64 protein-coding genes are annotated in these 54,182 nt (G+C 56.4%); 31 read left to right on the top strand and 33 right to left on the bottom strand.

The window, feature by feature from the left end; translation table 11 throughout:
* Window positions 1–60: 60 nt before the first annotated feature.
* Window positions 61–327 carry a hypothetical protein gene (locus HNP46_RS29845; protein WP_184596353.1) on the bottom strand — a complete coding sequence of 89 codons (267 nt, stop codon included), beginning with the start codon at window positions 325–327 and terminating at the stop codon, window positions 61–63.
* On the bottom strand, window positions 324–830 hold the full coding sequence (locus HNP46_RS29850) for a hypothetical protein (protein ID WP_184596355.1): 507 nt from the start codon (window positions 828–830) through the stop codon (window positions 324–326). Before HNP46_RS29850 ends, HNP46_RS29845 begins: the two co-directional genes overlap by 4 nt.
* Before the next feature lie 251 nt (window positions 831–1,081).
* On the opposite strand from HNP46_RS29850, the gene HNP46_RS29855 reads away from it, so the two are divergent.
* A complete protein-coding gene (locus HNP46_RS29855; protein WP_184596357.1) occupies window positions 1,082–2,509 on the top strand; it encodes a PhoH family protein in 1,428 nt (475 codons plus the stop codon).
* 130 nt (window positions 2,510–2,639) lie between these two features.
* Here the strand turns inward: HNP46_RS29855 and HNP46_RS29860 are convergent, their stop codons facing one another.
* Window positions 2,640–2,825, bottom strand: coding sequence for an antitoxin VbhA family protein (locus tag HNP46_RS29860; protein WP_184596358.1), 186 nt, complete (start codon window positions 2,823–2,825; stop codon window positions 2,640–2,642).
* A 182-nt stretch (window positions 2,826–3,007) separates the two neighbouring features.
* Between HNP46_RS29860 and HNP46_RS29865 the strand changes: the two genes are divergently transcribed.
* The gene (locus tag HNP46_RS29865) at window positions 3,008–4,063 is read left to right on the top strand and encodes a hypothetical protein (RefSeq protein WP_184596360.1); all 1,056 of its coding nucleotides are present in this window, start codon (window positions 3,008–3,010) and stop codon (window positions 4,061–4,063) included.
* 25 nt (window positions 4,064–4,088) lie between these two features.
* Here HNP46_RS29865 and HNP46_RS29870 read toward each other — a convergent pair whose 3' ends face one another.
* Window positions 4,089–4,493, bottom strand: a complete 405-nt coding sequence (locus HNP46_RS29870; RefSeq protein WP_184596362.1) for a hypothetical protein — start codon at window positions 4,491–4,493, stop codon at window positions 4,089–4,091.
* Window positions 4,494–4,548: 55 nt separating this feature from the next.
* Complete coding sequence (locus HNP46_RS29875; protein ID WP_184596364.1) at window positions 4,549–5,016, bottom strand: 3'-5' exoribonuclease; 468 nt, start codon at window positions 5,014–5,016, stop codon at window positions 4,549–4,551.
* 81 nt (window positions 5,017–5,097) lie between these two features.
* On the opposite strand from HNP46_RS29875, the gene HNP46_RS29880 reads away from it, so the two are divergent.
* On the top strand, window positions 5,098–5,577 hold the full coding sequence (locus HNP46_RS29880; RefSeq protein WP_184596365.1) for a hypothetical protein: 480 nt from the start codon (window positions 5,098–5,100) through the stop codon (window positions 5,575–5,577).
* Between the two features lie 122 nt (window positions 5,578–5,699).
* Window positions 5,700–6,713, top strand: a complete 1,014-nt coding sequence (locus HNP46_RS29885; RefSeq protein WP_184596367.1) for a hypothetical protein — start codon at window positions 5,700–5,702, stop codon at window positions 6,711–6,713.
* A 51-nt stretch (window positions 6,714–6,764) separates the two neighbouring features.
* Here the strand turns inward: HNP46_RS29885 and HNP46_RS29890 are convergent, their stop codons facing one another.
* Both HNP46_RS29890 and HNP46_RS29895 read right to left on the bottom strand, forming a co-directional pair.
* The gene (locus HNP46_RS29890) at window positions 6,765–8,066 is read right to left on the bottom strand and encodes a Y-family DNA polymerase (RefSeq protein WP_184596369.1); all 1,302 of its coding nucleotides are present in this window, start codon (window positions 8,064–8,066) and stop codon (window positions 6,765–6,767) included.
* Window positions 8,059–8,493: a S24 family peptidase gene (locus HNP46_RS29895; protein WP_184596371.1), complete on the bottom strand. Its 435-nt coding sequence runs from the start codon at window positions 8,491–8,493 to the stop codon at window positions 8,059–8,061. Before HNP46_RS29895 ends, HNP46_RS29890 begins: the two co-directional genes overlap by 8 nt.
* Window positions 8,494–8,899: 406 nt before the next feature.
* Here HNP46_RS29895 and HNP46_RS29900 point away from each other — a divergent pair, with 406 nt between their 5' ends.
* Window positions 8,900–9,547, top strand: a complete 648-nt coding sequence (locus HNP46_RS29900; protein WP_184596373.1) for a hypothetical protein — start codon at window positions 8,900–8,902, stop codon at window positions 9,545–9,547.
* 32 nt (window positions 9,548–9,579) lie between these two features.
* On the opposite strand, the gene HNP46_RS29905 is transcribed toward HNP46_RS29900, so the two are convergent.
* Entirely contained in the window at window positions 9,580–9,828 is a 249-nt protein-coding gene (locus tag HNP46_RS29905; RefSeq protein WP_184596375.1) for a hypothetical protein, read from the bottom strand.
* A 71-nt stretch (window positions 9,829–9,899) separates the two neighbouring features.
* On the opposite strand from HNP46_RS29905, the gene HNP46_RS29910 reads away from it, so the two are divergent.
* The 4 genes from HNP46_RS29910 (at window position 9,900) to HNP46_RS29925 (ending at window position 11,949) form a co-directional block, all read left to right on the top strand.
* The gene (locus HNP46_RS29910) at window positions 9,900–10,217 is read left to right on the top strand and encodes a hypothetical protein (protein WP_184596377.1); all 318 of its coding nucleotides are present in this window, start codon (window positions 9,900–9,902) and stop codon (window positions 10,215–10,217) included.
* 90 nt (window positions 10,218–10,307) lie between these two features.
* A complete protein-coding gene (locus tag HNP46_RS29915) occupies window positions 10,308–10,817 on the top strand; it encodes a helix-turn-helix domain-containing protein (RefSeq protein ID WP_184596379.1) in 510 nt (169 codons plus the stop codon).
* Window positions 10,814–11,446 carry an HAD family hydrolase gene (locus HNP46_RS29920; RefSeq protein WP_260403309.1) on the top strand — a complete coding sequence of 211 codons (633 nt, stop codon included), beginning with the start codon at window positions 10,814–10,816 and terminating at the stop codon, window positions 11,444–11,446. Before HNP46_RS29915 ends, HNP46_RS29920 begins: the two co-directional genes overlap by 4 nt.
* Entirely contained in the window at window positions 11,446–11,949 is a 504-nt protein-coding gene (locus tag HNP46_RS29925; RefSeq protein ID WP_184596381.1) for a hypothetical protein, read from the top strand. The genes HNP46_RS29920 and HNP46_RS29925 overlap by 1 nt, the downstream gene beginning before the upstream one ends.
* 81 nt (window positions 11,950–12,030) lie before the next feature.
* On the opposite strand, the gene HNP46_RS29930 is transcribed toward HNP46_RS29925, so the two are convergent.
* From HNP46_RS29930 to argS, 7 genes are all read right to left on the bottom strand, one after another.
* Window positions 12,031–12,702, bottom strand: a complete 672-nt coding sequence (locus HNP46_RS29930; RefSeq protein ID WP_184596383.1) for a hypothetical protein — start codon at window positions 12,700–12,702, stop codon at window positions 12,031–12,033.
* Between the two features lie 854 nt (window positions 12,703–13,556).
* Complete coding sequence (locus tag HNP46_RS29935; protein ID WP_184596385.1) at window positions 13,557–14,114, bottom strand: hypothetical protein; 558 nt, start codon at window positions 14,112–14,114, stop codon at window positions 13,557–13,559.
* A gap of 126 nt (window positions 14,115–14,240) precedes the next feature.
* On the bottom strand, window positions 14,241–16,289 hold the full coding sequence (locus HNP46_RS29940; RefSeq protein ID WP_184596387.1) for a hypothetical protein: 2,049 nt from the start codon (window positions 16,287–16,289) through the stop codon (window positions 14,241–14,243).
* Entirely contained in the window at window positions 16,286–20,284 is a 3,999-nt protein-coding gene (locus HNP46_RS29945; RefSeq protein WP_184596389.1) for a hypothetical protein, read from the bottom strand. Before HNP46_RS29945 ends, HNP46_RS29940 begins: the two co-directional genes overlap by 4 nt.
* 639 nt (window positions 20,285–20,923) lie before the next feature.
* A complete protein-coding gene (locus tag HNP46_RS29950; RefSeq protein WP_184596391.1) occupies window positions 20,924–21,568 on the bottom strand; it encodes a hypothetical protein in 645 nt (214 codons plus the stop codon).
* A 13-nt stretch (window positions 21,569–21,581) separates the two neighbouring features.
* Entirely contained in the window at window positions 21,582–22,316 is a 735-nt protein-coding gene (locus tag HNP46_RS29955; protein ID WP_221455169.1) for a hypothetical protein, read from the bottom strand.
* A gap of 90 nt (window positions 22,317–22,406) precedes the next feature.
* Window positions 22,407–24,143, bottom strand: a complete 1,737-nt coding sequence (gene argS / locus HNP46_RS29960; RefSeq protein ID WP_184596395.1) for an arginine--tRNA ligase — start codon at window positions 24,141–24,143, stop codon at window positions 22,407–22,409.
* 146 nt (window positions 24,144–24,289) lie between these two features.
* Here argS and HNP46_RS29965 point away from each other — a divergent pair, with 146 nt between their 5' ends.
* Genes HNP46_RS29965 through HNP46_RS29990 form a run of 6 tightly spaced genes read left to right on the top strand, consistent with a single transcriptional unit; the run spans window position 24,290 to window position 26,286 of the window.
* Window positions 24,290–24,490, top strand: a complete 201-nt coding sequence (locus HNP46_RS29965) for a hypothetical protein (protein ID WP_184596397.1) — start codon at window positions 24,290–24,292, stop codon at window positions 24,488–24,490.
* 14 nt (window positions 24,491–24,504) lie between these two features.
* On the top strand, window positions 24,505–24,729 hold the full coding sequence (locus HNP46_RS29970) for a hypothetical protein (protein WP_184596399.1): 225 nt from the start codon (window positions 24,505–24,507) through the stop codon (window positions 24,727–24,729).
* A 55-nt stretch (window positions 24,730–24,784) separates the two neighbouring features.
* A complete protein-coding gene (locus tag HNP46_RS29975) occupies window positions 24,785–25,180 on the top strand; it encodes an HAD domain-containing protein (protein WP_184596401.1) in 396 nt (131 codons plus the stop codon).
* A 49-nt stretch (window positions 25,181–25,229) separates the two neighbouring features.
* The gene (locus tag HNP46_RS29980) at window positions 25,230–25,433 is read left to right on the top strand and encodes a hypothetical protein (protein ID WP_184596403.1); all 204 of its coding nucleotides are present in this window, start codon (window positions 25,230–25,232) and stop codon (window positions 25,431–25,433) included.
* Window positions 25,434–25,445: 12 nt separating this feature from the next.
* Window positions 25,446–25,901 carry a YrhA family protein gene (locus HNP46_RS29985; RefSeq protein WP_184596405.1) on the top strand — a complete coding sequence of 152 codons (456 nt, stop codon included), beginning with the start codon at window positions 25,446–25,448 and terminating at the stop codon, window positions 25,899–25,901.
* 25 nt (window positions 25,902–25,926) lie between these two features.
* The gene (locus HNP46_RS29990) at window positions 25,927–26,286 is read left to right on the top strand and encodes a hypothetical protein (RefSeq protein WP_184596407.1); all 360 of its coding nucleotides are present in this window, start codon (window positions 25,927–25,929) and stop codon (window positions 26,284–26,286) included.
* Window positions 26,287–26,336: 50 nt separating this feature from the next.
* On the opposite strand, the gene HNP46_RS29995 is transcribed toward HNP46_RS29990, so the two are convergent.
* Window positions 26,337–26,894: a hypothetical protein gene (locus HNP46_RS29995; RefSeq protein ID WP_184596409.1), complete on the bottom strand. Its 558-nt coding sequence runs from the start codon at window positions 26,892–26,894 to the stop codon at window positions 26,337–26,339.
* A gap of 245 nt (window positions 26,895–27,139) precedes the next feature.
* On the opposite strand from HNP46_RS29995, the gene HNP46_RS30000 reads away from it, so the two are divergent.
* Both HNP46_RS30000 and HNP46_RS30005 read left to right on the top strand, forming a co-directional pair.
* Complete coding sequence (locus HNP46_RS30000) at window positions 27,140–27,664, top strand: hypothetical protein (protein ID WP_184596411.1); 525 nt, start codon at window positions 27,140–27,142, stop codon at window positions 27,662–27,664.
* Window positions 27,665–27,708: 44 nt separating this feature from the next.
* Entirely contained in the window at window positions 27,709–29,184 is a 1,476-nt protein-coding gene (locus HNP46_RS30005; protein ID WP_184596413.1) for a flotillin family protein, read from the top strand.
* Between the two features lie 42 nt (window positions 29,185–29,226).
* Here HNP46_RS30005 and HNP46_RS30010 read toward each other — a convergent pair whose 3' ends face one another.
* Together HNP46_RS30010 and HNP46_RS30015 are read right to left on the bottom strand one after the other, a co-directional pair.
* Window positions 29,227–29,985, bottom strand: coding sequence for a hypothetical protein (locus HNP46_RS30010; RefSeq protein WP_184596415.1), 759 nt, complete (start codon window positions 29,983–29,985; stop codon window positions 29,227–29,229).
* A gap of 114 nt (window positions 29,986–30,099) precedes the next feature.
* On the bottom strand, window positions 30,100–31,554 hold the full coding sequence (locus HNP46_RS30015) for an SEL1-like repeat protein (RefSeq protein WP_184596417.1): 1,455 nt from the start codon (window positions 31,552–31,554) through the stop codon (window positions 30,100–30,102).
* Between the two features lie 115 nt (window positions 31,555–31,669).
* Here HNP46_RS30015 and HNP46_RS30020 point away from each other — a divergent pair, with 115 nt between their 5' ends.
* Window positions 31,670–33,379, top strand: a complete 1,710-nt coding sequence (locus HNP46_RS30020; RefSeq protein WP_184596419.1) for a hypothetical protein — start codon at window positions 31,670–31,672, stop codon at window positions 33,377–33,379.
* Window positions 33,380–33,390: 11 nt separating this feature from the next.
* Window positions 33,391–34,008 (top strand): histidine phosphatase family protein, encoded by a 618-nt coding sequence (locus HNP46_RS30025; RefSeq protein ID WP_184596421.1) that lies wholly within the window; start codon window positions 33,391–33,393, stop codon window positions 34,006–34,008.
* 30 nt (window positions 34,009–34,038) lie between these two features.
* Here the strand turns inward: HNP46_RS30025 and HNP46_RS30030 are convergent, their stop codons facing one another.
* The 4 genes from HNP46_RS30030 to HNP46_RS30045 form a co-directional block, all read right to left on the bottom strand.
* Window positions 34,039–34,488 carry a hypothetical protein gene (locus HNP46_RS30030; protein ID WP_184596423.1) on the bottom strand — a complete coding sequence of 150 codons (450 nt, stop codon included), beginning with the start codon at window positions 34,486–34,488 and terminating at the stop codon, window positions 34,039–34,041.
* A 126-nt stretch (window positions 34,489–34,614) separates the two neighbouring features.
* Window positions 34,615–35,244, bottom strand: a complete 630-nt coding sequence (locus HNP46_RS30035) for an SOS response-associated peptidase (protein WP_184596425.1) — start codon at window positions 35,242–35,244, stop codon at window positions 34,615–34,617.
* Window positions 35,245–35,308: 64 nt separating this feature from the next.
* Entirely contained in the window at window positions 35,309–35,878 is a 570-nt protein-coding gene (locus HNP46_RS30040) for a hypothetical protein (RefSeq protein WP_184596427.1), read from the bottom strand.
* 16 nt (window positions 35,879–35,894) lie between these two features.
* The gene (locus HNP46_RS30045; protein ID WP_184596429.1) at window positions 35,895–36,458 is read right to left on the bottom strand and encodes a hypothetical protein; all 564 of its coding nucleotides are present in this window, start codon (window positions 36,456–36,458) and stop codon (window positions 35,895–35,897) included.
* A gap of 110 nt (window positions 36,459–36,568) precedes the next feature.
* Here HNP46_RS30045 and HNP46_RS30050 point away from each other — a divergent pair, with 110 nt between their 5' ends.
* Window positions 36,569–37,267 (top strand): hypothetical protein, encoded by a 699-nt coding sequence (locus tag HNP46_RS30050; RefSeq protein WP_184596430.1) that lies wholly within the window; start codon window positions 36,569–36,571, stop codon window positions 37,265–37,267.
* Here HNP46_RS30050 and HNP46_RS30055 read toward each other — a convergent pair.
* Window positions 37,264–38,376, bottom strand: coding sequence for a hypothetical protein (locus HNP46_RS30055; RefSeq protein WP_184596432.1), 1,113 nt, complete (start codon window positions 38,374–38,376; stop codon window positions 37,264–37,266). The two genes, HNP46_RS30050 and HNP46_RS30055, sit on opposite strands and share 4 nt — an antisense overlap.
* A 152-nt stretch (window positions 38,377–38,528) precedes the next feature.
* On the opposite strand from HNP46_RS30055, the gene HNP46_RS30060 reads away from it, so the two are divergent.
* The 4 genes from HNP46_RS30060 (at window position 38,529) to HNP46_RS30075 (ending at window position 41,415) form a co-directional block, all read left to right on the top strand.
* Window positions 38,529–38,966 (top strand): hypothetical protein, encoded by a 438-nt coding sequence (locus HNP46_RS30060; protein ID WP_184596434.1) that lies wholly within the window; start codon window positions 38,529–38,531, stop codon window positions 38,964–38,966.
* Between the two features lie 132 nt (window positions 38,967–39,098).
* Window positions 39,099–39,425: a helix-turn-helix transcriptional regulator gene (locus HNP46_RS30065; RefSeq protein WP_184596436.1), complete on the top strand. Its 327-nt coding sequence runs from the start codon at window positions 39,099–39,101 to the stop codon at window positions 39,423–39,425.
* On the top strand, window positions 39,415–40,725 hold the full coding sequence (locus tag HNP46_RS30070) for a type II toxin-antitoxin system HipA family toxin (protein WP_184596438.1): 1,311 nt from the start codon (window positions 39,415–39,417) through the stop codon (window positions 40,723–40,725). Before HNP46_RS30065 ends, HNP46_RS30070 begins: the two co-directional genes overlap by 11 nt.
* Before the next feature lie 144 nt (window positions 40,726–40,869).
* The gene (locus HNP46_RS30075) at window positions 40,870–41,415 is read left to right on the top strand and encodes a hypothetical protein (protein WP_184596440.1); all 546 of its coding nucleotides are present in this window, start codon (window positions 40,870–40,872) and stop codon (window positions 41,413–41,415) included.
* A 41-nt stretch (window positions 41,416–41,456) separates the two neighbouring features.
* Here HNP46_RS30075 and HNP46_RS30080 read toward each other — a convergent pair whose 3' ends face one another.
* The 5 genes from HNP46_RS30080 to HNP46_RS30100 all read right to left on the bottom strand — a co-directional run bounded on the left by HNP46_RS30080 (window position 41,457) and on the right by HNP46_RS30100 (window position 44,707).
* Window positions 41,457–42,080 carry a hypothetical protein gene (locus tag HNP46_RS30080; protein ID WP_184596442.1) on the bottom strand — a complete coding sequence of 208 codons (624 nt, stop codon included), beginning with the start codon at window positions 42,078–42,080 and terminating at the stop codon, window positions 41,457–41,459.
* 45 nt (window positions 42,081–42,125) lie between these two features.
* Window positions 42,126–42,731: a hypothetical protein gene (locus tag HNP46_RS30085; protein ID WP_184596444.1), complete on the bottom strand. Its 606-nt coding sequence runs from the start codon at window positions 42,729–42,731 to the stop codon at window positions 42,126–42,128.
* 204 nt (window positions 42,732–42,935) lie between these two features.
* The gene (locus tag HNP46_RS30090) at window positions 42,936–43,433 is read right to left on the bottom strand and encodes a hypothetical protein (protein ID WP_184596446.1); all 498 of its coding nucleotides are present in this window, start codon (window positions 43,431–43,433) and stop codon (window positions 42,936–42,938) included.
* A gap of 71 nt (window positions 43,434–43,504) precedes the next feature.
* Entirely contained in the window at window positions 43,505–43,999 is a 495-nt protein-coding gene (locus HNP46_RS30095) for a hypothetical protein (protein ID WP_184596448.1), read from the bottom strand.
* A 207-nt stretch (window positions 44,000–44,206) separates the two neighbouring features.
* Entirely contained in the window at window positions 44,207–44,707 is a 501-nt protein-coding gene (locus tag HNP46_RS30100; protein ID WP_184596450.1) for a hypothetical protein, read from the bottom strand.
* A gap of 186 nt (window positions 44,708–44,893) precedes the next feature.
* On the opposite strand from HNP46_RS30100, the gene HNP46_RS30105 reads away from it, so the two are divergent.
* The 3 genes from HNP46_RS30105 (at window position 44,894) to HNP46_RS30115 (ending at window position 48,338) form a co-directional block, all read left to right on the top strand.
* Window positions 44,894–45,262: a hypothetical protein gene (locus tag HNP46_RS30105; RefSeq protein ID WP_184596452.1), complete on the top strand. Its 369-nt coding sequence runs from the start codon at window positions 44,894–44,896 to the stop codon at window positions 45,260–45,262.
* Window positions 45,263–45,427: 165 nt separating this feature from the next.
* Window positions 45,428–46,894, top strand: a complete 1,467-nt coding sequence (locus HNP46_RS30110; RefSeq protein WP_184596454.1) for a hypothetical protein — start codon at window positions 45,428–45,430, stop codon at window positions 46,892–46,894.
* A gap of 118 nt (window positions 46,895–47,012) precedes the next feature.
* The gene (locus HNP46_RS30115; protein ID WP_184596456.1) at window positions 47,013–48,338 is read left to right on the top strand and encodes a hypothetical protein; all 1,326 of its coding nucleotides are present in this window, start codon (window positions 47,013–47,015) and stop codon (window positions 48,336–48,338) included.
* Window positions 48,339–48,433: 95 nt separating this feature from the next.
* Here HNP46_RS30115 and HNP46_RS30120 read toward each other — a convergent pair whose 3' ends face one another.
* Window positions 48,434–48,694 carry a helix-turn-helix transcriptional regulator gene (locus tag HNP46_RS30120; RefSeq protein WP_184596458.1) on the bottom strand — a complete coding sequence of 87 codons (261 nt, stop codon included), beginning with the start codon at window positions 48,692–48,694 and terminating at the stop codon, window positions 48,434–48,436.
* Window positions 48,695–48,903: 209 nt separating this feature from the next.
* On the opposite strand from HNP46_RS30120, the gene HNP46_RS30125 reads away from it, so the two are divergent.
* Window positions 48,904–49,191 carry a type II toxin-antitoxin system RelB/DinJ family antitoxin gene (locus tag HNP46_RS30125; protein WP_184596460.1) on the top strand — a complete coding sequence of 96 codons (288 nt, stop codon included), beginning with the start codon at window positions 48,904–48,906 and terminating at the stop codon, window positions 49,189–49,191.
* Window positions 49,192–49,531: 340 nt separating this feature from the next.
* Here HNP46_RS30125 and HNP46_RS30130 read toward each other — a convergent pair whose 3' ends face one another.
* Window positions 49,532–49,711, bottom strand: coding sequence for a hypothetical protein (locus tag HNP46_RS30130; RefSeq protein WP_184596462.1), 180 nt, complete (start codon window positions 49,709–49,711; stop codon window positions 49,532–49,534).
* Window positions 49,712–49,869: 158 nt separating this feature from the next.
* On the opposite strand from HNP46_RS30130, the gene HNP46_RS30135 reads away from it, so the two are divergent.
* The 3 genes from HNP46_RS30135 to HNP46_RS30145 all read left to right on the top strand — a co-directional run bounded on the left by HNP46_RS30135 (window position 49,870) and on the right by HNP46_RS30145 (window position 51,552).
* Window positions 49,870–50,112 (top strand): hypothetical protein, encoded by a 243-nt coding sequence (locus tag HNP46_RS30135; RefSeq protein WP_184596464.1) that lies wholly within the window; start codon window positions 49,870–49,872, stop codon window positions 50,110–50,112.
* Between the two features lie 265 nt (window positions 50,113–50,377).
* Complete coding sequence (locus HNP46_RS30140; RefSeq protein ID WP_184596466.1) at window positions 50,378–50,914, top strand: hypothetical protein; 537 nt, start codon at window positions 50,378–50,380, stop codon at window positions 50,912–50,914.
* Window positions 50,911–51,552: a hypothetical protein gene (locus HNP46_RS30145; protein ID WP_184596467.1), complete on the top strand. Its 642-nt coding sequence runs from the start codon at window positions 50,911–50,913 to the stop codon at window positions 51,550–51,552. Before HNP46_RS30140 ends, HNP46_RS30145 begins: the two co-directional genes overlap by 4 nt.
* 59 nt (window positions 51,553–51,611) lie before the next feature.
* Here HNP46_RS30145 and HNP46_RS30150 read toward each other — a convergent pair whose 3' ends face one another.
* The 3 genes from HNP46_RS30150 to HNP46_RS30160 form a co-directional block, all read right to left on the bottom strand.
* Window positions 51,612–52,289: a hypothetical protein gene (locus tag HNP46_RS30150; protein ID WP_184596469.1), complete on the bottom strand. Its 678-nt coding sequence runs from the start codon at window positions 52,287–52,289 to the stop codon at window positions 51,612–51,614.
* 277 nt (window positions 52,290–52,566) lie between these two features.
* Entirely contained in the window at window positions 52,567–53,103 is a 537-nt protein-coding gene (locus tag HNP46_RS30155) for a hypothetical protein (RefSeq protein ID WP_184596471.1), read from the bottom strand.
* Window positions 53,104–53,310: 207 nt separating this feature from the next.
* Window positions 53,311–53,961, bottom strand: coding sequence for a Ref family recombination enhancement nuclease (locus tag HNP46_RS30160; protein ID WP_311771853.1), 651 nt, complete (start codon window positions 53,959–53,961; stop codon window positions 53,311–53,313).
* Between the last annotated feature and the right edge of the window lie 221 nt (window positions 53,962–54,182).

Genomic DNA, 54,182 nt, shown 5'->3' on the forward strand with positions numbered 1-54,182 from the left:
TCGGTGGTCATGCTTGCGTCCGCAAGAAAAGTTGCGGACGCAATAGTCTCAACTGCGGGGTCAGGCACCCAGGACGCCGATTTTCACGCGCTTACAATTGAGCAGCCTCAGGCCGAACGGGGTGGTGCACTTACCCCGCAAGGTTTCTACGTAGGCAGAGCCTTGAGCGGGTAGGGTGGTGTACTCCTGCAGGCGGAAGTACACCATGGCGCCCGCAGCCCAGATCCCTACGACTGCGTAGCCCGGCTCACCGATGGTGTACATCCAGACGCCGTAGCCGGCGGTCATGCAGATGTTCAGGATTTTGAGGATGAATTCCGTATTCATTGGTCAGATCCTGGTTGGTTTCGTGCCCAGCGTTCATTGATGCTCTTTGTGATCGAGACTGTTATCCAGTGCGTGGCCAGAGTGCCCGCGACCGACATGAAGAAGACGATCCAGTAGGGCATCATCAGGTAGCGGATGCCTCTGCCCTTGTTGAGGTCGAAGTACTCGACCAGACAGGCGAAGATCAGCACGGGTATGGTCATGAACGCGGTCAGAACCACCCACTGCAGATAAAGGTTCCAGGTGGTCACCGCCAACGACTGCAAGCGTGCCCATTCCCCAGTGTGCTTTACAGCCCACTTAAACTGGAGGTTGGCCAACCTGTATTGGAAGCCTGCCTTCCAGAGGAAGCGCTGGAACGCTACCACCATGAGCGAGGTTGTCAGCATCCAGTAGCCGCTTTCCATGTAGATCGAAAGGCCGACGCCAATCACGATGGAGGCCGGGACGTAGGCAGCTAGCGCGACAGTGCACGCGAGCTCGAAGAATGCATAGGGCTTCATGCGGGACATTCCTAGGTGGATGCGGAATTATCAGGATATTGCCAAGGCAGGGGAAGAGCCGGGCGTGAAAACGGGGCCGATTACTCCGTCTAGTATTTGCTTGCAATGAGCCGGCTTACTGCGTGCTGGCAGCTTCAGGGTTGTCTTCACATTTCCCCAATAAAGGAGCACCATGGTTTTGAGGCCAGGCCTCTTGCAGGAAGCTTACGCCCTGGTCAGTGACAGTAGTCGCCCCTTGTCTGGAGTAGTGCATGTCGAAAGCCGTAAGCCAGCCCAAAAACGACAGCAAAATCAAATGCTTCGTTGTCGATACCAACGTCCTGATCCACGACCCGAATTCCATCCTGAGCTTCCAGGAGCACCTGGTGGCCATCCCGATGGTGGTACTGGAGGAACTCGACAAGCTCAAGACCAGTAAGCAGGCTATCTCGGCCGAATGCCGGCAGGCGATCCGCCTGATCGAATCGATCATCGAAGATGCTCCCGTGGAGCAGGTGAGCAAGGGCGTACCGATCCCCCGTGAGATCGGCGGCCACCTGGGCGAGTTGATGATCGTCACTCGCAGCAAGCACAAGGGCGACGACCTCTCCGAAGAGCTCTCGGACAGCCTGGTCAACGACAACAAGATCATCAACGACGCGCTGGGCCTGCGCAAAGCAGCTGATTCGCGCTTTGACGACCGCGTCGTCCTGGTGACAAAAGACATCAACATGCGCCTGAAGGCCAGGGCGGTGGGCATCGAGGCACAGGACTACCACACCGACCAGCTGGTCGATGACGTGGATCACCTGCCCAAGGGCTTCCACCACGTACCTGCGTTCTGGGATCTCGTGGAGTCCCAGGAAATCGTGAACACCAAGCCCAATAACCCGGCCGGCCCATCGCACCTGGTTACTCTGCGCGAGCCGATCCCCGGCCTGGCAGTAAACCAGTTCATACTGGATGACAACGGCTTCGTTGGGCTGGTACGCCAGATCAAAGACGACAGCATCCTCCTCACCGAGTACAGCCTCGACGGCCTGTTGGGCCTTGAAGCTTGGGGCCTGAGCCCCCGCGACATCTACCAGGCGTTGGCCCTGCTAGCGCTGCTCGATCCGGATATCCACCTGGTGAACCTCGCTGGCTCCGCCGGCTCCGGCAAGACCATCCTGGCCCTGGCCGCCGCCATCGAGCAGACGATGGTCTCGAAGCGCTACAACAAGATCATCGTCACCCGCAGCGTTCAGGGCCTGGACGAGGACATCGGCTTCCTGCCCGGTACCGAGGCTGAGAAGATGCTGCCCTGGTTGGGCGCAATCACCGACAACCTGGAAGCGCTGCACGACGAGGATGAGAGCACCTCCGGAAGCATCGACTACATCCTCCAAAAGGTGCCGCTGCAGTTCAAGTCGCTCAACTACATCCGTGGTCGCAGCTTCCAGAACGCACTGATCATCGTCGACGAGTGCCAGAACCTGACACCGCACCAGATGAAGACCATCATCACCCGTGCCGGCAAGGGCTCGAAGGTCATCTGCCTGGGCAACCTGGCTCAGATCGACACACCGTACCTGTCGGCGCCAAGCTCCGGTCTGACCTACCTCACTGAGCGCTTCAAGGGCTTCAAGCACAGCGTTACGATCACGCTGCAGGGCGTGCCGCGCTCTGTGCTGGCCGAGCACGCCGAAGCCGTGCTGTAAGGGTACGGAGCAAGGGGGCGCCGCGCTTATGCGCGGCGTTTCATTTGGTGGGGGCGTTTTCTAGGGAGTTTGTTTTCAAACAATAGGCCTGAGATCGGCTTCGCTTGGATCGTTGTCGAGATCAGGAAAATCAGTCATTAATGCCGTATCTGGCCTTTGCGGCCGCTACGAGCTCAGCAGAAGTGAGACGGCCTTTTTCGTAGTCGGCCATCTTTGATGCCATGTAGGGGCTCATGCGAGCGCCTTCAAGGTTATTGGTGGCCTGGACGTGGGCGACGTTGGAGCGGCGTTTCGCGGCTTCTTGTGCTTGCATCATCTGGATCACCAAGGGGCTATAGACTGACGTTTGATGTAGACACCTTACACAGTTAGGTCGCGTAAAATCAAAATGAACACGACCGATGACTGCTGTCGCTCGGCCTCTAGCCAGCTCTAATGCTAATTTGCGTCCACCTCTGCGCGGGTGTGAAGATAGAGCTACAACAAGAGGCTTTCATAATGCCCACGGTACTCCAACGCATTGCAGCATCCTTCCGCAACCTCATCGGAGTTCAGCAGCCTGTGGCTGAGCCAGAGGTCGTGATCTCCGTTCCTGAGCCTGCTGGCTTCGTGGAGGATCATCTGTCGGATGACGAATATGATCGTCTCTGGGATGAGCAGCATAAGCACCAGTGGCCGCCGGAGCCTGACGTCTACAACTCATTGACCCCCGAGGAGCGCCAGTCTCAACTTGAGTTGCGCCAGTGCGGGAGTGCGAAAGAAGCTCCTGCGGTTGCGGTGGACTTCTCGCAACTGACGGACGTGAAGTCGCTTGCCGGCGACCAGGCCTTCGAGAGGCTCTGTAGCCCCACTACGTGGGAAGAATACGACCAGCTCCCCGATGGCATCCGCTACATGGGGAAGTACTTCATGCCCTGGGATGAGTTCTCGTCCGGGTTTATCGTCGCCATCAGCCCGCGCCTTCCGGTGAATGGGGGGATTGTACGGGTAACAAAGGCTTGGGGTGACTCTGACCAGCCCTTCCAAGTGCGCTTCAAGTACGACGACACGGACAAGCCGGATGCCGTCATGGGTGAGTTCGCATCTGTTTGGGATGCGCTGGCACACGCGGTTGTCGTGCGCAAGGAGTGCCTGGAGGCTGTCGAGAAGACTTGCCGCGCCAGCAGAGGGGCCGTCGCAGGTCATCTCGTTGACTCTGTGTACTGGCTGGGCGTGGACGATGAGAATCTGCTCGGTACGCTCAAAGCATCGAGAGATCCCATTGCCGACGCCGGCTCAGACTTCACCGACTATGCGTCAGAGGCAAGGCCGCTTTCCCAGGAAACGCGTGATCGGATCATTGCCGAGATCGAGCTGAACATCGACATCAACTTCGGCTTCGTCAAGCTGCATGATGGGCCGTACAGCGATCTGCAGGCCCCGGACGTCAATGAGCTCCTGGAAGGCCCACTGACGGAAGATGAGCCGTTGGAGAATGACTACGAAGCTGAGCGCGCTGGCTCGCCCTCGAGGCAGAGCAAGCCAAGGGATGAAGACCCTGGCCTTGGCTTCTGAGAGAAGGCCCCTTCGGGGGCCTTTTTCATGGGTGCTCCTCGGCGCTGTCGCCGATCCAGGCCAAGTAGTCCATGCTCAAGGCATGAGCGGCCGCAGCACCCGTTTTAATGCCAGCTGCGGTATGGCGAGGAAGCTGGTCATCCAGCCACTGTAGCAGCGCAGCCCGACCGAGTGGGCACTCTCCCCAGCCGTCTTCAAGGGCGGTTGCTGCCTTATGCTTGAGTATCTCGTGGGGGACGCCGGGGCCTTCTGCCTTGGCCCCTGCGTCGGCATTCAGCTCCTGACGTTGAATACGTTCGCTTTCCAGGGCCAGGCTGATCTTTTCCCTTGCGCTCTCAATGTGGGCCAGTAGCTCAGGGTCAAAGCTCTCCGCTTGATCAAGTGCTTCGGAGATCTCAAGCAGTTCTTCCAGGGTGAAGTCCAGGTTCATCGTGGTCATCCTTGCCGGCGGAGTAGTAGTTGGGCTTGCCTGAGCGTAGCTGAGGCTATGTGGCCACCTGCTCCAGCTTCGGATGGGTCATGCAGTACTCAGCGATCATCCGGGCATCGAGCAGGGCATGGTGGGGCGTGTCTTCCACGCCATCCCACTCGTAGCGCTTGGGGACAATGTGCTTTCCGATGTCGATCTCGCCGGCCAATTTGATCAGCATCTTCCAATCCCACAGAGGCGCGTCGCTGATGATGTTCACGATTTCGAACTGGTTCAGCCACTCGTGAAGGGCTTCGCGGGCGTCTACCTCGGACTTTCCATGGGTGGCCAAGTCTAGCTGGGGAAGCACGACCTCCTGGGTGAAGTCGGAGCACTCTTCCTCTGTCCAGGTGTCGTTGATTTCGACGTAGAACTCCGGCCCGCCGTGTACGACCAGGGCCAGGCTGATCAGCTTGTTCTCGGTGATGTCGAGGGTGGTGAACTCGGTATCGAGGAACGCGGTGACAGATGGTTTGGCTGACATGGCGGCTCCGCTTAGGTGGATGAGCCATTATGCACTGCAGCCGGTTAAGATGGAGCCTTATGAACGCTAGTAGGGAAAGCTATGGACGGATACTTCGACAGCGATTTTTCCAGGGTCACGCGCGAGCACTACATCACCGGGATGCCGGCGCTGAACTGGCCCTGCTCAGGCACGTCCACTGGTGACTGGCACAGTCTTAACTTCTGGGGCGAAACCTTCCGGATAGCCCTGGCCGGCATCCAGTTCCCGGATACCCGCCAGTACCTCAATGAGATCGGTGTCTACAACGCGACCGAGGAGTTCAAGCGCCAGCGACTGGACATCCAGGGGAAAACTATCTGGATGGCCGATCATAGGCGCGCGGCCGCAGACTTGATGATTAAGCAGGCCGCTCTGGGCAAACATCACAACATGGTCAGCCTGGCGGACTGGTTTCCATCCGAGGATGCTTTCCAGGGTGCGATTGACGTGATCACCTTGGCTACCCCGATGCTTCCAACGGAACAGGGCGACCTGATCGACCGCTGGTTGGAGGAAGAGCGGGTCAACTTCCGGCGCTGACCCTCGTCAGTGGCGCGAAGAAGCTATAGCTATTCCTGATATGCCACTGAAGCAATTGCTCTGGCCTGAGCGCTATCAGTGGCTAGCGTTTAGCAGACGAGGTTGCGCCTGAGGCAAGTCCCATGAGGCTATTGTTGATCGCCGCCCTAATCGGAACGAGCACGCTCGCTCACGCCATGACGGTGAAGCTGCCGGATAACTGCTCTGTTGAGCTGGCTGCTACCGGCGAGACACCCAAATCTGCAACGTGGAGCGGTAAGTGCCGCGACGGAAAAGCCTACGGGAATGGAAAGCTTGTCGTTAAGTGGGAAGGCCTGCCTGCTCTGACCTACGAGGGTCACATCAGCAAGGGGAGTTTTGGCGGGCAAGGCGAATACACCTCACCGCGAGGAATGAAATACTCGGGCAACTTCAAGGACGGGTTACCCAACGGTCGAGGCGATCTGACGGACAAGTCCGGGCTCACCTATGAGGGAACCTTTGCTGCAGGAACCTTCGTTGAAGGCAACGTCATCAATAGCAAGGATGAGGTGATTGCAAAGGTCTATGAAGGAGTCAGAACGGAGAACTTTGAACGGTCAGCGTCATCCGCCCGGCCCGTGGCCAAGTCCCCTGCGAAAGGAAGTGAAACGAAGTCAGGCGCGGACAAGGTTGCCTCAAAGGAGCCCGCCGCGAACCATCATGACCTGATTTTCTACATGGCTAGAACCACAGACAACCGACCCTACAACACCTACGCCAAGAACGAAGTTGACGCGAAAGCCTACATCGAAGGGTTTTCAGGGCGCACAGTGAGCGAGGTCGTGCCATGCCAGGATGGTTGGTATGCGGTCTGGGTAGCGGAATACGACGGTGGTGTCTCCGAAGCATCCACATGCGAGCGAGCCGATTACAAGAGTGCGTTGCGTGCCGCCCGTGACGCGTGTCAGAAGTACGGCTCCAGTTGCACTGGTGCAGGGTCTAAGTATTGGCGTGTGTGGGTGTTTTCCGGGCATGCCTACTACGGAGAGGTAAGTGAAGGTGCCCCCTATGAATTGGGTGACTATAGGTGCGATGTGATGGGCGGGGTGACCGATGATAGGTGCACCATTCTGGATGAGCTAAGAGATCTTGGAGTATCGATTGACCCGCCGTAGTTACTGGCAGCGACCCTCCGCTTTAGCAGAGTGACCTGGTCGAGAAGCTTCTCAGCGTCCAGCTCTAACCTTCAGCAGCTGGTAGAAGCTGGTCGTGTAGCTCTGCGACATCAGCTCGCGTTTCATGGCCCAGTCCGGGGTCATAGGCATCCTGGCTGACCTCAGTGTCCCTGGCCCCCAGCGGCCGTTCACCTTGTCGAGAATGCCCATCAGCCTGTCGGCGCCGGCCGGCTGCGCGGGAGTGAACAGATCGCCCGTGAATTGGCCGCGCTTGCGCAGATCCATCAGCATGATCTCAGCCTTGCTGTAGCGGTATCCGTCGCGCCAGATCGCCGGCAGGGCGTCAACGGCCATCTTCGTCAGCAGGCGCACGTCGTCGGTCGGGTAGGGCGGTTGCAGGTTCACCGCCTGGGAGTACTTGGGCCCGTCGCCAAAGAAGCTGGTGCGAATGCCCACGCGTATCATCCCGGTCATCGAGTTCTGCCGACGCATTTTCTCAGTGGCTCGGTGCATGTAGCTGGCCAGGGCCTCGCGCATAGGGCCGAGCTCGGTGATGCGCTCGCCGAACATCCTGCTGGTGCAAATGACCTGCTTGTCGGGTTCGTTCTCTTGGATCTCGATGCAGGGTTCGCCCTGCAGCTCCCGGACGGTTCGTTCCAGTACGACGCTGTAGCGGCGCCTGATCGATTTCGCATCGCACTGCGCCAGCTGCCAGGCCGTCGTAATCCCCTCGGCGCCGAGCTGCTCAGTGAGGCGCCGGCCGACGCCCCAAACATCACCCACCGGCATGCGCTTCAGGAGCCACTCCACGGCGTGCGGAGCGCGAAGGTCGACAACCCCTCCGGTTTTCTCCCGATAGGCCTTGCTGGCGTGCTGAGCGGCCTTGGCGAGTGTCTTCGTATGGCCTATGCCGATCCCAACCGGCATCCCCGTCCATTTCAGTACGCGCGCCTGGATGGCCCTGGCGAAGTCGCGCAGGGGCTCCGGCATCCCGGTAAGCACCGCGAAAACTTCGTCAATGGAGTACACCTCCAGCTGGTCGACCATGCTCTCGATGGTCTGCTGTACGCGGGCGCTGACGTCGCCGTACAAGGCGTAGTTGCTGGAAAATACCGCGACGTCGTTCTCACGCAGGAAGTCCCTGATCTTGAAGAACGGATCGCCCATCTTGATGCCTAGGGCTTTCGCCTCAGGCGTCCTGGCGATTACGCAGCCATCGTTGTTCGACATGGTGACGACCGGCCGTCCCCGCAGATCCGGCCTGAAAAGCCGTTCACAGCTGCAATAGAACGAGTTGCAGTCGATCAATGCGTACACCGGCCGGTGAAGTGCCGGGAACGAGAGCTTAAACATGCTCCGTCAGACTCCAGGTGACCACGCCGAACATGTCGATGCTCTCGTACTGGTCAATCGGGATGGGCGGGTAGGCTGGATCATCGGACTCCAGGGCCCACTTGCCCTGGGAATATGCCAACCGCTTCACGAGCGGTTGATTGTCAACAAAGACCACCACGACGTTGCCGGCTACCGCATCGCGTGCCCGGTCAACGACCAGGCGGGAGCGGTTCATGATGCCGCATGGCGCCATTGATTCACCTTCGGTCTCCACCAGCCAGATGTGAGGCGCTCGAAGCTCCAGGAGCTCATCCAGGGAGATAGGCGGCTCATAGTGGTCTGCTGCGGGGCTGGGGAAGCCTCCGGCGGCTCGGGCTGAGAGCGCCGGCACCAGGAACGCCTCAGGATCGGAGGGCTGGAGTGGCCGGAAGGAGAGGATGGTCATGGCAGTGAACTGGATACTGTATGGATGTCCAGTATATTTCCTATCCCTGGAAAAAGAGAAGCTCCAGAGGACTGGAGGTTGTGGTTCACCTAGACCTGCGGCTGTCGCCCTTGATCAGTGATGGCTCATCGGGGAGCGCAGGCTTTTTGGAAGCTCGCACGGTTCGAGGCTGATATCCCGAGGGCAGCACCCTGACTCGCGAGGTAAGCCTTTGACTTGTAAGTTATTTACAGAAATAAACTTCCGTTAAAACGTGAGTTACATTCTTAGGGCGGCAGGATAGATGAAGCCTATCTCATCTGACTTTAGAAGTAAATATTGGCAATCTTAAAAATATACTTTCCAGGTGTTGTTATTGTCCTTTGATAGTGCTTATCTTCTTCGCAATGGTTCAAAGGATAGTCATATGAAAGATATTGAAATGATTGAAGGAAGGCTATTTAAGAGGTATTCAATTGTATCGTCTGCTCATGGTCTTACATCTAAACAGAGATCTCATTTCCTCAAGCTCAAGGCGTATCCGAAGTTTCGGGTTGATACCACCATTAAAGAATTCGAGATGTCCCTCTTTGGCCCTGGAGGGCGGCTTTCCTATGCCTTTGAGGAGTTCGACGAGGATGTGCCAGGCAGCAGGAAAATAGGTGCCTACCAGTTTTCTCCTGTGTACGCCGGCCGCATTGAACTTATGAAGAAGCTCATGACGACTAAGGCCAACATAAACAAAATGGAGATAGCAGATAGATTGACTGAGATGGCCGAGCAGTGTGCTCGGGATGTGGAGATGTCGCGGGCAAGTGGATACGAAACAGGCCTGAAAAGCGGTGTGCTTTCACAAGTTAGACAAGCCATTGAGAAAATGGCAGAGGAGTCCACGGGGGATCAGGAAAAATACGGGCCCCTCTTGATTAGTGATGTTGAGAAATGGCTTGAGAATGTAGAAACATCTTGGCCAGGGACTGAAGCCGTGGTTGAAGATCTGATTTTGTACGTAGTGGAAAATTTCACAAATCGAATGAGACGGTCGAGGCGGTTATTAGATACTTCGGTCGTCTAACTGGTGAGCCAAGAGGATGACCGCTGCAAGGTTCATTCGTCGGTAGGTCTGCTGTGCTTCTGCTCCTGGGGCCACTTCCAATCACCCTGATGCCAGTTCCCCATCTCGTTCCATGAGCGAATGGGGAGCTTGTTGCGCGCGACTGCCTGGTGGGCCTCATTGAGGTAGCGGTCTGCGACGTTCTGGCTGTGACGGGGTTTGCCCACAAACGAATCGATCAAGCTAGCCATGCCTGCGGCAATGGACGAAAGGCCGGCGGCGAGCGTGCGCATGAGGTTCATCGGGTCTCCTGTTATGGCGCTTGGGCGAAGATGTGCAATCATGCCGCCCACGAGATCATGAGGCCATCATTATGAGTAACCCCGAATTCGCCCTCAAGCAGTACGCACTGGATCATTTCTCCAGTCTATGCGTGCAGAAAATACAACTCGACCTCACGCATGTTTTCGAACTGAATAGTGAGCTCTATCGGTTTGCTTCAATGTGCTGCCAAGAAGACCCAGAAGGAGAGGGAATCCAGATTGCATATGGCCTGATAATCCAGGTCGCGTTGGCCTATGGGGCCGGGATGGAGAGGAAGACTCCAGATGAACTGAAGGCGGTCGTTTCCCACGGCCTGGATGTAGCCATGAGTGGTGTTCTAGAGTCGGACTCAGACCTAATTCACTAGCCATCAGGCTTCTGGGCTAGGAAAGCCTTGCCCGGTTGTGCGAGTTGGATGGGGGCGAGGCTGGCTCGGCCCATCGGAATGGAGACCCCGATGAAAAAACGGATGACTGATGAGCAAATCAATGCCCACCTGGCACTCTGGGATAGCCGTATCGAAGAGTTCATTCGAACGAACAGGGACGAAATCTACCCGCAGCTGCTCAGGTGGTTGTCCGACACAACGGTGCCGACAGGGCTGTACAACGTCCTCGTCGCTTACTGTGCTGAGCTGGTAGGCCCTGAGGAAGCCTTTAAGTTCTCGCTCCACTGGGTGGCCAAAGTGGCCTTAAGGGATCTGCGTGGGTACAGACAGAAGCCAACGCCAGAGCATTTCCCTATACGGCTCAAGCTGGTCATGGAAGAACGGAGGCTTCAGGAGATGCCGATGCCATCGAACCTTAAAGGCACGACACTGAACCGGTATCTTGAAGGAAAGACGACTCCGACCTTGACCAACCTGGCAGAGATAGCTGCCGACCTGGGCGTGTCGCCGGCATGGCTTGCATTCGGAATCGGCCTACCGGAGGATCACACCCCCAGTGGAAGAGGAGCGCGGGAATGAGTGCAAAGCCCAAGGTCGTGATTTTTGACCTGTACGGAACCCTGGTGGAGATCGATGAGCCCCGCAGCCCCTTTTCCCGCTTATTGAAGTTCGGTGTGGTGATGGGCCGGGCGATCAGACCGGATGACCGCCGTGAGATCATGACCAGCAACCTGGGCCTGTCCGGCGTGGCTGATCGATTTGGTATCCCCGTCAACGCCGATGAGCTGGACTCGCTTGAGCGCGACATCTACGCGGAGCTGGCATCCGTGAGGGTCTTCAGCGACGTCCATGCCACCCTCGAGCTATTGCGTCGGGAGGGGATCAAGACCGCGCTGTGCTCAAACCTTGCAGCGGCCTACGCGGTGCCGGCGAAGACAATGCTGCCAACTTTCGACTCCTATGCCTTCAGCTTCGAAGTCGGTGCCATCAAGCCGGAGGCAGCCATCTACGAGCACGTACTGCGCGAGATCGGCTGCAGCGCCAGCGAGGCGGTCATGATCGGTGACACCCAGAAAGCGGATGTCGAGGGGCCTGCAGAGCTTGGCATCAAGGCGTTTTTGCTGAAGCGAGAAGGTGAGGGGGTGTCACAGGAGCCGCTAACTGACCTGATTGAGCAGGTGTTGGCAATGCCTGAGGCTGGCCACTGATGCATGCCGAAGACGAGATCGACCTCGAGTGGTTGAGCGATTTGGCGTGGCGTTTTCACCAGGCACTGAAGGCGGCTCATTCAGAAGGAAATGATGGCCTGCTAGGGGCATCGGGTGGTGATTTCCCCGAAGGGCTTTGCGGACATGCTTCCCTCGCTTTCGGCCGCTACTTGATGGTTGAGTACGGTGTAGAGGCAATGCGGATTTCTGCGACACACCCTGAAAAAGGGACACATGAGTGGCTGGCCATTAAAGGGAGCTTCCTAGAGCTCAGGGATGCGGAAGACTGGGAGTATTGGGTGATGACAAACGGTGTGATTGTCGACCTCACCCATGGTCAGTTTGATAGGCAGAGCCGCCCGATGGTCTTCGTGGGAAGTCCAGACGGCTGGTTCGACCAATGGGTTATCGATCAGCCTCCCGATGCACCTGCTAAGGATCTGAGGATACCAGACGATCTGCTCAATGCCATTCTGAAGCATCTCAAAGCGTCGCGGGTTTAGGGTTTCGTTTGGTTGGTATGCAGTTTCTTTGAACTGGGATAGGCAACGAAATAGACCACCTTTCGGTGGTCTATCCAGAAATTACTTTTTTGGCCCGCAGAGGGTAGACGTCCAGCCACTTACACCTCTGATCTGCATGATCTCGAAGTTATCAAGGAGGTGCTTGTTTGTTGGCGACTCTGTTTCGATTGCATGATAAATAATTAGCGGTTCAGAATTCGACCACTTGAAGGCAATTCCTGGGTCGTTAACATCGAAGCCTTTCAAGGTTACATCAATCAGCTCGTCAATACTCTTAACGCCAGGCTTGAGAAGAAGCTCATGCCAAACTCCATCAGAGTAAAGCCGACCAAAGTATTGGAGGGTTCCACCCTTGTATTCTTTGAAGGTGGGTGACTTCCATAGGACGACCCCAACACCATAGCCATTACCTTCAATGTCATCAGATACGTCTTCGAGAATTCTGTTTGCCAAGTCGTCAGTGGAGTCCAACGGTGCTACAGAGATTTTGCCCAGGTAGCATGGGACACCATCTTCAGGTGCATATATTTTGGAGGCAAAGAAGAAAGATGGCTCTGCAAGTGTGTGATCTTCGATGAACGAATCTTCGATTAGGTCGAACCCAAGATTTCCCAGTAGATCGTAGTAGAGCCCAGGATCAATAGGATGGTACATCCGCATGCCATCCCGAATCTGCTCGCTTGTGAAGCCTTCGAGTTCTGCACTCAGCTCCTTAGGGAGGATCTTTTTCATGTGCTCGACGATGTCGTCATCGTCCAGGCCAAACGGGTTCAGGTCAATGGAGTCATCCGGACTTTCACCATATATACGATCAGTGTCTATGGAGAATTATACGGGACGCTTTGAGCTGGATGGGCTCATCTGGTCGACAATGTGATTGGCGTAGCTAGGATGTATCTGAAAATCTTCAACCAGTATTGCAGTGTACTCTTTCCGGCGCCTTACAAGTTCGGAGCTTGAGACTTTTTCATCGACAAGACTAGGGCGGATGCTGCCAACAGCAGTGCTCAATATGTCCCAAGAGTTAAATCCGCACATGCGGGAAAACATTGAGGCGGCTTCTGACTTCGGTATTGACAGGCTCTCTGAGCAAGCGTCGATCCAAGCCATAGGGCGATCAAGGCTTTCTGGTACGAATGTCATTCCAACCTCCTGGTTTCACTGACAAAGCTGCTTGGTTCGTTTAGGAGGGCAATGATCATTCAATTCATATATGAATGTCTATGATGAATAAACATAAAATATAACTTCCCGAAAACTTTTTCCTGACCTCCGACGGAAGGCAAGCTCGCGAGCATACAGACGGCGAAAAGCCCGCCAGGGGCGGGCTTTTCTAGGCCTCGATGGGCTTGGGGGCGTTGCAAAGGGCTCAAGGGCCAGTAGTCTTATGCGCCCACCCCTTGAGGGGGTGAGCTCAGCCAGGCGGATTGCCTGGGGCAGGTCGCAGTTTCCTCGAACTGGTCGAACTGGCTTGGCCAGCTGCGGAGCGCGACGTGAAGTCCCTGTAACCGCTCTACTGCAATGGTAAGCGAGCGAGTCCATGGAATCCAGAATTTGTAATCAAAATCTTGCCCCCAGATCCGTCCCTATCGAGGAGCCTTAGCGCGCTGCCTTATGGTGATGCGCTCGAGCTCCTGACTGGAGAACTCAGCCACCTCGGTACATCCAGTGCTCCAGGCCAGACTCAACTCTACTGATCCTGCGATCAGTGCCGGCGGCTTTTGTCCTCCGGAGTAGGCGCCCAGGTAGAACACAGCTCTCAGCAACTCGGCTTCTTGCTCAATCAGATCAGTCCCGACAGCACGACGCGCGAACCTCTCGATCTGGAGGTGTTCGTAGGCCACGCGCAATTCGATGTAGTGGCTAAGCGTCCACTCAACAGGTGCCGGGGGCTTCGGGAACTTTGGTGTGTTCCACGGCTCACCGCTGGACATGTGTTTGCTGAAAGATTTCGTCAGCCATAGAAATACAGGGCCGTTGTCGAGGGCGATCTGCTCGATCTCACCGAATAGCCTCTCCCCACGCCAGTAAACATCACTCGAATCGGAGAAGCACGAAAACCAGTCGAACTGGTCGAGCCTTTCGTAGAACGAGAGGGTGTCTGGAAAGGAGTGGGCAGGGACGTTGCAGGGTAAATGCTGCATGAGGAGGTCTCAGTAGGGCTTCGTTGGCCGCCTCCTGGCTCAGGACAATATACCCTTAAAAGAGGTTTGGATAACAGCGACGAGGGCTGCCGGCCCCTTACTTGGGCCGGCGCCGACTCTGGTAGGTCAGTTCTTGAGGCAGAGCTCCACGATTTTCTGCAGGATCGAGGTCTTGGCCGACTCCCGCAGCTTCACGATGTCGTAGGTGAAGGTGGAGAAGAACAGCTCACCCAGAGGGTGGCTGAGCACCGGCAGGCGAGTGCCAGCTTCGTCGGTGATCACCACGTTGTAGACCAGGCTCTGCTTCGCGATGGTGTTGTTTGCCGCCTTGTTGGAGGCGACAAAGTACCAGGCACCTTCTTCACCGTTGTCCTGGATGAAGATGCTGTGCCGCTGCTTCTGCTTGGTCGGGGTCAGGTAGTACGGTAGGGCGGATACCTGAATGCCGACTTCGCGGGAGGGGGAAGTGCCTTCATCCTGGCGAACCTGGTTGTCGAAGAGTGCATTGCCAATGATGTCGGGCACGCGTCCGCTGTTGAAGGCAGTCAACCATGCATTCGTTCCCTTGTCGTGGATCAGGAAGGTGTCGTTCCAGATCGTATCGAAGGGCTTCTCAGACGCCTTGCCGAGGACGGCACTTAGTTGGCGGAAGTCTTCGTTGAATTCGCCCTTCGAGAACTGGTCGTACCGCCGGGTACGCTCGATCTTGATCTGCTCGCCTTCGACCAGGACGTCGAGTACCTGGAAGTACGCGTTCTTGTCCGTGTCGCGACGGCAGGAGATGAGCACCAACGACGCGCGAGGAAGTTGGGCGCCAGCGACGGTCACTACGCCATGCTTGTAGATGGCTTCTTTGAGCGCCAGCTCCTGCAAGCATTTCTCCAACGCGGTCTTGCTGAGCGCCTTTCCTGGTTTGAGATCAAAGCCTTGGCATATCGTGGCCTTGCCACCGAGGAAACGATTGATCTTGGCGGCGGTGTAGAAGTCGAACTGGGCCTTTGGGTTCTTCTGCTGTGCAGCCATGGCTTGCCAGAACGTGGTGTAGGACACGTTCGAGCTTCGGTCTACGATGCTGCTTCCGGCCTCCGGGCTGGCCTCGCTGACAACCAGGTAGCTGACATCCCTCTCCAGAAGAGCTTCAGGGGCAGGTAAAGAGTCTGCATTGACCACCTTGGCCGCTCCGATGGTATTGGCCAGGCTTTCGACTGCAGCTTTGCGCTTGGGATCGGTAGTCGTATCGAGCACCCACAGGGGATTAGTGGTGTCCGGGATGCTCTCAAGGAACTTCCTGACCTGGTGGGTTGCCTGGAATTCAACGGGGCGCGACTCGACACCTGCCTGATCCAAAATCTTCAGCAGCCGGTTGAGGCAGTCCGTGACGTGGTAGTTGATGCTGTTTTCGTAGCGTTCGTAGGCCTCAGGGTTCTCGTTACTGGTGGCGAAAGCCATGAAGTTTCGGTCGCTCTTGGTCGCGCTGAGACGGCGCTTAAGCTGGAAACGCCTGCCGGCCCAGTCAAACATCAGAGTTCCACTCTCGGTCACCGGCCGGCTGATGTCTTTTGCGTCTGGTGCACACTCCATCATGACACGGTGCAAGGACAGGGCGATCTCTTGCTGACGAGAGAAGTAGACCTGGAAGCGCAGCGCGTCGAAAACGCCAGCCTCATCTTTTCTTGCGTAGCTGAACATCATGCCCAGGTAGAGCTCGGCGTTGAACTCGACCGGGGAGATGTCGTAGCGCTTCTCCACGTCGGTGATGAAAGACAACTTCAGGCGCAGATCAAGGAGGCTCTCGATCACCTTGTGGTGGTCGAGGGAGTGGTCGCTGATGACCTGGCGCACTTGGCCGGGAGTCGGGGCCTGGCCGCTCAGGAACAGGAAGCCAAACCGCCCTTGCCGAGCACTGAACTTGGTGTAATGCACCCCGGTGCCGGCGGGCAGGCTGAGTTTCTGCCGGATGTACTCCTTGATGGTCGCGTCAACCCGTTGGTAGTAGGTGTCCGTTCTCTCACCGGACGGCCGAGTGACCTCCACTACGCCCGCCTGGATGTGCCCGACGCCGGGAGTTGGTGCCGACAGCTGATCAATGATCGCTTCCAGGGCACCTGGGAGCGTGAGCATGTTTGTTCTGGCCCTGGCGGCGGCCTCATGTGCCAGGTTGGTGAAAAGGCTCATTCTGCGCTCCTTAGCAGGCTTACCAGGGTGGGGTTGATCATCAGGTGCTCGTCGACCCTGAAGATGCGACTCTTCTTCGCCGGCACGTACTCGGTGAGCTTTTTGAAGGCGTTGAGGAAGTGGATGGACTCTCCGGAGTCAAACTCACGCTCCGAGTTGAGTGCGTTGCTACCGTGCTGGGTGTTCACGTAGAGGAAGCGCGGGGTCAGGTTGAGCGCTCCGCACAGCTCATAGAGGTTCTGGCGCTTTTGCTTGGCGCGGTCGAGCGTCTTGAGCGACTGCTCCTCGTTGTTCAGCGACAGCGACCAGCGTTTCACGTCGATGCAGATCAGGACGTCATCCTGCAGGATGTAACAGTCATAGAGCTCACACACAGCTGGGCCGAGTAGGCTGATCATCTCGTCCAGGGTCAGGGCCATGATCCCCAGCTCCTTGAGAAGCTGCCCGAAGATGTACTCCCCGACGTTCCCCTTGAGCAACGGGATCATGGCCGGGTTAGGCAGGTGCGAGTCGATCCCGCCGGCACCCAGGTTAGATGCCAGGGTGATGATGCGAGGGCCGAAATCCCGGTCGACACCGTCACGGCGGATGTATTCGGGCACGATCATCTTGTCCGGCTGGTACAGGTTGTACCCATGGAGCAGATCACTGAGTTCGTAGTGATTGTCCCTGGTGGTGCAGACGGACACCCGGTCGGTGATTTCCTTCGGCATGTAGAAGGTCTTGATCACCCGCTGGTAGTAACCGGATTCCTTGACGATAGGGGAGTTCATGAGCTTTCGGACGTACATTGCCGGGTCTGTGATGCTCTCCGACGAGCGCAGGAGCTCGTTGAAGGCCATGGCCTCGCGATTGCCCTCCCGCGCGCTGACGAGGATTTTGCGGCGGAAAGCGCCCGTGAAGAAATCATCTATGTCGATAGCATCGGAGAGCACCATCGCGGTGAAGCTGGAACGTTCCTCCTCAGTGGAGAAGCAGCGAGCTTCAGCCTTCTCCAGGCAGAACTGCATCAGCCGGTGATTGAGAAGGGACAGGCTGTTGATGAGGATATCGTTCCCCTCCCGGCGCAGCCGGCTGTACTTCACCACCAGGTCGTCAATGACGTCGTCAGGCAGGAAAATCTCCGTGAGAAGGTGACTGTCCCGGCGTTCAACCCGGCCGACAGCCTGGATGATGATCTTCAGCACCGACAGATCATGCTCATCCATCAGGATGCGGTTGTTCCTGGGCTTCATTGGGTTGGCGTCGAACTCCGAGAGCCGTACCCCGGTGCCGACAGCAAGATGCTTCAGCAGGAGGATGTGGTTCTTCACGGTGTTCAACCCGGAGTCCCCCTCCTTGATGGCGCTGTAGAAAGGGGTGTTCACCAGTACCAGGCGGTCGAAGTCTTCGGTGAACTTGTCCTCGCGATGTTCGACGAACAGGTTCAGGCCGGTGCCGGCGCTCCCGTAAGCTGAAACGAGGCAGATTCGGGTGTCGTCGTCCACTTTCAGGTATTGGTCGACATCGACATCTCTGGCCAGCTCCGATGAGAAGAGGATGACCCTGATCTTGCATTTGTCGGCAAAAGGCTTCAGCTCGAAGATCTTGTCCTCGTGGAGCTGCCGGTAGCCCTTGAGCCGGCCGTTGACGTTCTGCTCGAACAGTTCCTTGAACCGCTGCGTGAAGTTGTTGTTGAGTGAGAGGATCAGCGAGTTCTTCCCATCCCATGCGGCCATCAGCATGGCCTCGACCTGGCGCCGAAGCGCTGCAAGTCGGTACTTGTTCCTCTCCGGGAAGCCAGGCGGGATCAGCCGGTCAGTCCAGATCTTGAGCTCTGCCTTGAATGCTTTGTCCTGGCGAAGGTCGCTGATCTCGTTGCCGGCGGTGTTGTGGTAGGGACGTATGTCGATGGTGCGAGCCTGGGCCCGTGCAGCACGCAAGTCGCTCATCGCCTGCTGGTCGACCTCCGAGCGCTCTACAACCTGCACCTGCAGGCTGTTGCCCTGTGCCTCGCCGAAGTTCTTCAGCATCGGCCGGGAGAAGTTGCCAGAGAAGGACTTCTTGAAGCCGGTGGTGGCGCTCAGGCACATCGCTGAGTTCTGGGTGCCATGCATGGCCCGGAGCAGGGTGACTTCGGGAAGCTCGAGGATCAGATCCAGATGGAAATCGACAAACACTCGGTTAGCGGCGACGTCGTCGCCGAAGGGGATTTCCCGAACTTTCTCCAGGGAAAAGACGATTTTGGGGACAAAGAATGCGAAGAACTCATCGATGAGCACCTCAGCGTCCTTGGCACGTTCAAACAGTGAGGCAACGTAGGGCCGGTGCAGTCTGGACGTGGAGATGAACCTGGAAAGCGGGCTGTTTTGACTGCCCGCCTGGCCGAGGTTAAGCAAGTTTTGCAGAGCTGAGTTCGGCTTTGCGATCTTCGAGCAGGCGTAGAAAGCGCAGAGCAAGGCCTGAAGGAAGTCGTGTAGGGAAGGGTCAGAGCACTCGCGGCCGTCATCGAAGGAGAGGCGCAACTCACTGCCACCAAACATCGAGCGCATGCGGATGCGCTTCAGGGCGTCTTCGTTGTAGAAGCGCCTGGGGGTGAGGCTGAAGATGTTTTTGGACAACGCGAGGATTTGTTCCACATCGCGGTTGTCGATGGTGATGTGGCCGACGTTGCCAGCACACATCTTGAGGATGCTTTCCAGGCTTACGCTGGCGTCGCAGTCCTCGTTGTAGTGTCGACGAAGGTCGTTGATGAGCTGGGCCGTCTCCTCGTGCGCCAGAGGAAGTTCACGCCCTGGGTTGTTATATGGGCTGATGGCTTCCATGAGGCGGTAGAGGCCGGCCAGGACGTGGGAAGGTTTGACCTGATCACTGATGAGCTTTTTGTGTGCGTGGCGGTGCATCCAGTCGTAGCTATCGTGCTCCTCATCCACCACGAGCGTGAAGGTGATCCCATGCTCCAGGAAGTAGTTCTTGTCATCCCGTAGGAAGAAAGATTCCTTCAGGTAGGTGATCTTCTCGTCGAAGGTGAGGTTGCAGACTGAACCAATGGACGGGATTTCAGCCTTCTCGGCAGCCGTGGTGTCGCGCTTGGCGCCAACGATGCTGTCGAACCTGGTCAATTTCAGGTTGGGTTTCTGATTCTGGTCGACGTAGACAGCATGCGTTTGAGCCATGAACTTGGCCGTGGTGGCCAGGATGATGGTTGGGCCTACCTTTGCCCGCTCAAAGGGCAGGATGTGATCCAGGATCTCGATGTAGGGGGCGCCCTTCGGGTCGGTCTCTGCGAAGCGGGCAGCCGTGGTGATGTAGGCACCGTGCTTTGGCTCGGTGATTACTGCCTTGGCCAGAGCCACAAGGGCCATGTTCAGGCGCCTACGGGCTTGCTTGAGTTTCTGCTCGAGCTCCTGCTTGCGGGCCAGGTCGAGGTCACCGCGCCGCTTCTGATCCTCGACGTCCGCCAGGGTCAGGGTCAGGTTGCTGATCGAGCTACTGAGTTCGTTCGTAGCGTCCTGGTAGTGGATCGTAGTGAGCTTTTGAATCCATCCGCGATAGAGCTTCTCGTTCTTAATCCCGGTGACCCAGCCAGTGAATTCCAGGTCAGCGATATCTGCGATGCTCAGGAAGCTCAGGAAGTGGATGCCACGGGCCTCGGCTTTGGCCTTGGTTGCCGGCGAAATGTCGATCTGCGACTTCATCGGTGTCATGAAGAACAGGTTGCGATGGCCGCCCTGGTCGTTGCGCTCCGAAGCGTGCTCGATGAACTGGTCGAACACGTTGTAGGACTTGCCGAAGCCGGTACCGTCGTTGGCGAAGCTCACCGATGGATTGGGCTTGGCGTTGCCGTTGAAAAACGGCGCCAGCCTGGCCCGGTGGGAGTTGATCTCCCGGCTCAGCTCATCGCTGAGCTTCCCCTTGCGGGCAGGGGAAGTCCCGGCGAACAGGTCGCCATGGCTTGACGGTGGGTTCTCGGGCGGGCGGTTTCCGCCCGTGGTATCCGTTGGCTTCTTCGGCATGATGGCCATCCAGTGCTGGTCGAGGCGGCCGAGATTAACCCCAGGAAAAATTCGATGGCAAGCGGATTTTTTTGGCCTCTCGCGGGTACGCGTAATAGCGCTAAGTGCCTGTAAATGGGGCTTCTAGCCGTATTACGAGCCTGTATTGATATGAAATACAGTCGAATACGATATGAAATACACAGGGGGCAAAAGGCCATTTTTGTGATGCCTCATTGCCATGCTGTTGTCGACTCAGGCATTTGAATGGAGTGATTCACGACTACGAGATGTGAGGCATGAGACATCTGTAGGAGGTGAGACAGGGCGTTCAGAGACTGTCATAAAGACCTTAGCGCTTCCTTTCTTTACTTAATGCAAAGCAGTGCCATGCGAACCCAACATGTGGGTCGTTAAGAAAGGATGAGAAGGGCTATGATCTGCCCTCCGTATAGAGTGAAGAAAGGGAGACAACTCGATGCCAAAAGAGACACAAGGTGAGACTCATAAGGAGAGCCACAGCGAGGCAACAGGAGCTGTGCCCGCCATGACAGAGGAGCAGTCGAGGGAGATATCTCGGCTACACCGAATGGCCTATAGGGACGCTCATGGAAAGCAAAAGCCGGCCAAATAGAGGCCGGCTTTATGGAAGGGAACTGGTTACCGGGAGGGCGTTTGGCCGTACCTGTTACTCGCGAGCAAGCCTTCCTGGTAACGCGCTCGGCGCTGTCTTTCACACTCGCCGGCAAGGTCTGGATAGGCATCTGAAATGGCGCCGTAGATGCGTGTTCGCAGCAGATTGATCGCGTCCATCTTGCCCACGCGTCCTGCTGTTTCTTCGATAGCTTGATCGTAATGTGTCAGCACATGGCGGATGTAGTTGACGGTGATCCGTTGTAGGAACTCGTCAAAGCCAGGTGAGCGTGTGTCGACTGGGTCGTTACGTCTCTCGTAATGTCTGATCGCTGCCTTATGGACACGTGCCATCGACTCCTGCTGCACAGAGATGTGCATGGCCTCGATCTGCGACATAAGGGAGTCGATCTGGGTGATGACTCCCTTGGTGGCCATCTCCTTACGCCTGGCCAATTCGGCCTGGTAGGAGGTAAAGATAGTGCTCTTCTCTGCCTCCTCGACGCGCTCAGGGTTGTAGAGATTGATGTACCCAGAATAGAGGGAGTTCTTCACCTTCAAGTCGGGGTTGGGGATCAGCTCATTGAGCAGCTTTTTGCTCCAGCCAGGGCGCTGAAGCACAGCCTTCTGTGTGAGCATCTGTACCTTGGCTTGGCCGTCTTGCGCAGACATAGAGGTTCCTTTCTCAGCGGCTGTAGTCGACTTCGGGAGCGAGGTCATTGAAGTAATCGTTGATTTTTACCTCCATCGCCTCCAGCTCTGGCTCATAGAGAGTCAACATCTCCTGGGCAGCCTTGACCGAGAGGGATTTCGCCTCCTGCATGTGTAGGAGGGAATGGATCACACACTCCCGAAGGGAGCGCATATCTTCTTTGGCCACCACGACAGTACCGTCGGCGAGGCTAGCCTCCCAGCACTCGAACGGATTGCCGTTCTCGTCACAGGCCTCTTCGCCATCTACCTCGAAGGTGCCTGTGTTGGTCAGGAGGATGGCGCCGGTCATGTCGGCCGCCGGGCCCCAGAAGATCACCTGGTTGAACTGATCATGGGTGTGCCGCGTGTGCAGTCCGGACACTGGGAAGAGCACCGCTGTCTCAGCGTACATGCCCATCAGGTTGCGCTCCGATAGCTCGGTCGCCACCTCGTAGTCGAAGCAGTCATTCTCGACATTCCAGTGCACTGCGTTGAACGCAAAGCCATAGCCGGGGCCGGGGTGATCGCGAGTGACTCCGCCTTCCAGAGTGTTGTCCAGGCGGGCTGCAATGGATTCACCCTTTGTGAAGCCTTCGAGCATGATTGCTGCTGCGTGGTCAGAGAAGTGGAGCACGGGAAAGTCGGCTAGATGGCCGATCAGTTCCTGGCCCAGCTGTCCGTCACGGATCAGCTGACTCACTTCGGCCATGCGTTCTCTTGGTGTCATGCTCATCTCCTCGGATATCCCTCAGACTACCGCTCCAGCCAGAGCCTATGGAAGGCAATGGCGCCGCCTGTACGAGCGCGGCGCCGATCTTCACATCGCCTCTAGGGTCTCGATGCCGATGAGCTCAAGCCCCTTCTTGAGCGTCCGGCCGGTGAGGGCAGCCAGCTTGATCCGACTGGCCCGGACAACCTCATCTGAGCAGGTGATGATCGGGCAGTTCTCATAGAACGAGGAGAACAGCACCGCCACATCGAACAGGTAAGCGCACAGAAGGTGCGGCATGCCTTTGGTTGCCACGGAGTTCAACGTCTCCAAGAACAGCGCCAGCTTGCGGCCGAGGGCGAGCTCCTCCGGGGTGGCCAGTGAAATACCGCCAGCTGTTTGTTCCCAACCATCTCCCAGCTTCCGGAAGATGCCGGCGACCCTGGTGTAGGCATAGAGCAGGTAAGGAGCGGTGTTTCCGTCCAGCGCCAGCATTTGGGTCAGGTTGAAGTTGTAGTCGCTCGTCCGATGCTTGGACAGGTCGGCGTACTTCACCGCACCGATGCCTACCACCTTAGCGATGTGAGCGAGGTCAGCCGGCGGCAGGTTAGGATTCTTCTCCCGCACCACTTCAGCAGCCCGAAGTTCGGCTTCGTCGAGCAAGTCGGCCAGCTTTACACTCTCGCCGTCCCGAGTCTTGATCGGCCTGCCGTCGGCGCCGTTCATGGTGCCGAAGCCCATGTGCTCGAGGCTGATGAGCGGAGGCACGAATTCGGCTGCTCGTGCGCACTCGAACACCATCGAGAAGTGCAGATCCTGGCGCTGATCTACGAAGTAGAGCACCCGGTTCGCCTCCAGGGCCTGGGCCCGGTAGCGCAAAGCAGCCAGGTCAGTGCTCGCGTACAGGTAGCCGCCACCGCTCTTCTGCACGATCAATGGGAGAGGCTCGCCAGTCTTGGAGGTGTAGCCCTCCAGGAAGACGCATTTGGCCCCATCACTCTCGCTCAGCAGCCCATTTGCGTCCAAGTCGCTTACGACAAACTGCAGATCATCGTTGTAGGCGCTCTCACCCATGACGTCGGCGCTGGACAGCTTCACGCCCAACCGGTCATAGAGGGCCTGGCAGTGCGCCAGCGAGATGTCGTTGAACCGCTTCCACATGTCCAGGCAGTGCGGGTCACCGGCCTGCAGCTGCACGACGAGATCCCGCGCCTTGGCGGCGAAGCTCTCGTCGCTGTCGAAGCGCTTTTTCGCGGCCTTGTAGAAGGCTTCCAGGTCGGCCAACTTGGCCGAGTCGGTGTTCTGCTCCTGCATGTAGGCCAGGAGCATTCCGAACTGGGTTCCCCAATCGCCAACATGGTTCTGCCGAATCACCGTGTCGCCCAGGAACTCGAGCACCCGAGCGACGCTGTCACCGATGATTGTCGAGCGTAGATGGCCGACGTGCATCTGCTTGGCAAGGTTCGGTGACGAGAGGTCGACCACAACCCGCTCGGCGTGACTCTCTTTCCTCACGCCCAAAGCAGGGTCAGCCAGCGCTGCGGTGAGCGTATCGTTCAGCGCTTGCGGGTTCCAGGTGAAGTTTATGAACCCAGGCCCGGCCATCTCGACCTTGGATATCTGATCCGATGCCGGCAGTGCCTCGATGAAATGCTTTGCCAGCTCTTGCGGTTTCATCTTCGCCTGCTTGGCCATCATCATGGCGATGTTGCAAGAAAAGTCGCCGTTGGCTTTGTCCTTGGTGCTCTCGACCTGGATGTTGAAAAAGTAGGAAGGAGGCAACGTACCGTTGCTCCTGAGGGTATCGATTGCTGAACGTACCAGCCCTATGATGACGGCCTTCATGACGCAGATGTCCTTAACTGGAGGAGCTTGAGAGGGGCTCTTTTATACTGAATTTGCAAAGGAATGACTATCTCTCTGATGGTGCAAATGGTATCATACTGACATGAAGATTCGAGTCCTAAGTTGGGCCAGCCTGGAGTAGAGCGATGCAGGGACTGAAGAAGGGCCAGTTGTTCTTGGCCGGCCTGGTAGACCTGGCGAAGGCGCAACCGCAACGCGCCGTTAAGGCGGATCTGTCGCAACAACACGCGGTGATCGCTTCGCTGGCCGGGAAAGCCGTGCTCATGACCTATGAGCATGACGATTCCGCCTCACTGCTTGACCGCCAACTCCCAACCATCCGCTAAAAGGAGATAGATCGATGCGCCATACCAAGTCGAGGGCCTGGGAAAATCTCCGCTTGAACCTCCAGGATGTGACCCTGACAGGTCGCGTCTTACGGGATCACACGGACTGTGAGGAGCTGCTCCATGACGCCCTTGACGAGCTTCAGGCGCTGGACTTGCCCGTGAAGGCAATTGCTGCCCTAGAAACTGCGATTTTCAGTGCCTACCGAATCGGTAAAGAGCGCTACGAGAAAGACTAGCCCGCCAGGGTTGCTTGGGTCATGATCGAGTTCCAATTCATCCTCAGGCGGCCTGATGCTTCTCTTCCTGGACTTTGATGGGGTCGTGCACAAGCGGCGCGACGGCCCGGAATTCTGCTATGTCCCCCGACTGGCAGCTGTTCTGCGTGATTTTCCGGCCGTAGAGGTCGTGATCAGTAGCTCCTGGAGGGACACGCTCACTCTGGACGAGATGCGCGCCAAATTCCCCGAGGATCTGCGACTCAGGATCATAGGCGCCACGCCGCGCCTGAACGGATCACGAAGCACCGAGATTAAGACCTGGGTAAAGTCGAACCGTCCGGGCGCAGCCTGGCTGGCTCTCGATGACGAGCTGCGCAGGTTCACGGATAAGCGCCGGCTTGTTCTCTGTGACGACGGATTCCTAGAGGCCGAAGAAGCCGAGCTGAGGCGTCGTCTCGCCCGGCGCTGATCTTCAGTCGATACGCTTCTTGCCCCCGCGCCAGCTAACCGAGACCTCCATGGCCACCGACCTGTCTCTATCGCAAGGCCTCCTGCTGACACACAGCTACCGGACGGGTCTGCATCGCGCCGAGGGTACTCGCGATGGCGGCTACCGGACGGTCTATGCGAAGTCCAGGGATGAGGTCATCCGGAAATGGCACAGCGCGGCCCCGAATGAGTGGGCCAGGCCAAAAGCCGGCCAGACCCTCGACAATGAATAGGTGGCAACCGCAATGAGTGAGCAAGCCCTGGAGTCGATCCGCGAATACGCCGGGAAGATGAATGAGTACCTGGAAGCGGCGTATAGGCCCAGGGCCTGCTCGGATGCCACCATCGAGAAGGCTCGGGGCGACTTCCGGAAGATGTTTGGTACCGACCTGCCAGAGGGCTATTGCACGATCCTTCGGGTAGCTGACGGTCTGCACCACAACGGGATGACCGTGTGGCCGATCCTGCATCGTGGCTTCCCGTTCCACCAGAACCTCATGACTGCCAACGAGGACTTCCGCGAGTTCGCAGAGCACCTGGTGTTCTTTGGACAGCTGGATGATGAGCTCTACGCCTATGACACCCAAAAAGGCGAGTACATCGCCACAGAGCAGGGGCTGATCGGCGAGGCTTGGGATACCTTCGATAGTGCTGAAGAGATGATTCTTGGCATGCTAAAACGTGCGTGGGGCGACGATTAGCCCTGGTCAAAGGAGTAAGGATGCGATGAGCGAACAAGACGATACCAAGAACCTGGTGCGCGCGACGACTGCGAAAGACATACGCAAGATGATCGAGCACCTCGCGGACGATGACATCCTGCTGATACAGGGCTACGAAGGTGGATTTGACGCAGTCACTGGCCTGGAGGAAAAGGAGGGGGTCGTCTTCAAGCCAGGAGCTTTCGACTGGGAAGGAGAGTTCGATGAAAGCTCGACATCACCACGCCCAGGTATGCAATGGGTCAGCGATCACCAGGGAGAAATACCGGTCGGCAAGGTCTACGTGCTGATGGGCAGGCGGGGTGGTAGTGCTTATCCGAGGGCTACCGGCACCCGAGGAGCTGATGACCCCGATGGCAGCTGACATGCTGGAAGTTTGAGATCAAGAAGGCCACCTGTAGGTGGCCTCTCTACTTAGCGCCCCAGGCCGACGTCGGAGTCGTCCCGGCGAGGCCTGGGCTTCCGGTCTTCGGGAGTTTTCCACTCCGGCGCCTGCATCTTGTATGCGTCCAGCGGCTCCTCGTACTCCATTGTGCGCTGCTTACCCCAGTACTCGGCCAACTCCATCAGCCCAGGCATCCGCTCTTTGAGGTAGCGAGGGTACTTGAGGAATGCGACCAGGTTGTCGGTGGTCTCCGGGCACATCCCGCCGGCAGGGTTCCAGAACACCAGAATCCCGTAGAACTCGTACTTGATGGTCGCGTAGAAGCAGTGGGATGAGGCCGTGCACAGCTTGCCGGTCTTCTCGCTGCGCTCGACCCCGGTGAGCATGAAAGGCTCGTCGACGTCGGTGAACTTGTCGAGTAGGACGTGGCTCAGCACCGTCAGCGGGTGCATGTGGTTGGCAGTGATGGGCTCTTCCAGGAGGCGAACCGTTTCCTCCTCGCTCAGGGGGAACTCCTTCTCTACTTCACCCAGGATTTTGACGATCTCTTTGATGGTCTCGAGCTGGTCGTCAGTCATCTTGGTCATGGTGTTCTCCGGGTAAAAATGCTCCTACCGTCAGGGTACAGAGTCAGAGCTGAATCCTGCAATTTATTGGAAAAGGAGTTGTTTTTCGTCGGCCGTCATTGTTATCGTTCGGGCCGTCCACAAGGCAGTGTATACCGGACTCTGCGTGCTTTGGACAGACGCAGGGCGACGCTTTTCGCTGTGTCATAATGTGTCCATGCCACTGATTTACCACGACTTTTGGAATCAAGCCGATGGAATCTCAAGTGCTTTACCTGGCCATCGCCTCCACGCTGGTCTATGTCGTCTACATGGTTTTCGGCCAATTCGGAGGCTTCGGGGACGATGGTCACTACCATGCAGATGGTGGTGACGACAGTTTCGGGGTTTTCCAGTACCTCTCCCTGCAGACCATCTTCCTGGTGGTCATGAGCTACAGCTGGTGCTGGCTGTTCTGGGATATCAAGAATCTCGGCCTAACCTCCACGATCCTGGGAACGGTGGTGATGGGTACGGCAATCGTTGCCGCGTGCATCTACAGCACCAGGAAGCTCTTCCGCGCCCTCGCGCCGGTCGAGGTGGAGCCGTTCAAGCCCACTGAGGGAATGCTCGGAGTGGTCGACGTAAGGGTGCCCGGCGATCTGTCGGACACCGGCATCGTTACCTTCCGTGATCCCGCGTCTGGCTCCTACGACATCCCGGCGCTCTCGCTTGATGAGCAGCTCAGTGGCGACACCGTGAAGGTGCACAGGGTTATCAACGACCGCCTGGTGCACGTCACCAAGGTCTGAATCAGCCGGCGCGAGCCGGAACGCTCAATTTATGGAGAATAGCAGTGTCTGAATTCGCATTGGGGTTGATGCCCTGGGTCATGGGTCTAGGCTTCATCATCTTCACGGTGGTCTGCTTCATGAAGCAGTACCGCCTGGTGCCGAACGACGAGGTGATGGTCGTCTACGGCGGTCTCAATAAGACCGGCGCGGCAAAGATCATCAAGGGTGGTTCGGGCACTTTCATCATCCCGTTCATCCAGCAGTTCCGCATGCTCTCCCTGGCGCCGCGCACGGTGAAAATCGACCTGGAGAACACGCTCTCTGCGGACAAGATCCGCGTGAACGTGCCCAGCGTCTTCACCTACGGCGTCGGCGTCAAAGAGCCTGAGGTCTTGCAGGACGCTGCACGCCTCCTGCTGGATATGAACACCCAGCAGGTCGACAGTCTGGCCATCAGCACCATCACCGGCTCCCTGCGCCAGGTGATCGCTGACCTGTCGATTGAAGAGCTGATCCGTGACCGTGACACACTGATCAAGCGTGTTGAGGAGATCGTGGGCTCTCAGCTGCGTAAGGTCGGTTTGGTCATCCTGAACAGTAACATTACCGACATCACGGATAGCTCCGGCTTCATCGATGCCATCGGCCAGAAGGCTGCCTCTCAGGCAGTCAACCAGGCCAAGATCGAGGTGGCCGAGCAAACCCGTAAGGGCGAGATCGGCGTCCAGGAGCACAACACCGAGCGCATGATCGGTGTCGCCAAGCAGAAGACTGGCGCCGAGCTTGGCGTGAATACCGCCGAGCGTGACCGTATGGTGGGTGTGGCCAAGCTGGAGGCAGAAACTGTCAACGGCAAGAACATGGCCAGGGCCGAGATGGCCGACTCTAACGCCACCCTGCAACAGCGTGAGGCTGCTGCATACGAAGCCGGCGAAGTCAGACGTGCTCAGGCTGAGTCTCGCGTAGCTGATGAGCAGCGCCAGGCCCGCCAAGCAGAGCTTGGCCGTGACTCCCTCCCGAAGGCCGAGATCGAGCGTCAGGAGGCAATCATCGCGGCTGAAGCCGAAGCCTCCGTAACTCAGAAAAAGGCCGAGGGTGAGGCTGCAGCGATCTTTGCTCGTTACGAGGCAGAGGCCAGGGGGCAGCAGAAGGTGTATGACGCTCAGGCCGCCGGTTTCAAGGCGATTGTTGATGCGTGTGGCGGCAACGCTGACGCTGCAATCCGCATGATCCTCGCGGACAAGTCTCCGATCCTGGCTGAGATTCAAGCCAAGGCACTCTCCAACCTCAACATCGGCAACGTCACCGTATGGGACAGCGGGTCTGGTTCGGGTGACGGTGAGGATGGCGCTCTCAAACGCGTCACCAGAGACTTCCTGTCCATGATTCCGGCGGCCCACGGCATTGCCAAAGAAATGGGTGTCTCCCTCCCGAGCTTCCTGGGCCAGATGCTCAGCGGCAAAGGCGAAGTGAACCCGGATGCACCGCCTCCGCCGGTTACCGAAGGCGAAGTTGTGAGCGAGCAGGCAAAGGCGTAAGCCTACCTGTGAAGCGAAGAAGCCGCCCTCGGGCGGCTTCTTTCATTCTGGCGATGGCTCCCAGAGAGATGTCCGGTAGCTCGGGTTTGAGAACTGAGTTTTCTCTCGGAGCCGCACCTTCAGGCCTGGGTGCTTGAACCCCTCAAACAAATGGTTCTGATGCTCCCAATTTGGCCTCAGCTCATACCGTCTGCTTTGGAGCTTTGCCATCTGGGCTGGTGTCCTATCGGGGGCATCCATGAAGCTAGTCGACAAGTGACACAGATAGCCATCGTGGTTGCCGAAGTAGACACCCATAGGCACCTCGGTGCTCACCATGGCCCACACTTCACCCTGACCTAGGTTTGAGCAGTATTCGTAGATGTCTTTCACGAGGCTGTGGTGTCGGCGGATGATCAGCTCGCGAGCGAGGGTCTGCCGCCTGGCACTTTCGTCCGACGTGACTGTGATAGTCCGGCCTTTATCGTCCAAGTAGGTGCTGTGGCCGTCTACGCAGTAAGGAACCCCATCGTACTCTGCGAGCATCAGCTCTTCTGAGAGTAGAGATCTGCCTTTGGGGATCGATACTTCTAGCCCCTGTGCCCGGTAAACCTCAATCCGATCCTCATCACTTTGCTCGATTGGCGGCTCTCTCAGGCCTATCTCAACGAGCATTTCATTAAGACGCTTAGCTGCTTGGATTGTCATCGTCTTGAGGAGACTCTCGTCACCTCCAAGGTAGCGAAGGAGCAGGTTCTGGTCATCCTCCGTCAATGACTTGAAGAAGGCCTCGATGCGCTGCTCTTTCTCACTGTGATTCATCTGGAAAGCTCCTGGTATTCCCCATTTTAAGGGTGGAGATTCCGTGGGCGCGAGCAGTGGCCTTTGGGCTCAAATTCGCTGGTCTTGAGCCCGCGCGGCTTGGCAAAAGACTGGCTAGAAGCAGTCGTAAGTGGTGGTGGCGATATCGGTCGGAATATTCCAGCCCCTTACCTCCCAGGTCGGGGCTTTTAAGTCTACGCCGCCGGCAAGGCTCAGCCCCTGGTTCAGAGTGTTGATGGCGATGCTGATAAGAGCGCTGTAATCCCCATTGCCTGGATCGAAGAAGCTGTACTCTCCGCGCGAAACGCCCGCAATGATCTGTGCAGGAAGCATCTCGTTGTTCACCGAGGTCATGGTCGTCTGGCCCTCGCGGTGCAGGAGCACCGGAGTGAAGAACCTCTTCTCTCTGTCCTGGTTAACCGCGATCCGGGGCGCGAGGAAGTACTCGTCAAATCCCTCTGCTTCAAGCCGATCCTTCAAGCCGGCCAGCGACTCTGAAAGCTCATGCGGGAAGAAGTGCGTCTCTGTGACGAAGAACGGAATGGTGTTGCCCTCGAGCGCCAGCTCCATGATCTCCAGCGGCCAGTCCTTGTAAGGCTGGGGTTTGGACAGTCGCCAACCGACAGCCCGAAGCACATAGGCCCAGTGGTTGCCTGGAGAGCGTTCATCTGGCTCGGTCAGAGGGTAGAACCGCTGCATTGCGACTCGCTGATCAATCCACGCATGGGCAGCCTTCTCTGACTTGATGCCTGGATCTAGCTCCTGAACCAAGGCCAGGGACTTTTCCGGGTTGTGGTAAGCCCCTTTGTGCATCGAGATACGCGCCAGCATGAACTTAGCCATCTGGGTCATCGGAGGGATCACGCCATCCAGCTGGCGGGGTAGTTCCGGGTGCTTGATAGTGGCGAGGAAGCGGGGAGCCCACTTAGCGATGTAGGAAGCAGCGGAGGCCCTGCCGGCATTGAGCATGAGGATCGCGAGATTGCAGGCATTGAACATGCCCATGGCAAGTCCGAGCTCAGCAGCTTCCTCGTATAGCTCCATTGCGCGATCCCAGTCTGGCGCGGCGCCGATGGTGCCGCCCTGGTGTAAGCCGGCCAGGTTAACCATCGCAGAGGCCCGCAGGAGGTCATCATCGGCGAACTCGATGGCCAGACTGAAAAGCCTGGCCTGGCTCTGGGTGCAGTGAAGGGTTTGCTCTTGCTGGTCGAGGAGGGTGCCGGCATTGAACGCAGCCTCGGCCGATCCGGCCTCTGCAGCCTTCAGCAGCATCTGCATGAAGCGCTTTGTGATCTTTCGGCGCATAACGGCCAGGTTAGACACGCTGGCGAGTACACGCCGTGCGAGCATGTCCGAGACCACATCGTCGATTTTGATGGTCTGGACTTCCTTGCCGTCCTCCAGACGCGAGAACGTGTAGTTGTCCAGGATGGTGCTGATCACGTCCGCAGCCCCGCAGGTGTCGCCAGCCTGCAGGATCTGCAGGGCGCTGCGCCAGCGAAGATCAGTAGTGGGAGCCGAAAGCTGGTCGAATTCTTCCAGGGAGATGAAGTCGATTTCGTGGCTCATGGCGGGGTCTCGGGCTGCGTGTGGGGCGCAGACTACCACGACCATTTGGGGTAATCTCGGTTCAAAATAGCGGTGGGTGCTGAGCATCACCGTCCGGCAACCGAAGGAGTCGAACATGCCGAGACCCATTACTGACCCGATTCAGCTGGCCGTGGTTGACCACTATGAGAGGTTGATTGGAGCTCATAGAAGGTTCTCCAGGTCTAATGACCTAAATGTGTTTTCTGAAAAAGAGCCTGGGAATAAGATCAAAAAAGCAGGGGCCAAGTTTCAGAATCGTTCGCCAAAAATGTGCTCTACCTCCCCGGCGGCCAAGGAGGAGCCTACTAACGATTATTCTGAGCCGGTATTTCTCAAGCTTATTAGGGATAATCCATTTCTACTGAGAACTCCAGGATTATATTCTGGCGGCTTGTACTTGGGGTCTATAATAAGTGAACTTACAATACCGCACAGATACAAACGACCTGATTTTGTCTATATAACTGTACAGGCAAATCTAATTAAGTTCACCCTGGTTGAAATAGAGAGGCCCTCTAGGCAGATTTTTACTAAGAATGGGTTTCACGAGAAATCTGGGGTGACTCAGGTTAAGTCGTGGCAAATGATGCGAACTCTCGACGATCTGAAGCATAATTTGCTTCGAAATTGCTCTGATTTGTTCGAAAAGTACCCGGTAATGCTTTTTGATTCCAGCGGAAAAATTTCAAGGCATTTACGGATTGAGATCGACTTTCTGCTCGTTACTGGGCGTGAGGAGATAGATCAGGAATGGAAGAGGCGCCTCGTAGACTCCCTGTACACAGAGTATGGGATTAAGTTGCTAACGCATCCAATGATGATAAATGAAATCAAGATTATGGCAAATACCGATGCCAATTGCCTCGGTGTAAAGTCTGATCGTTTGGTTTCTAGGACAACTGTAAATCCAACTCCTCTACAGCGTTATTTGAGCAAAATAACGAATGTTGATGGTTGTGGTGCGCGCGCTGCGGGATTCGACACTTTTCTTGCAAAACATGCTGGTCTGTGGGGTGGTTTCTCGTATCTTTGGCCAGATGAAGATGCTCGAAAACCAGCAAATCGGTTAGGGGTTTTCTATCGCTCCAAGGGGCGTTGCGAGCATCCAGGATGTGGACAGGATCTGTGTCTAGATGGAGTCGATCCATATCTTCATCCTGTTTGCTGGGATTTTGAGGGGGCTGAAAATGCTGAAAACCTCACCAGGGTTACTAATTTAGCTGTTTTATGTAGGGCGCATAAAGAAGAGTGGTTAAATCGGTCAATCCTGTATGGGCAGCAGCATGAATTGAGTAACATCCTTGCGCGCAAGTGGTCATATGATTTCAGAGGCGATGTTATTCATAACAAGTTCATATCATCATTTGGAGAGGGTGCTGCCGAGTCCTGCGCAAAGCATCTTGGCTATGATGGGGAGCCTGATGTTATTGAAGAGCTAGCGCATGCTCTCCCAGCATTTCACTCTATTCCATGGCAGGCGCAAATTAGGCTCGCAAAGCTGACAAGTGAGTGTTACAAAATTTCAGGTCGAGACGGAAAATTCATCGAGAAACCTGTGACCTGCAGGGCGACAAAAGCGGACGAATTTTTGTATTCATCAGGTCTTCTGAGTGCTTTGTATCTTGGCGATGGCATGTATGAGTTAATGCCAACAGCCCTCAGCTCTAAACTTGTATTCAGAATCCTATCTGATATGGGTGATAGGGCATGGGGTATTTTTCATTCGCTTTTCGAAGTAAATCTGAGGCATTTGCGTCAAACGGCTGAGCAAGTCTGGGCTGATAATAACGCTAGTACCACTTGAGGGCAGAACAAATGGTAAATTTGCCCCTCATAGTCAGATTACATCGGCATGGTGAAAGCGCAAGCAACGCCGGGCAAGCGACCAGCGACCCTGCAACTATTGAGCTGACTCAGCTTGGTCACGCCCAGGCCGCCAAGCTGGCTGAGGGATTCGAGCAGGCGCCCTCGACACTCATCGTTTCACCATTCTCCAGGGCGAGAGCTACAGCAGCTCCGCTGATTGGGCGATTCCCAGACTTGGAGCCTCAGGAATGGCCGATCTACGAGTTCACCTACCTGGCGCCAGCTCGCTGCGAGGGAATGAACGCAGCGCAGCGCCGGCCCCTGGTTGACGAGTACTGGAGCCGCGCTGACGTCGACTGGGTGGACGGTCATGAGGCAGAAAGCTTCTCATCGATGGTCGGTCGTGCCCGACAATGCCTGGAACGGCTCCAGGAGCTCCAAGGTGAGGTGGTTGTCGTTGGACATGGCCAAGTCATGCAGATGATCCGGATGCTCGTCTCCGATCAACCTGTAGCCATCGACGCCGCGTTCATGCGGCATTTCCGCTCCTACGACATGGCCAACATGATCAAGAACTGCGAAGGCTTCACTCTGGAGTGGGACGGCCACCGCTGGAGCATCGTGTAGAAGAGGGGGCTTAAGCCCCCTTTGTGGACATCATGCCTTCCAGCCGGGCACGAGCGTCCATTTGTGGCCCTCACGCAGCAAACTGCCAAGGCCGCAGTTGGGAGTACCGCTGGCGTCCTTCCCGAGCGCTTGGTTCCTCAGGTTGTCCCCGGTGTTGCCCAGGTACCCGAACTCTCCATCGGCCTTGTAGAGGAACTGGGAGTTACCGCAGGGGGTGGCCACAGTGAAGGTTCCTCCGCCGATCCCGGCGTTGACGAAGGAGTATGAGGCTGCCAGTGAGGCTTCTTTGCCTTGCTCTCGGATGAAAATCACCGCAGAGCCGTTTGTGTCCAAAATCCTCTCTCCGCTGATCAACAGCCAGGCACCGTCCCCTGATGGGTACGTAGGGGCAGGGGCCTCACTGCAGCCAGTGGCAGTAATGGCCGCGCCAGCGATGCAGGCGAATCGGATCAGGGTTTTCCAGCTTGTGTTGCGGTGCACTCGTGCTCTCCTCGACGAATTCCTTTGCGGGCTTTTGGTCGCGCCTTGATGAGGCGGATAGCAGACCTGTGAGTCACGCTAAAGGATTTTCTGAGGCTGTGCACTCCAAGTGCGGTGCATGTGCTCCTACCCCTGTTTCGGCTCACCAACTGCCCGTAGATCGCTTGCCGGAAACTGTGTGAAAAACTCCCTGGCACTTTGAGGTGTGGCGGTCAGCCAACTGTGATAGTCGCTGTCCTTCAGGATGACGACCATCCGCTTCTCATCGTCGGGTCGGTGGTAGTTCCGCATCAGGTCGTGGTCATCGGCATTGATGGTCAGCATGGAGAAGGAGTTGACGTCGTGCCCATCCTGGCCGCGCCAGCGCTCCCAGATGCCGGCGATCCCCATCATCTTGCCATCGGCCCTGCTTATCCTGGTCGGTACCGCCTTACCGCTGCGCCAGTCAGGCTCGTAGATGGCGGCGGCCGGGATAATGCAGTAACGCGCTTCGCGCCAAGCGGAACGATACGAGGGCTTGGTCTCGACCGTTTCTGTCCTGGCGTTGTATGTCCGCCGGCCGAAGGCCTTCTCCTTGGCCCAGAAGGGGATTAGGCCAAAGGCACCCAGGGCAGCCTCCATGGAGCCTGGTGCATCTCCTGGACGAATGAATGGGGCGTCATAGAGCGGGAAGACCTGTTGCTTGAAGTCCGGGGTATCGAGGCCGAAAGCGTCTTTCAGCTGGGAGTGGCTTGGGGCTTCGTAGTGGCTGCACATGGTTCGTACCTCAGGCGATCTATGGGGTGGAACCATAGTCGCCGAGGGACGGGGTGGCCAGGAATCAGCCTAGAGAGGGGCCAGAGCTCTCTGCCTGGGGGGCAGTTACTTCAGGAGATTGGACTTGGAACTCCGGAGCTACCTGGAGCGACATCCTGAGGGCTTCAGGGATGTGACCTGCATCGAAACCAACTGCGGATAGTGGATCGAAGAGATCCCACGTGGCCGGGTCGCCGAAGTGCTTTGTGATCTCCGCATGATCGGCCGGGTCGTGCATGTCGAAGACTCCCTGCTTGGTCACCCCCATGAAGTGCTGCAGCCAGATGTCCACGATGTAGCGTCCATCGATTACCGCGAAGCTATGGCCATCGCAATCCATGATGTCCTGATCCTCGACTGGATTGTCATCGACGTAGAAGCCGGCGCGCACACCGTTTCCCAGCGCCTCGACAACCCAGTCGGCACAGTTATCACAGCTGGACATGGGCTCACCGTTTGGAAGGCAAACTCGACCCTCAAACGGTTTTCCAGGGTTCTCGACCTGGAAGGCGGACTCATCGAGTCCGGTTCTGACGTCCAGTACCTGCTCCTCGGACTGAGAGAAGCGCTCAATCAGCTCCAGCTTTCTGCTCATGATCTGATCCTGATCGTTAGCCGAAGGATGGGGAGTTGTCTTCAGCGCCCTTGGGAGAGGGTTTTTCAGCGGCGAACTCAGGGGCAATCTGAATTGTCGGCCTGAGGGACTCAGGTACGAATTCAGCTTTCAACAGCACCTTAGTGCTGGGGTCATACAGATCCCACTTACTCGGGTCGCCAAAGTGATGCGTGATCGCGGCATGATCGGCCGGGTCATGCATGTCAAAGACACCTTGTTTGCTCGTCTCCGTGAAATGCTGCAGCCAGACATCTACGATGAAACGGCCATCGATCACGGCGAAGTTGTGCCCCTCTGCATCGACAATGGCCATGTCCTCGACTGGATTGTCCTCGACGAAGAACCCAGCGCGCATGCCAGTACCAAGAACTTCGATGACCCAGTCGGCACAGTGGTGGCAGTAGAACATCTCCTTGCCGTTAGGGAGCACCGATACGCCGTTGAACTCCCGACCTGAGTACTGGGCAGCGTGCTCATCCTCTGGGAGGTTGGTACTGTAGTCGACTTGTCGATCCTCTGATTTCGCGAAGCGATCAATCAGCTGCTGCTTTCTGCTCATAGGGTACTCCTGGTTTTCTCCATAATGCCCTGGGATTTACAGTCGTTCCCAGTGCAATTTGCCGGTAAAGGAGATGCCTCCGTATGATGTGGTGATAGGAGGCTCCATTGATGAAGCATGCTGATCTACTGGCCCGCCTAGCGGGTACGCACGTTGTCGACGACGCTGGACTGCCACTACGTGTCTATCGTGGCGAGAAAGCTGCGCCGGCCCCCGGCCATGAAGGCATGCACACGCTGCTGCCGTCGCTGTCCTTCGCCAGCGCCAGGATCGCGAGTGCCTATTCCTGGGCTGATATTGGTGAGGATGCCTGGTGTCGAGCTGAACCCTCTGCCGCTGATGCACCGCGCGTGTACCCGGTCTACCTCGACATGAAGAACCCGGCCTTCAACCAGCCGAATGACCCGTTCCTGGAGTACACCGACCTGGTGCGCGTGCTGGGAGAGGATCTGGCCATGCACTTCATGGTGCAGCACGAGCAGCTGGCCATGCAGACGGGTGCCTGGGAGGAGCTTTCGGATGAGCTTGGCTGCAGCTCCATCGCCCAAGTTGCGAACAAAGACCGGGCCCGCCTGAACGAGCTGTACATCCAGCTGTACCCGCTGCTTGATGATCCAGACTTCATCGGTGTGCTTCGCCAGGCCGGCTACGACGGCGCCATCTACACAGGCTCAGGGGTTGGGCTACGTGAGGTCGAGTACCGCGTCTTCGACGAGAGCTCAGTGATCTACGCCTTCTCCGTAGAGCCGGCGCCAGCGCCAGCTATCATACGAGAGAGGGTGGTCGAGGAGACCTGCTTCTCCATCTAGCGGCGCTTCGCGGCACGTGTTTCCATCGCGGGGATGATGGCCATCAGATCCTGATCAGTATCGAGACTGGCGTAGAACCCTTGCTTCATCCCATAAGCCACAGGCTCAAATTTCGTCGGCACCGGTTCAAATGGAAGGCTGGAGAAGAATTTGTCTTGCTGCTGTTCAGGAGTAAGGTCGCAGACGCAGAAGACCCGATCACCATCCTTGAGAAAGAGCACCATATCGCTGAAATGCCCAGGGGCCTTCATCCAGGCACCATGAGCGTAAGTGGTGACGATTAGTGGAGAGCGGTTGCCAGAAGTCAGCTCAACCAGTCGGGCTATCATCTTATCAGCGGGGGTCAACGTAATCGGAGTTTGGCGCGGGATAGGCTCCCCGACCCTGGCTCGAAGAGCCGCATTTATTTGGCGCTTGAGGCGGTCAACACGACTCTCAAGCTCATTCAGCTCCTGATCCGTAAAGATCTCGTAGCTTCCGAAATCAGGCTTGAACCAATAGCTCAGCGCCAGCTTCTTTACCTGTGATTGTGGGCCAACCTTGTTGCTGTCGATGTAGGTCAGTTCGAGGCCAAGTTCTACGCCATGGACTAGCTCATCAAGCAGGATGCGCATCATGGTCAGGTCAGGGCTCATCATCTCCAGAGACAGATCAACCTCAGCGACGTGGATACCGCCTTTCTCGAGCTTCACCGGGCCATTTAGCCGAACCACTGCATCGAAAGCGCCGGCAGAGCATGATGTGACTTCCAGGCCAGTGAGGTGGGCGCTAGCCTGCCCGTTGACCACGAACGGCAACTCAATGGAGAAAGAGGCAGATTTGACACCAATCAGCTCACCCTCAAGATTGGACTGATCTTCAATCCACAGGTGGTAGTCCGGCCACGCCGCAGCAACTGCTACCTCAAGCTCATCTTCCGACTCGCAAAGCCCCCTGATGTGTTGACTGTGGAAGTCACGATACTCGGCATGTGTTAGGTAGGCCGGGTGCTTAACTGGAAGCTGCTGCACAGTCCCGGCGGTCGCTAGCGCAACATCTGCGGGTGCGAGCTGCCAGAGCTTGGAAAGAGTAGGGAAGACCTTGAGAACTCCGAGTAGATCGATAGGCATCTCGACTCCTGTCACATGGCCTGTAAACTCTACGGATGGCGATGATATGCCAGCGGCTTGGGTTCGCCCAGCCACAAACTGTCCTGACCGGCGCGCCGGTCAGACACTTTCGCATGCCCGGCCATACTCGGGATGCATTCAAGGGTGGGTTGATGAACGACACGACAAGATCTGCACTCGTTTCCTGTGAGATGCAGACGGCAAGGCAAGCTTTGGAGAACCTGGTGAAGGCGAGGGCTGCCCTCAACGTTTCGGCGAAGGCCGGGCTTCTGGAGATCAATATCTCCCCTGAGCTCGCGGCTCACTACATCGAGTTGCACGGAGATAAGGGTCGGTATGACCTGGAAGTACTCACCGGCCGGCGGGACACTATCGCGTCGGTGAACACAAAGATTTTCATGCGCCTCGAAGACCCGGTGGATACCGGGGCCTTGGAGCAGATTGTCGAGTCATCGAGCTGCAAACTGTTCATGCGGCATGATGGTTTACCGGCGCCGCTTGCCTCTGGCTACCAGCAACCTGAACCGATCCATGAGCGGAGCTTCGCGAGCAGGCTCATGCGCAGAGCGAGATCTCTTCTCGGCTGCTAGGACGGCAAGCCTGCAGACTCAAAATGCTCTACGTGTCGAACATTAAGCTAGTTAGTGATCGATGTGTAGAGCATTTTACTTGAGTTTCATTGGGTATGAGTTACCCTCTATGGATACGAAGAGGGTAACTCCATGGCACGCCGCACCTATTCGACACAGACTAAATCCATTGTCGCCACCCTGGGCCAGCTCATTCAGATCGCCCGCAAAGAGCGCGGTATGTCTGCGGCTGACGTCGCTGCACGGGCCAGCATCGCACGAGGTACGTTGACTCGCATTGAGGCCGGCGACCCGACGTGTGAGATCGGGGTCGTCTTCGAGCTCTGCGTGATCCTGGGCGTTCCTCTCTACGGCTCCGAGAGAGAGCATTCGCTGCTGAAACAGCATGCTGAGGAGAAGCTCCAGCTCCTCCCCAAGCGCGTCCGCAACGTAACCCCGAAGGTGGACAATGACTTCTGAGCGCATCGACTCCTGCTTCGTCTGGATCTGGCTTCCGGGAGATGTTGAGCCGGTTGTTGCCGGCCGCCTGCAGCGCGACGGAAGGCGTTTCGTGTTCGCCTACGGTAAGAGCTACCTGGCGCGCAAAAAGGCTATAGCCATCAACCTGCAGGAGTTGCCGCTGGGCACCGAGGTGATCGTCCCGCGCGACGGCATGACCATGCCGAGCTGCATCCGCGATGGTTCCCCCGACGCTTGGGGCCGACGCGTCATCCTGAACAAGATCTTCGGCAAGAGAGACGCTGACGACCATGGCCAGGCTGAACTGGACGAGATGACCTACCTCATGGAGTCTGGCTCTGATCGTATCGGTGCCCTGGACTTCCAGGTGTCGGCGACAGAATACGTCGCGCGCCAGTCGACCCAGGCCTCCCTGGATGAGCTGCTGCAGTTCGCTGAGTACGTAGAGAAGGGCATGCCGCTGACTCCTGAGCTCGAGGTCGCGCTCAACCATGGCTCTTCCATCGGTGGCGCTCGGCCGAAAGCGCTGATCAACAACGGCAAGGCCAAATTCATCGCCAAGTTCTCCTCGACGAAGGACGAGATCAACTTCGTTGGCGGTGAGTTCCTGGCCATGCGCCTGGCGAGCATCGCCGGCATGAACGTAGCACCCGTCGAGATGGTGCAGGCAAAAGGCAAGGATGTGCTCCTCGTGCAGCGCTTCGACCGCATCCACCAGGATCATGGTTGGAGTCGGCGCCTGATGTCATCGGCGCTGACGCTGTTGGGGCTCGACGAGATGCAGGCCCGCTACTGCAGCTACGAAGAACTGACCGACATCATGAGGCGCGACTTCAGTGATCCGAAGAGGGATCTGCGCGAGCTGTTCTCCCGGCTGACCTTCAACGTGCTCTGCGGCAACACCGACGATCACGGTCGGAACCATGCGGCCTTCTTCGACGGCCGTCAGTACGATCTGACGCCGGCTTACGATATTTGCCCTCAATCCAGGACAGGTGAAGAGGCTTCGCAGGCCATGCGCATCCTTGGCGAGCGCTCTAACAGCAGCCTTGGCTTGTGCCTCAGCGCCAGCAGCAAGTTCCTGCTGGATGAAGGTGAGGCCGCCAGCATCATCGAACATCAACTGCTGGTCATTCGTGACGCCTGGCGCCAGGTAGCCGACGAGGTTCGGATCAGCGAAGTCGACCGGAACGTGATGAAGGCTACTCAGTGGCTGAACCCCTATGCCTTCTACGACTTGGCGGGCACGCAGTACGAGAATCTGGCTCGCCTGGGTGAAGAGGTGCGGAAGGGCCTGTAGGCCATTTGCGCATTGCAGCGAGCGTTAACGGGTTTAGTGCTCGCTCTGTAGAACAGTGACGGCTTTCGCATCCCGGCGCAGCGGAGCTTTCGTAGCACACCATCCTGCATGAGAGAATCCTGTAAATACTACAGGAGTGGCCACGTGATCGCGAATTCAGTATCGGCAGCAGGAAGCATCGTCACCCAGTTGGGGCCAAAGCTTTTGGAGTCGCCTGATCACCAGCAGCAGGCCACCTACCAGCAGCTGCTGGTGGCATTTACGCTCGGACGGTGGTTACGCAGCAGTGATGCCCTGCTGGTGGCAGCCAATGAAGACGAGGTCAGTGTGCGCCGGCTCATGGCTGAGCACTTCGATGAAGATGTGATGGAGCGCGCCGAGCGCTCGCACGCCTATTGGCGAACCGCCGTGCTGGGATTCTTCGACAAGGCCCTCCAGGTGATGGCCTTCGTCAACCGGATCGAGCTCTTCCGGTGGGTGTCGAAGATCGACCCGATCCTTTATGTCGCCATGGTCAGTCGGATGAGTCCGGTTCAGCCCTCAGAGGTATTCGCCCTGGTATTCCACACCAAGGCCGAGTCCGAAGCCGGCGAACCTATCGTATTCGAGGGTGTGACCGGCCGCCGGCAGCAACCGGCTGAAATGAGGAGCGAGGAGCAATCGGCACCGCAACACCGCGTACCGGCTTGAGGGCATTTCCACGACAAACGAGGAGACGGTTCACTCGTGGATTACCGGCCGGTTTGATTGTGGAGCGCCTCCATGCATGGCTCTAACTGCTTGTGCAGGCGAGGGTTGGATTGCGCGCGGTCGATTAGCGCCAGCTTCTGATCCAGGGGGAGGGACATAAACGATCCGCAGAAGTAGGCAGTATTAGCGTTGTCCTTGTCGGCCTGGGTAGGATTCGGATTTATGAGCTTCTTTTGCGCTGCAGTCAGGGGTTCAGGCATCGGTAGCTCACCACACGCTTCGAGCGCCGCCTTGGTTAGGCGCGGGGTGAAGACTAGCGAGAAGGTTTGCATCAATCCGTTCTCGCGGAGCTGCCCTGTTCGGCTTGGGCAATTGAACGTCACGCGCGCGGTTTTCTGACCGTCGAGAGCATTGAAGGAAACCCCATTGCCACTCCGCACTACAGAGGACGGGTCAAGCAGCGCTTGCTCACCTTCGATTTTGGGGATGCTGCGGGCTCCAGGCTGCTGGGCCTTTACAGGTGTTTGCGCTGCCGCGACCGGCAGATGAATCAGAGAGCGTGAATTAGCCGCGTCGAAATCGGCCCGCATACTTGAGCCGGCGCAGCCGCTGAGGATGAGGGCGGCGGTCGCAACTACGGCCGCCATTCTGAGGTATTTGGTCATCTTCGTTATGGCTTCCTGTTTGCCGGTATAGATCATCTTGCTGGATTAGAAGGCACTACTGAGTCCCGTGCGAGTGCTGCTCAGGCTTTTTCCCATGATGGATCGGCCGATGCCGTTGTGAGAACCGCGCCCTGGCGACGTCCACACCTTGTAGCCGAACCTCTGCTCGAACACTGTGAAAGGCATTGCCGCGAGCTTATCAGCCCATTTCTTGTGACCTTCGCGGTCTTGTACATAGGTCGCGCCCTCGGCTCCTTCGAGCTCCCAGCCGATCATCTTCTGCCGGTATCGGGCCACCAGGAACAGGTAGCTTTCGGTCGCCTTTTCATGGATCTCGTCCAGGGAGAGACCGTCAATGTCTTTCGCGACTAGTTCTGCCTGATCGTCACGATCCGGGTACTTCTCAGCGTGTAGCTTGAGAAGCACCTGGAGATCACGCCGCGACGACTGATAGCGATCATCCGAACCGAAGGTGAAGTCATTTTTCGGATCGTAAGTGGTGTAGCCAGCAAGCAGACGCATTGTCTCGAGGCTATCCCACATACTGTTCGCGGAGCTGCCATCGACGAGATACGGCATGCGCTCAGTGTGGCAGGCGGTGCTGACTAGCGCGGCCGAAAGGGCAAGGGCGGAGGTTGCGGCGAGCTTCAAGTCGAACTCCTTGTTCGGGTTGACGCTCAGGGAGCGACAGAAGCCTCAATTCTAATGCCATAATGACATGCTTTAAAGCATTTTCGACTTAAACCCGCGCTGCGGAAGGGGGCAGTATCACCGGCAGTTGAAGCGGCCTGGTTTGTTGCTTACAAAAATGAGATAGCCCGGCGCCGCCGGGATCAATCGATGTCGAAGAGTCTCTTACTCGCTTCGCGGCGGCGCCTTGTAGCCGCTGTGTTTATCCGCATCGTAGTCCAGGATGAAGGGCTTCTCGGGAATGTCACCCAGAAGCCAGCGGACGTTGTCAGCTTCGTATCGAACCCTGTCAGGGTACTCGGAGCGCTCGATGGTGATGCCCTCGAACATTTCCCCGCCTTCACGCATCAGGATCGCCGTGAAGTTGGACTTCCCGTTGCTCTCCGGCATTGACCCGTACCAGACCTTAAGGCGCGGCCGGGCCTCGAGTTCTTTCACCATGGCCTCTAGCTCAGCCACTCTGGCACGCAGTTGCTCAACCTCCGAGACGTCTCCCTGCGGCTGTGGTGGCATTCCCTGGATGCTGCCGTCGCGCCAGCTGGGGAGTTTTTCCTCGCCGATGCCTGTTTTCCTGGCAATCGAGGGCACGCAGCCCCCGTGTGGACTGCACATGCCCGGCGTGCGGCAGTCGGTCATGGTGTTGGCGCAGATCAGGGTATGCATGAGCCACCTATAGCAGGATGTGGGAGCAGGAGTTGACCAACTGGTTGATGGTCGGGGCAGGGAAGGCCTGATCAGCGTGTCAGGAACTTGGCCAGGCGCTCCAGGCGTACATGGAAATCAGCCAGGTCAGTGTTGTTCGACACGATGATGTCGGCGTCTTCACGCACCAGGTTCATGCTGCCGGCACCCTCCGGTGGAAGGCGGTCGCTGGCGTCGATCCAAATGGCAAGGTCGACCAGTCCCGCAGCTTTTAAGGCGAAGAACTCATCCCGGTCGCGGATGCCGCAGTACACGTCATGCGAGTCGAAAATTTCCCGCCCAAGGCGGGTTCTATCGCCGTCGTTGTAGGAACGGATAGCGTTGTACCAGGTGTCGCGGTGGTTCATGCGGTCATTGAAGCATTCCTCCACGGTACCGTAGCCGTGCTCGCCTTTCATCTGGTCGAAGATGAAGCGTTCGCAGGCGAAGAACGACGAGGAGACGAAGGACAGGCCGAAGTGATCCCAGAGGAACTCGCATGCGGTGTCTTTGCCGTGGCGCTGGTGTCCGAAGACGATGAGTCTCATAGGCTTACCCCAAGCTGGAAGCGAGCGCCAGCGGTGGTAGCCTCTGGAGGCCCATGGATGCTGGCTTTTCGGTTTAAGGAACTCGGGTATGGTGCTGCAATTGTAGGCAAAAGGAAAGGCCTGCGACTGACCGTAGCCTGGAGGTTCCCTAGCTACAAATGAAAACGCCGGAAAGGGTTGCCTCTCCAGCGTTTAGAGTGACTTCCTTCAGAATTCGAGATCGAAGTGCTTCAGGTACTCTTCATCCGACATGGCCTTGAGCTGATCCAGCTTTTTGGCCGCCAGGTTGAGCCTGGGAGCGATGCTGGCGATGTAGACAGGGGAGTCAGCACCACGAGGATCGAGTGCAATGGCGTTGTCGCTTTTCGCCTTGATCTCATCGTAATCCTTCTGGTATTCGGCCAGGCGGAAGTCGCGGTCGCGATGGAGCAGCCAGACGGAGCTGCCCTTAGCAACTTCGCGGATGCCAGCAGCATCTTTGCCGTTGAGAACCTTGGAGAACTCGGACTTGTCCTTGTACTGCTTCCCGATCTTTAGGACGTCGAGCTCCAGGTCAGTACGCTCCTTCGGAGTGACACTCTGGTAGATCGTCAGAAGTGACTTCTTGGTGCTCGAGTAGTCGGTGCCGTCGATGACGGGGTTGGAATTACCACACGCTACCAGCGCCAGCATGAATGCCATCATGCCGGTCAGTTTGAGTTTGATCACGCGGATCTCCACTGCTCAATTGAGTAAGCGCCACCTTGGCGCCTGGCTCCTGCCGGCCGAGATGATACCATTGTAATGCCAGAGTGACACTACGAATTTTTGATGGTTGCACGATCTAACACGGGCCTTTGCGATAGATAGATGGCAAAGTAATATCTCTGGAATCACACAAGGACGTGCGCTTCGATGACTGATGTCTTCATCCCTGGGCTGAAAGTCTCCTACTCAGACAAGCTGATCGCTGCGATCTGTAAGGACTGCAAGGGCATCCTGATTGCCCTGGTTACCAGTTACGTGACTGATGAGGATGACCGCGAGCTACTCATGCTCCATGCAGAAGGTCACCGAGTTAAGCGCATCCAGCCTCTGAACTCTCATCACTACGAGACATGCTACTGCGCCGGGACAGATGGGTATGCGATCTCGAAGGCCGAGGAAGACAAGATCAAGCGCAGGCTCGCCGCGAAGCTGGCTGAATCAGCCGAACGGGTGCCGGCGGAGAAGGGCAGGTCTACGGCTGCACTCAAGAAGGGTCTGAGGAGGAGGCACTCTTGAGCCTGGTTGGAGAAGGTGATAGCTTTTGCGGACGGTGATGTCGCTCGCCTTCCGCCCGCACGGAAAAGTCCCCGCAGCGATTCCTCCCTTGTAGCCAATTCTAAGACACCACTCTGCAAGCGCAGAGCGAGCGGGCCGTTCGTTAGTCGTTTGCTGGAGAAGACAGTGTCTAAGTCCAACACCTCGGCTATCGAATCCCTGCGTTTCGAACCAGAGTTCAACTTCCTGAGTGCTAGCTTTAGCCTTGCGCTCTCACCTGAGTACACCTCACAGCTCATCCAGGGAAAGGTCAAAGACCTTGCTCGTCACTTGCGAAAAGCCTTTGGTTTGAAGCAAACCAAGGCCCTTGAGGTTGTTGTCGGAGCGCTCGGTTTTCCGAGCTGGTACGAGTTCCTCAAACACATCTCTGCGGCTAAGACAGACTATCGGGGAGTTGCTCCGCACGAATGGCGAGGCCGTCTGAAGCCTGCTCTATTCCTGGTTGTTGAGATGGACGTCGAGACGGTTATTCCGCGCGAATATTTACTGCGAATGGAGCGTCTGGCAGAAGCCATCGCCAAGTACACAGGGCTGACTGCCGAGATGGTGCTTGATCGATGCTGCTCAAGATTCCTGGGGAGTGAGGACTGGGCGTCGGTAAAGAACCGCGATCCGCTGCGCTCTGATCAGCCGATGTACCGGTTCATCGACGACCAAAAGCTAGGAAGCGGAAGGTTTGTGCCCAGCCGGCCTTGCGAGACGATTCATCGTGCACTTGCGTGGGGGCGAAAAGACTTCGCGGACTCAACTGCCGAATCTGATCTTCAGCTGATGTGGGCGAACGCAATTCTGGAGCACCAGCCTGACATGCTTAGAGCAGGATTGCTGGCGGCAACGATGCTCTACGAGCAGGGAGACGCTAGCGCCGAACAGGTCGCAGAGTCTTTCCTGGCCATGGCTGACCAGCTGATCCCGAAGGAGTTTGAAGGTCGGATCATGGTTGAGCTCCCAGATAACGGGATGTACCACGCACTGCTCAACTTGAACATGAAGATCCAGTTCCAACTCGATGGTCGCCGGCATCTGGTTCGAGCGAAGGAGTTGGCCCTGCGCCAGCTCCAGCTGGATGATACCGACCCGAATAAAGTCAGAATGGTGCTGCCCCTGATCTACCTTCGCCTTGGGGAGTTGAACAAGGCGTTGGATGCGGCCAACAGGTTCGAAGATCGTTACGGGTTGGGGCTGGTCGTGAAGGCCTTCTGCGCTCACGAAGCAGGGGACGTGCATCATTTTGTCCAGCTTATTGTCAGGGCGCTGTACCAGGTGCCTATGCTGGAGGCGGTTCTGGCCTTCGATCTCTCTTCGGTGACAGAAGCAGACGGCTACCGAGAGTACAAGCCAGATATCGATACCTTTGCCACGTACATCCTGCCGACTTTGATGGAACGCCCGGCCATCGAGGATCTCTGCCAGCAGTTTTTCTTGCACCCTCGTTACAGAGAGAACCAGGTGCTCCTTGGATCACTCTGGAACAAGCCGAGGGATACGCCAGAAGAGGAAAGGGCTCGTTTGCGGGAGTATCACGAGACCCAGGAACGAGCCTGTGCCCAAGTTGGGGAGGCATTGGCTGATGGCTTAGGAGTACGTTTCTGATCCGACGGGAAAACCATCCTGGGGCTGCAGATTTAGCGGCTCCAGGTGCCTACAGTGCTGGATGTGGTAATCGGGATTCAAGAGTCTATAGTTAGAGTCTTGGCTCTAGGAGATTGCTATGCTTATCCAGCATTTAATCATAACCCAGCTAAAGTCGGTTTTCTTTAGGGGCGATAATAAAGCCATATGTGTAGACGGAGGACTATCAACGCAGGAGGCAGAGGAGTTAGGGCTTATTCCAATGATTATTCTTGGAATATGTGTGGAGGGATTGCAGGCTTGGCATGCAAAGCTGCACCCAACTTGTAAGGAAATTAACCTAGGTGAGTTTTTGTTCGATTCATGGATGGATGTCAATCGCACTTGGGGTGTGCCCGATGTATTAAAAGTAGATAAGGAACTTATAGGTGAGTTTCCGCTCCTCCTTACTCTAAAGAAAATCTGTGGAGAGAGTTCCCCTAGAATATCTCCTACTTCCGACAGGCATGTTGGTGCCAGCAAGAGATTTGCTCAGGAGCTTGCTAAATTTGCCGTGAATACTGATATGAGATCCAGTGGGACAAGGAATGATCTATTCGCGCAGCTAAACTCCGCACTGGAGGAGTACAATAAGTATTCTGGATTTGGAGGATTTAGTGACAAAAGAAGTAGAATAGTGGCTGATCTGATAAATAGAGAGCTTAAGACTCCTATCGGGAAGCCGGCGCCATTCATGTTTATTCCCTCAGCATGGAGCAGAGTAGTTGCAGATAAAAAAAAGTCATTGCCGGACGGCCAGAAGTTATATATAACCCATGAATCAGAAGGGGCTGTATTCCTATGCCCTGATTATGATCATGATTTTCTACCAAAGGTTAAGGGAGAGTGGCGCCACATTGCGAGAACGCCTGGATATATATGGGATAGAGAAGAGCCGGGCTTGAAATATGCTCTACAATCAATTGCCTATCCTGTAGGTAACATGCTGGAAAAAATAGTTGATCTTGAACTTTTTGAGGAGTTTAAGGCTGGGAGAGGAATTTTACCAGAGGTGGTCGCGGATGATATTAGAAAGGCTTTTTTCAGTGAAAGCCTGGTGATAATTCCGAAAAACTTAAAATCTCTTAGAGGGGCTTATGAGTATATTACAGGGTTAGATGTTGAGTGGTCTGGTGAAATCAAGAGGTATGATCTTGAATTCAATGACATTAGAATATACATTGTCGTTACGATGAGTCCGGATATTTTATTGATAGTAATTCCTCGGACGGCAAATATTAATCACGATAAAATCCCTAGTATGCTGAATGAGTTCAGGGGTGATATTGATCTTGGTGCTGGTGGGTATGCCGCAGTAGCTTTCTGGGCCGAACAATGCAATAAATTTAGAAGCGAAAATTTCTCTTGGGTGCTGTTGTGCACAGTTGATGCAATGCTAAGGCCGGTGGAAGATTTATATTTGTAATTGACGGCATTTCGCCCCAATTAAATAAACCTCACAGAAGTCTTTTGTTGTGTTTGGAATGGAGTAGTTTTTATTGAGACTAGGTTTGCTAAAATTTAGAGATTGGTGTCGTTATCCATCCGGCCTGAGTTGCTGATTAGAGCCTCTACCGTTGAGACCAGCTCTTTGGGGATCAGCATCACCTCTGCCTGCAGGCCCTCGGCGATCCTCTCCAGATTAGACAGCGTAGGGTTCCCACCGCGCTCGATGGCCGAGTATTGCTCACGGCCGAGTCCGGTGTGGGCAGGCATGTGGGATACCCGGATGTTGAGTTCCTGCCGGCGTTCCTTGATTTTCTGAAGCAGCTTGCTGGCCATGGCCTTCCCTGGATGATCGAAAGTGGACGATTAATACTCCACATTTCGACCGGCAGCAAGGGGCGATGACCGAGATGAAATTGACCTCAACTTGCCTGCAGTTTTGCCGGCGGTAGCCAGGCTGGCAGGCCTAGAGGAGGGTGGTTGACCAGGTGGTACCTTTGTGCGGAAATTGCATGGCGTATTAAAACGTCATACAAGAGGGATTCATGTCCAAAGACGCCATCCTTACGGCTCGTATTGACCCTGAGGTGAAGGAAGAGTCGAAGCGCATCATCGAGAGCTACGGTTTGACACAATCCCAGGTCATCCGGATGTTCTTGCAGAAACTGGTAACCAACCCTGAAGAGGTCACGCCCTGGTTGCTCAAAAAGCCCAGTGCCGAGACAGCCAGAGTGCTGGATGAGGTCGCCCAGGGCAAAGGCCTCACCCAGTACCCAAACCTCCAAACGGCCTTCAGCGAGCTGGGAATCGCCGGAAAGGGGGCAGGGGAGTAACACCCCTGGCCCTGGTGGATGTAAATCAATTGTGACTGTTCGTTTTTCTATTTTTTTGTGACTTACAGCTGTCCGAAATCCAGGCAATGAACGGCCTTCAGTCGCGCGGCCTCTAGGAATTAGTGACCTGATCAACCATAGGCTTGGTCGCCCGTGGCGATTCCGGCGCGGTAGTAATTAATGACCGAAAACCTAGCTAATCGTGACTGACGACAAGCGGAGGGGTAGATGCAATGTTATACCGTAGCAGCAGGGCAGATTCCCCGGCCTCCCACACTCGCTATCTCCTGTAATCTTTATTACAGGACTTAACTGGTATTTTTCCTTCAAAATCAATGACCTAGCGATTTTCGACGTTTTCACCCCGTTTCTGGTCTTTTCCATGGCCAGCCAGGCCCAGCTTGGCTTTCAGGCGTTCACTCATCACTTCGCTGGCGCCGCGTGCCTGCTTGAAATCTGCGTCGTTCAATTCGCGCACTTCATCTTCTTCGTCGACTAGCAGCTCGTTCGGTGTCGTCATCATGATCTCTGCGTAGCGCTGAGTTATTCTGTGCACTCAAATCTGCACCTCATTTCGCGCGTTACGCCGCCGGCAAGAGCCTTTTCCTGGCCGTAGCGCTTCAGCGTAGCTACGGGCATCCGATCCAGGTCGTCCTGGATAAAAACTATGGCTTCATCATGCACGCCTGGCTATGCAGTCCAGACGGCACGCTTCACTGGGATAACGCCGGCTGCCACCTGGCTAACCTCAATACCTGGGTCAAAGACCCGGCCAAAGTCATCACGCTGACAGATGAAAGCCAGGCTATTGGTCTGGCTGGACGCACAAGTGTTCGGCCTTTTAGCCGTGCCGAATGGGATCACGACGTTGACGAAGCAACAAAGATTCTCGAAGACTGCAATTGGCTGCAGGCCCCGTGAATCGTGGCTTTCAGGTGAAACTCTGTGGTAACGCGTTGCTATAAATGAGCATTCGAAAAGGTAACGCGTTACTTGAATATGACACTACTCCCCTCCCCACCCTGCCCTGCAATTTAAGGCTAAAAGAGCCTTCCAGCTTGACGCTAAGGAGGACTCTTATAGATAGCTATGGCCTATAAGATTTGCTCCGACCGATCACTAAAATTGATCTCAAAACAACGACTTAGGTAAGCTGGAGGAGCACTCAAACCTCTGAGGAATGCCCATGGCCAGGCCAAAAATCTCCTACGAACAGCTGCTGGCGCTCCAGCCTACCGATTACGGGCGATCCAAGGCCTGTCACGCTGACGGAAGGCCGCTACTGCTGTTCCATGGCACCGCGAGGGATAACGAGGCCTGGCGCCCCTACCGATTCGAAAAAGAATTGTATGGCTGCTACTTCACGCCCCACCTAACCGGCGCCGCCGAGCTTGCCCTTGGCGACGTCTATGAGGATGAAGATGAACCCTTCGTACTAGCTTGCTTCGTGCGCATGGAGAACCCAATCATCTTGGATGGAATGCGTTCTCAGGATGTCTTCCCAGGAGATGTTGAGCACTGGAAGAGTCTCGGTTACGACGGAGCAGTGGGTGTGAAGGACGGCTGTATCGGAGAGTACATAGCATTTGATCCTGAGCAGATCGAGGACGTTGCCAGGGGGAACATCTTAGACAACGGTGAGATCCAGTGGGAGCTGATGCGCGCGCCAGAGCTGGCGCCTGCGCCATGCCGCAAGGCCGAGGAAACGGAGCTGTCGCTATGAGACCCAGGACAGTCAACGAGCTGAAGGCCTTGGTTGCCAATGGGCAGTACATGGTCGCCTTCCACGGGACGTCGCAGCAGCTCGATGGATTCACTGAAGAGAAGGTCGGCCGGGGCGCTGATGCGAACAGCTCCCTGGGAGTGTTTCTGACGGAGGTGCCCTCTTCGTCCATCGACTACGCCTGCATGGACGACGAGGACAACGAAGGTGGCCAGGCGCGCGTCTACCTGGTTGCCTTGCCAGTGGGCCCGAATTACGAGTTCAGCAGTGCGGAGGATTTCTTCGGAGCAGACGAGATGTGCCAGGTGCGAACGCACGAGCAGTTTGCCGACCTTCGCCAGCAGCTTCTCGGCGACGGCTTCCTTACAGCGTCGTGCGAGACCGGAGAGGACGTCATCTCCGTTGCCCTGCGGCCGGAGGATGCGCTGATCCTCGCGGAGCTCGATCTTGAGCAGGTTGAGGAGCTTGAGGCACTGATCTTCAACTACTCGGCGCTTCTGGCCCTGGCACTGGACATGAATCCGGCGCCATCATTTGCACAATCAGCTAGCGTGGCTGTATACACTGATGAGCTCCTGGAACAAGCAAACTCCGGCTCGAAGATTCCGGCAACTATCGATGAAGGGTTCTCTCTCTAGGCCTTCAGGATCGAAGGCCAATTAATCTTAAAGAGTGCATTGCTTGACTTTGCTTAAAGTCATTTTGGCTTTTTCTTGTCCTTTTCAGCGATTTCATTGTAATGATCAACATATTTCTTTGCTGTTTTCTTGCTAACGCCAAGTTGCATGCTGATCATGTCAATCGCCTGAGATTCGCGTAGTTTCTTGTCCCTTTCGAATTTGTCAGAAGAGGTCTCCGCTATCCGCCCAAGAGCATCTTTGATTGGCCGGGTAATCTGGTACATGTTTGCACCTGCATGAATTCCCATTTCTGCCCCCATGATGATCATCATGGAAGATGCTCCAAACGCTGAAATTCCAGATTCGATACACTTGATGTAAGTGTCTCCGATAACATTTTGGAGACTCTCCATCATCTCGGGGTTAGAAAAGTCCTTTTCCATCACGTCACTGACGTGTGACAGCGGGGAGTAGTCGAGAGCAATATCCAGGAGCACCTTGCACGTAGCAATGGTTGTGTTCACCCCGCCTGGAGCCATGCTCCTCTCCTTGATCGATTTGCTCGTCGCTTTAGGATAATTTGACTTGATTAAGGCTATATCGGCCTGGGAATTTTCTGCAGGGTACTCTTCGGCAATGCACTGAAGACCCGCATGCATAAGCGCCAAAGCTGTTGCCTGCCTGTCGTCTTTTATCATTTCTTCGACAAGCTTCAGTATCTGATTCTTCCGCTTTTCGTTGTCAAGAAGTTCCATTGATCAACCCTGCTAAGTGATGTGAGGGTGAGAAGAATAACGAATCTATCGAGAATTGGAATAGCCCTTGGCTTACGGCGTCATTCCAAAAGTGCGTTTTTGCGCTAGCTCGACTGATACTTTGTACTATGAGTCGAAGGTTCCATTGTGCAGTCCATTTTTGGCGCAGCCCACTGGATTCAACGGAATGTGCACTTTTTGATGGGGGGGGGAGAAACTAATTTCAGCTTGCGAAAAGAAGTGGCCCTCGTAATCGCGAAGGACGTAAAATTTTTTATCAGCCTCGATCTGAGCTCCATGAAAGCAAAAACGAGGTTCCAAAGAGCTTGAAGCGCAGTCCATTGCCTCCCCTGAACGGCTTCTGCTCCTCTCTGTCCAGTGCGAACATCGCGCTGAGGATCTGCAGGGCCGAAACGAGGTCGCCATCTTCCGCGTCGAACTGATGGAAAATGCCTGCACGCGGCCCCTCGTCAGTGCAGACATCCTTGAACCGCTTCTTCTGCTCAACGGTGAGCTTGCCGCGCCAAACCGTGCCAGGCTCTTTTGCGAGTGTCGGAAGGTTGGACAACACGTCCTTGCAGAAGACCCGGTCGTCTTCATGTTTCAGGAAGACCTCCAACGGGAGCTCTTCCAGGATTGTCGCGACCTCAGTCAACCCGGCTTCCATGCGCTTCTCAGGGCCAGTGTCGTTGAGGGATTTGACCGCATTTTGCATGAGCTCTTGCTTCATGGAACGGTCGGTGAAGAACGTCTCTCGGATGAGTGTCCTGATTTCACCGAAAAATTCGTGAGCCCAACGCAGTACCCGCTTCATGTCCTTTTCCTCGATATTGCTGATGATGTTCACCGGCCTGGGTAGATTTGGAGCCATTCGCTGGCGCGCCGGCAGGTGAACTCGCACTCGGTTCTAGCTGTGACGCGACGGCCAGCCTCAGCTGCACCCAGCCGGGCTTGAGGCCACGGAATTAGTGACCTCTCCTTCTGGCCAACCTCCTCAGGTGCCACTTGATGCGCAGTGCTGCTAGCTGGCCTTTTTCAGCTTATTGGCCTTACGCATTTTCTTTCGGAAGTCTCGGTTGCGCTGGCGCTGCTGATCCTTCTGCTCCTCGATGGCGTCCTTGTTGTCCTCAAGATACTGAGCCCTTCGCTCCTTCTGTGAGGCCTTCGCCTTCTCGGCGTAGACGGCGGCAACCTTCTTCTGCTCAGCTTTTCGATGCTCCAGGAGCTGCTCCTGCTGCTTGGTGAGCGGTCGCTTAGGCACACTTGGCTTCGCCTGTTTCGGTGGCCGCTCGGGCTTCGGTGCCGGCGGCTCCTTGAGACCTTTGGTTGCGGTGTACTTGGACTTTGAGACCCCGGATTTCTTGCCCGGCGGCTCGTAGGCGACGCCCAAAGACGCCCACTGCTCGGCTACGAGATCATCCTGGTCACCGTAGCGTTCTTCCCAGCGCGCCTTGTTCACGTGAACAGCGATAGAACCGTTCTTTTCGTTCTGGTGATGTGCCTCGCACAAGGGCAGAACATACATGTGACAGTGGAGTCTTGTTCGGCCATGGACGTGGTGAATGCTCACCCAGTTGTTGTAGTGGCCGTCAGCGCGGCAGGAAATACAGCCCAGCTGGGCAATACGGTCGTGCAGTATTTTCTCTGCAGCCGATACGGGACGCTCGCTCACGATTTCATTCCTGAAGCGGAAATAGGTATGCCGAGACACTCGCCTTCCTAAGGGCGGTCTCAGTTGTAGGCCGACAGCAGAGCTGCCGGGCTTGTGGCGATGTTAGGAGATACAGCACTTGGTGTCGACGCCGGTTTCGCCGGAAATTGCAGAGTGTCTGCCCGCCCCCCTTCGCCTGTTCCTCCGACTACTCCTGTTTCGAGGCACTATGGTGGCAAATG

The organism is Pseudomonas nitroreducens, assembly GCF_014204515.1.
Taxonomy (GTDB): Bacteria; Pseudomonadota; Gammaproteobacteria; order Pseudomonadales; family Pseudomonadaceae; genus Pseudomonas; species Pseudomonas nitritireducens_A.

Coding starts and splice junctions, on each gene's coding strand:
- HNP46_RS29845 (WP_184596353.1), bottom strand. CDS start 327: ATGAATACGGAATTCATCCTCAAAATCCTGAACATCTGCATGACCGCC.
- HNP46_RS29850 (WP_184596355.1), bottom strand. CDS start 830: ATGAAGCCCTATGCATTCTTCGAGCTCGCGTGCACTGTCGCGCTAGCT.
- HNP46_RS29855 (WP_184596357.1), top strand. CDS start 1,082: ATGTCGAAAGCCGTAAGCCAGCCCAAAAACGACAGCAAAATCAAATGC.
- HNP46_RS29860 (WP_184596358.1), bottom strand. CDS start 2,825: ATGATGCAAGCACAAGAAGCCGCGAAACGCCGCTCCAACGTCGCCCAC.
- HNP46_RS29865 (WP_184596360.1), top strand. CDS start 3,008: ATGCCCACGGTACTCCAACGCATTGCAGCATCCTTCCGCAACCTCATC.
- HNP46_RS29870 (WP_184596362.1), bottom strand. CDS start 4,493: ATGAACCTGGACTTCACCCTGGAAGAACTGCTTGAGATCTCCGAAGCA.
- HNP46_RS29875 (WP_184596364.1), bottom strand. CDS start 5,016: ATGTCAGCCAAACCATCTGTCACCGCGTTCCTCGATACCGAGTTCACC.
- HNP46_RS29880 (WP_184596365.1), top strand. CDS start 5,098: ATGGACGGATACTTCGACAGCGATTTTTCCAGGGTCACGCGCGAGCAC.
- HNP46_RS29885 (WP_184596367.1), top strand. CDS start 5,700: ATGAGGCTATTGTTGATCGCCGCCCTAATCGGAACGAGCACGCTCGCT.
- HNP46_RS29890 (WP_184596369.1), bottom strand. CDS start 8,066: ATGTTTAAGCTCTCGTTCCCGGCACTTCACCGGCCGGTGTACGCATTG.
- HNP46_RS29895 (WP_184596371.1), bottom strand. CDS start 8,493: ATGACCATCCTCTCCTTCCGGCCACTCCAGCCCTCCGATCCTGAGGCG.
- HNP46_RS29900 (WP_184596373.1), top strand. CDS start 8,900: ATGAAAGATATTGAAATGATTGAAGGAAGGCTATTTAAGAGGTATTCA.
- HNP46_RS29905 (WP_184596375.1), bottom strand. CDS start 9,828: ATGAACCTCATGCGCACGCTCGCCGCCGGCCTTTCGTCCATTGCCGCA.
- HNP46_RS29910 (WP_184596377.1), top strand. CDS start 9,900: ATGAGTAACCCCGAATTCGCCCTCAAGCAGTACGCACTGGATCATTTC.
- HNP46_RS29915 (WP_184596379.1), top strand. CDS start 10,308: ATGAAAAAACGGATGACTGATGAGCAAATCAATGCCCACCTGGCACTC.
- HNP46_RS29920 (WP_260403309.1), top strand. CDS start 10,814: ATGAGTGCAAAGCCCAAGGTCGTGATTTTTGACCTGTACGGAACCCTG.
- HNP46_RS29925 (WP_184596381.1), top strand. CDS start 11,446: ATGCATGCCGAAGACGAGATCGACCTCGAGTGGTTGAGCGATTTGGCG.
- HNP46_RS29930 (WP_184596383.1), bottom strand. CDS start 12,702: ATGAAAAAGATCCTCCCTAAGGAGCTGAGTGCAGAACTCGAAGGCTTC.
- HNP46_RS29935 (WP_184596385.1), bottom strand. CDS start 14,114: ATGCAGCATTTACCCTGCAACGTCCCTGCCCACTCCTTTCCAGACACC.
- HNP46_RS29940 (WP_184596387.1), bottom strand. CDS start 16,289: ATGAGCCTTTTCACCAACCTGGCACATGAGGCCGCCGCCAGGGCCAGA.
- HNP46_RS29945 (WP_184596389.1), bottom strand. CDS start 20,284: ATGCCGAAGAAGCCAACGGATACCACGGGCGGAAACCGCCCGCCCGAG.
- HNP46_RS29950 (WP_184596391.1), bottom strand. CDS start 21,568: ATGTCTGCGCAAGACGGCCAAGCCAAGGTACAGATGCTCACACAGAAG.
- HNP46_RS29955 (WP_221455169.1), bottom strand. CDS start 22,316: ATGACACCAAGAGAACGCATGGCCGAAGTGAGTCAGCTGATCCGTGAC.
- argS (WP_184596395.1), bottom strand. CDS start 24,143: ATGAAGGCCGTCATCATAGGGCTGGTACGTTCAGCAATCGATACCCTC.
- HNP46_RS29965 (WP_184596397.1), top strand. CDS start 24,290: ATGCAGGGACTGAAGAAGGGCCAGTTGTTCTTGGCCGGCCTGGTAGAC.
- HNP46_RS29970 (WP_184596399.1), top strand. CDS start 24,505: ATGCGCCATACCAAGTCGAGGGCCTGGGAAAATCTCCGCTTGAACCTC.
- HNP46_RS29975 (WP_184596401.1), top strand. CDS start 24,785: ATGCTTCTCTTCCTGGACTTTGATGGGGTCGTGCACAAGCGGCGCGAC.
- HNP46_RS29980 (WP_184596403.1), top strand. CDS start 25,230: ATGGCCACCGACCTGTCTCTATCGCAAGGCCTCCTGCTGACACACAGC.
- HNP46_RS29985 (WP_184596405.1), top strand. CDS start 25,446: ATGAGTGAGCAAGCCCTGGAGTCGATCCGCGAATACGCCGGGAAGATG.
- HNP46_RS29990 (WP_184596407.1), top strand. CDS start 25,927: ATGAGCGAACAAGACGATACCAAGAACCTGGTGCGCGCGACGACTGCG.
- HNP46_RS29995 (WP_184596409.1), bottom strand. CDS start 26,894: ATGACCAAGATGACTGACGACCAGCTCGAGACCATCAAAGAGATCGTC.
- HNP46_RS30010 (WP_184596415.1), bottom strand. CDS start 29,985: ATGAATCACAGTGAGAAAGAGCAGCGCATCGAGGCCTTCTTCAAGTCA.
- HNP46_RS30015 (WP_184596417.1), bottom strand. CDS start 31,554: ATGAGCCACGAAATCGACTTCATCTCCCTGGAAGAATTCGACCAGCTT.
- HNP46_RS30020 (WP_184596419.1), top strand. CDS start 31,670: ATGCCGAGACCCATTACTGACCCGATTCAGCTGGCCGTGGTTGACCAC.
- HNP46_RS30025 (WP_184596421.1), top strand. CDS start 33,391: ATGGTAAATTTGCCCCTCATAGTCAGATTACATCGGCATGGTGAAAGC.
- HNP46_RS30035 (WP_184596425.1), bottom strand. CDS start 35,244: ATGTGCAGCCACTACGAAGCCCCAAGCCACTCCCAGCTGAAAGACGCT.
- HNP46_RS30040 (WP_184596427.1), bottom strand. CDS start 35,878: ATGAGCAGAAAGCTGGAGCTGATTGAGCGCTTCTCTCAGTCCGAGGAG.
- HNP46_RS30045 (WP_184596429.1), bottom strand. CDS start 36,458: ATGAGCAGAAAGCAGCAGCTGATTGATCGCTTCGCGAAATCAGAGGAT.
- HNP46_RS30050 (WP_184596430.1), top strand. CDS start 36,569: ATGAAGCATGCTGATCTACTGGCCCGCCTAGCGGGTACGCACGTTGTC.
- HNP46_RS30055 (WP_184596432.1), bottom strand. CDS start 38,376: ATGCCTATCGATCTACTCGGAGTTCTCAAGGTCTTCCCTACTCTTTCC.
- HNP46_RS30060 (WP_184596434.1), top strand. CDS start 38,529: ATGAACGACACGACAAGATCTGCACTCGTTTCCTGTGAGATGCAGACG.
- HNP46_RS30065 (WP_184596436.1), top strand. CDS start 39,099: ATGGCACGCCGCACCTATTCGACACAGACTAAATCCATTGTCGCCACC.
- HNP46_RS30070 (WP_184596438.1), top strand. CDS start 39,415: ATGACTTCTGAGCGCATCGACTCCTGCTTCGTCTGGATCTGGCTTCCG.
- HNP46_RS30080 (WP_184596442.1), bottom strand. CDS start 42,080: ATGACCAAATACCTCAGAATGGCGGCCGTAGTTGCGACCGCCGCCCTC.
- HNP46_RS30090 (WP_184596446.1), bottom strand. CDS start 43,433: ATGCATACCCTGATCTGCGCCAACACCATGACCGACTGCCGCACGCCG.
- HNP46_RS30095 (WP_184596448.1), bottom strand. CDS start 43,999: ATGAGACTCATCGTCTTCGGACACCAGCGCCACGGCAAAGACACCGCA.
- HNP46_RS30105 (WP_184596452.1), top strand. CDS start 44,894: ATGACTGATGTCTTCATCCCTGGGCTGAAAGTCTCCTACTCAGACAAG.
- HNP46_RS30115 (WP_184596456.1), top strand. CDS start 47,013: ATGCTTATCCAGCATTTAATCATAACCCAGCTAAAGTCGGTTTTCTTT.
- HNP46_RS30120 (WP_184596458.1), bottom strand. CDS start 48,694: ATGGCCAGCAAGCTGCTTCAGAAAATCAAGGAACGCCGGCAGGAACTC.
- HNP46_RS30125 (WP_184596460.1), top strand. CDS start 48,904: ATGTCCAAAGACGCCATCCTTACGGCTCGTATTGACCCTGAGGTGAAG.
- HNP46_RS30130 (WP_184596462.1), bottom strand. CDS start 49,711: ATGACGACACCGAACGAGCTGCTAGTCGACGAAGAAGATGAAGTGCGC.
- HNP46_RS30135 (WP_184596464.1), top strand. CDS start 49,870: ATGCACGCCTGGCTATGCAGTCCAGACGGCACGCTTCACTGGGATAAC.
- HNP46_RS30140 (WP_184596466.1), top strand. CDS start 50,378: ATGGCCAGGCCAAAAATCTCCTACGAACAGCTGCTGGCGCTCCAGCCT.
- HNP46_RS30145 (WP_184596467.1), top strand. CDS start 50,911: ATGAGACCCAGGACAGTCAACGAGCTGAAGGCCTTGGTTGCCAATGGG.
- HNP46_RS30150 (WP_184596469.1), bottom strand. CDS start 52,289: ATGGAACTTCTTGACAACGAAAAGCGGAAGAATCAGATACTGAAGCTT.
- HNP46_RS30155 (WP_184596471.1), bottom strand. CDS start 53,103: ATGAAGCGGGTACTGCGTTGGGCTCACGAATTTTTCGGTGAAATCAGG.